Here is a 57,671-nt window from a genome sequence, read left to right as displayed (position 1 = left end):
TATTTTAGGTGCGAGTGTACTTAGTTCAGTACTAGAACCATTGTTATTTAATTGCATTAAGTTTTATCCATGACAAAGTTGGCACTAAGAGGTATTTTTATATTTATTAAATATCAAAATCCTCTGTCTGAACTTTGATCATATTTTTTTCAATTAAGAATGTAAATATAAGCCTTATATTAAATTTTTTTCTTCACTCTACACTGACTGTAAAATCAGCTGAATATTCTTTAGAAATTTGAGTTGTTCTTGTGCAGTGGGAATAAAATTAAGCATGTTTTTTCCAAAGCAGATTGAGCCATTCCTCATTACGATCAGGACGCTTATCTACAGTAATCCATTGTTTTAATACAGTAACCCTATCCAACTGATCTAGTAATTCTTTAGCTTGTTCTTCATCTAAATCGGTAAATGCTCTACCATCTTTTACTCGGTCTATTGTGCCGTATTTAAATGACATATAACAAACACCCCCACGGCGTAATGCAGCATGAATACGTTTTAAAACATCAGGGAGTCTATTACGAGCACAATGTAGTAAAGAGGCACATGCCCATACCCCATCATAAACATCGTGCATATCAAGCTCATAAAAACTTTGCTGCTGAACAGCGATACCGGTCAGTTGGCTCGCTCGTTCGACCAATACTTCAGAATAGTCGATAGCATCAACTTGATAGCCTTTATTTTTAAAAGCCAAAGTGTCACGCCCTGAGCCACAGCCTAAATCCAGGATGCGTGCTGAATCTGGCAACTCAGCTAAAAATGGTTGGTATAGGCTTTCCATATCCACATACAACGTGGCTTGTAAAAATTGATCTGCGTATTGGTTGTAATAGTCTATTGTTTTCATATTGGTTGCTTAGGTGCATATTCTTGCCCAATTGGACACTTAATAGTATATCGTACTGGATACAGATTCTTCTTTTAATTGGACACTCTTTGCATCTAAAACGAAATTTAAAAGAAAAAAGTAAAATGATTCCTATGAAAAAAGCGGTTATTGCAGTGAGTTGCTTAAGTATACTTTTGATGGCCTGTTCCTCGCTTCTTAATCCAAGTATTCAGAATTCACTAAAAGAAGTGAGAACATCAAAATTCCTAAAAAATGAAGATAAAACAAAAACCATTGGTGGGATTGATGCAAATAGTAATGGTGTGCGTGATGATATTGAGGGATACATAAAGCTCAAATATGGGAATAACCCTGAATTTGTTAGCGTATATATGCAGTATGCACAAGAATTACGAAGAAAGCTGACTTTGGCTAGTGATGATCGTGAGGTCTATCGTAGAGCGTCACACGAAGTTAGTAGAAAAATGGTTTGTGCTGCGGAAATTGACTATAAAGTTGAGCCTGAAAAAATGTATCGGGACACAATGATCATTTATGCCCTGTCGGTGAATACCAAGCAACGTAAGGCTGAAAGTAATCGTATTAGCTCGTTGGTGAGTGGCATGGTATTCACATTACCAACTGAGGAACACTGCAAAATTAATGAATACGTTTATTAAAGTGTCCAACTTAAAGAAGAATGGGTGTCCAAATACTTATTGATTTTGCACTTAGGCTAAACACTGACCCCAGTCTACTAAAAAACAAAAAAATAAGGGAGCATTTGCTCCCTTATCTTTTTAGTCAAATAAATCTGCTCTTACTTCTTCCAAAGCACGATCTGACTTAAAACGATTACATATCGGGTGAATAATTGCTCCATTTTCTAAAACACCGTAACCACCTTCTGCTTTCGATTCTCGATGATCTACTTCAGTCGATTCAAGGTATAGAGCGCTATCACATACTTCGCAATAGCTCCATGTTTTCCTTTCCTCACGTTGATAAAGATTTCTTTTGGTCGCGAGTGAAAAATTTAGAGGTTTTTTCTTCTTTGTTAGTCTTACTGATTTCACAAAGCTCACAACATCATCCACAATGGTCTCATCATAATCACCACCAAAACGTTCAAGGTAAAAATCATTAAAATTAATATAATCAAATGATTGACTCATCGAAAGAATGACGGTGTTCAAACAAACTTCATCTTCGAAATCTAAATCCATATTGAGTCCAATACAGATAAATGCTTGATAGACGTTTTTCAATCGCTCATGTGATCTGATCCCGCTACCAAACTTACCGACAGTTTCTTTGATCGCCACAGGAATTTTTTCAATTAAACTTTCAACACCACGGCGTGCTCGAGTAAATCCAATAAAATCTATCTTTTTATTCTGTATTTCAAAACAGTCTTCTTCAATTTCACAGACGATAGAGAACCAGGCCAAAAAGGATGTCACTTGAAAACGATTATCTTTATAAAAATATAGTTTTGGGTGTAAGCCCAGACTTGGAATCCGAATACTAATTGCTGGTGTAGCGATACGACACAGCACAACTCTAAGTTTTAGCATTAAATTTTCTACACGCTGACCTTGGTCTATACTCACATTATTCTGACAAGTATCACCAAACATGATATTCAGGAGTTCATTGACCAAGCCGATTTTTTTACCGTGTGTTAAATCCGGCTCTAAAAGTATTATCTTAAAAAGATGATCATGAATTTGCTCACCCAAAGTGATCACTTCATTTATCCGCTCGTAATTCAGTTCAGCCAAGTTGGATTTATTATCGTTTATATAACAACACGCATAAATCACATAAAAAGCATCACTCCCCCTATTCTGTAAATGATATTCTTCATCTGGATCTAATCGCTTCGTATCCGAATTGATTGAACAAAAGGCTTTTCGAGCTTCCTCAGGTGTCCCAATGACTTCAATAAAATTAATTTTGGTTGATTTTAATTTTTGCTGAAACTCAGAATCGTTACATAACTCTTGAAAATCAGCTAATCCACCTAATCGATTACGAATCTGACGAATATCTCGTTTTTGTGGTGCCGTGAATTTTGGGGCTCCTGCTACTTGCTCATCAATAAAGTATCTTTTGATCCAAGCATAGATAATTGAAATCCTGTGCCCACCATCGATGATATAAATATTACCAGCAGCATCTTTCCAATAGCGAACGCATAAATTGACATTACGATCATTCAAACAGTTTAGAATAAACTCCTGAATTTCAGCAGGGCTCCAACACTCTGTGGAGCGTTGATTGTCTGCTTTATATAGTTTTTCTAGGATCTCATGGTTGGCGAAGTCATAAAGTGATATTTCAAAGTTATGGTGCAGATTTGAGTGCGACATTTCGTCAAGCAGCATCATTTTTCTTTGAATAATATTGGTTAAAAGCTTAGTACGAGCCATTTTATTTTCTCTAGGCAATACTTCTCTAGATCTCGTGAGATTACGAAATTAGAAGTAATTAAAATTAAAATCAGTGATAAATGAATTAAAAACTCATCAACTCAGAAGTATCTTTTTGCTAGAGAAAAAACAGATAGAAATAATATAAAGATGCATTTTAAACCTCGTTGATAGATTGTCGTTTGCCAACATCTTTTCCACGAGATGGAGGCAAACCAAATAGGGTGTGGAAATACCGCTCAACGAAACGGCCAGTCAAAGACTGCCCTACCTGGCTTACCATAAAAGCGCCATGTAGACACAAAAGAGCCACTAAAAGCGACTCTTTAGTTCGTTGAGTAACAGGTTTCCACGCCTGGTCACAGATTTTGCTGTAACATCTTTATCTTATGTGCATAAATTCAATTGGTCAAATTTTATGATCAATATTTAATCAATTGATTCAAAAATAATTACCTATATTTTTAGAGGCTTAAGAATACAGATAAGTATCTTATAATTTCTACAATATTTAGTTGCTGTAAACTAATCGCAATGAAACTCTATATATTTAAGCAGCGTGATTTAATAAAGGAAGTAGATTGAAACTGCAAATTTTATCGGATACTCACAATTCTAAATATTCAATATCAGAGCAAGCTGATGTCATTATTCACGCTGGCGATTTTTCTAATCGCTTAAGTGGTGCAATTGAGTTTGCCGAAAAATGTAAATCTCTGAATAAAAAATTTATCTTTGTTTTAGGTAATCATGATTACTACAGCTCTAACTACAGTTCAGTCGTGAATTTCTTGAAAGAAAACTACCCAAAAAATGCACTACTTGATGACAACCATATCAAAATTCAAGATAAAATATTTGTAGGTGGCACGCTGTTTACGAACTTTCGCTCCAATTCTCCACTTATATCTCCTGAGGTGCTTTTACAGTCCCAAAAAGATGCTGAACAATCGATTTATGATTTTGATCAAATCATGATTAGCAATGAAAATAGACCTATAACCGCCGATGACTACATAAAACTATTTAACAAATATCATCAAAATATTTTGCAGTTTAGAGGGCAAGATCATGTGATCGTTATTACGCATTTTCCACCTCATTTAGCTTGTCTTGATCCATATTGGGGTACGCACCCTGTTGCATCAGCCCTCAATCCCTATTTTATTAATGACCTAGATGTAAAAGGGTTTAAGTTATGGATTGCAGGACATACGCATACATCAGTGGATACTGTAGTCGATGGATGTAGATTAGTGATCAATCCTTTGGGTTATCCACCAGAGCAAGGTAAAAATGGGTTTAGAGAAAATTTGATCATCGAAGTTTAAATAGATATTTTTTCTGAAACCTTTTTAAAGCATCAGATAACTCGATTTTAAAATTGTCTGCAATATTAATGATGAAGCATTAGTCCTATCAAAACCTAAAATAAGTGTCGTCACATGTTTTTTGGTACTCAATAGTGCTGTTAGGACTTTTAAGCTTTAGCTCATAGTTAGAATTAGTATAAAATTACATAACACCAATAAAGTTTTATGGCAAAATGAGAAGACCGATCGATTTTAAAAATATTGAACAAAGATCACGCCCAATTATTGAAGTTATACCTATGGCATTTGACAACAGTCAAGCAACACAACGTATTGTACTACATCATTTAAAACGTGTAATTCATCAACATAGAGATGAACTACAAAAGCTTGCCTATAAATAAAGCTCATTATCCACGTTTAAATGTTCATACCTATATTTGGCCACTTTTTCCACTACATCAATTTATTTCAAATTTTCTGTGATACTGATAATGAAATTTATACCACATCCGAACTAGGAGAAACTCATGTCGATTCCTTTAGATCCTGAAAATGATTGGAAGAATAAAATTGCAGATCAAATACTTAAAGATCTACTCGATATCCATAAAATCCAAGGTAATACTATTAAAAAAATGAAAGCAGACCAAAATGGTGTTTTCTATGTAGAAGAGGAAATATCAATTGATGACGTACTCAAGCAATTTTGAACTCTGCTCATTGAAACGATATAAAGCGCTTGAATTTTATATTTAAAAGCTTAACCAAATTGTATCACCTGTAGATGCGTACATAGCTTCAGCAGTTTCTTTCAACACATCTCTATCATCCGTTTCCATTGATAATTCATCACATGCAGGATATCTACTATCGCTTGTAGAAGATAAGCTGGATTGAACAATAGACTCAAACAAGTGGAACCACCTCTCTCTAAACACCAGCCTTACTCTAAAAAGACCCGTGTTCCACAACCGACATCGCTAGAACACACGGAATATAATCCTCAGAATTTAGAACAACCGAAGACAAAGATCTGGCCTTGGATTATTTTTGGAATATTGTGTTTTATGGTGGGTGCCGTCATTTTTTAGCAAGAACAGCATTGTATTTTAATCAAAAAAAATGCCCACACGGATGAATGGGCAAACTAAGGAATTAATATCCTTCAGAAACTCCAGCGCAATTCTCGCTACTTTCAGTAAGCGACTGTAGCTCAATCATGATGATCTGACTCAATCGAGTCGAGGTAAATCAATCCATCACAAATGGAGTAGAAATTATGCTTGATCACATTCTTGGTTAATGCTGAAAAGTCTTTGGGTTTTGATCAATAAATAGAAGTGCCGATGACTACCCTCAACTTTACTTATTTTCACATAGCAACCAATCGAGAGCACTCATTTTTACAATACCATTATAATTTGCTTCAGTCCCTATCGTGTCTAAGGTAAGTAAATATTTGGGATACGAATCAGAAATTTTCTGTAATGGACGTAACTCTCGGCTGAGTGTCTCCTCATTGAGCGTTTCTAATGCCACCTGATAATAAGTTAAATTCTGTAAAGTATCGACAGCAACAAAATCAATTTCATATTCATCAACCCGCCCTACATAGACCGTATAACCTCGTCTGACAAGCTCAAGATAAATCACATTTTCTAAGATATGACCTTGATCAGCATTAGCATCAGGCAACATAATCCGGCGCAATCCGACATCAACTAAATAGTATTTTTCAGAGGATTGTAATAACTCACGCCCGCGTACTTTAAATTGTGCGGCACTATAAAATAACAAACTGTCCTGTAAGCCCTGAATATAGCGTTTTACTGTTTCAAATGAAATCTTAACCCCACTTGAAACAAAGGTATTTTTAATTTTATTAATGGAAATAGGTGAGCCTGTCACGCTTGCCAAATATCTTGCGACACGCTCGAGAGAGTTAATATCGGCAGTATTCAAACGGGGAATAACGTCTTTAAACATTACACTGGCATAAACCGCTTGCAAGTAATCATAAGTTTCCTGCTGGCTAGTCATGGCAAGCGTATAAGGGAAACTACTGCGCGTATACATGGCATACAAATCACGATTGGATAATTGTTGGATGATCGGATTATTTTCAATATGCCACTGTTTAAATTCTTGGAATGACAGAGGTAGAACGTGTTGCTCGATATAGCGTCCTGTAAGTAAAGTCGCAAGTTCTCCACTTAGAAAGAATGCATTTGAGCCTGTAATATATAAATCGATATAATCCCGAACATATAAGGAGTCGACTACTTTCTCAAAATTTTTAACATGTTGTATTTCATCTAAAAAAACATAGTTTTTTTTGCTTTTATCAACTTTAGACAGTACATAATCATGTAGTTTACGGTAATCGGTGAGTTCTTCAAATTCCATAAATTCGAAGTTGATGGCAATGATGTTTTCGGCTTGTACACCCTGTGCTTTTAGGTCTTGTTGAAACATCGCCAATAAGGTGGATTTTCCAGAGCGACGTACACCCGAAAGCACTTTAATGACATCACGGTCTTGCCATGTATTCAGAAATTTTAAGTAGCCATCACGTCGAATATTAGCGCTTCTCATTGTTTACACTTGAAATCTAAAGTTTTAATTAATTCTATCAAAGTTTAGAACCTAGATGTAAAAATATTCAATTTTAAAAAAAATTTAAAGTTTAAGTGAAACATTCAAAGCTACTGTTGAAGCATGCAAACAGTAGATCTGATCAAAATCCAAATTCTGTCTTTTTGATTATTTTCCATGTTATGTTATTTCATTGATGCTACGAGTTAACTGCTATATAAATTAAGTGAAAAGTAAAAGGAATTAATATGTTAACTAGAGTGGAACTCATTTTTGTTGTGCTGATGGTCTCAGCCTTAATCCTCATTGCTTATGAAATGCTAAAAGGTTTATTTTAGGGCATCTATACAATTTTTGATCAAAAAAAAGCCCACAGAGGGAATCTATGGGCGAAACTAAGGACCTTGACGGTCATTCAGAAACTACAGCTAGTTTCTGGTTGTGATTCTAAAGTGAATTAAAAACAACCACATTGGCTGAATATATCAAAAGTTAAATCATTGATAAATTTTAGAAAATTAATTTACCCCCTCTGCTGCTCAATACAGTAATTCACCAAACAAATCCGCTCTAATCTCTTCCAGGCTCAGATCTGATTTCATCCTATTACAGATGGGATGAACTAGCAGGCCATTCTCTAGAACGCCTTGCCCACCTACGGCTTTGGCAATCCTATGATCCGATTCAGTAGAATCAAGATAGATCAATCCATCACAAATGAGGCAAAAGTTATGATTACCCACCAGAAAATTGTGCTTAAGCAGACTCTTGGTTAATGCCGAAAAGGCCTTTGGCTTTGACCGAGAAATTGGACTAATCGACTCCACATATCCCACCACATTCTTGACTACTGCATCATCATAACCACCCAAAAACCTTTCGACATAGAACTCGTTAAAGTTTATGTACTTGAAGGCCTTAGACATGGACAGAATAAAGGTATTCAGGCATTTCTCATCATCAAAATCAACCTCCATTTCCAAGCTTAAGCAAATAAAGGCTTTATAGACAATTTGTAGCCGATCATAGCCCTTGATACCACTGCCGAACTTGCCGACCGTTTCGGTGGTCGCCACGGGGAAATTGGCGATCAAGAACTCAATACTACGGCGTACCCGGGTGAAGTCCTTGAAACTAATCTTTCGATGATGAATCTGCATGCGGCTTTCATGAATTTCATACACAATTGAAAACCATGCAAGAAAAGAAGTAATCTGAAAACGCTGATCCTTATAAAAATATAAGTATGGATGTAAGCCCAAACTCGGAACCCCAGCATTTTTTACAGGCGTCGCTATTCTGCAAAGAATGGTCAACAGATGCGACATTAGGTTTTCAACGCGCTCCCCCTGATTCAGACTCATAATATTATGAATCTGATCACCCGCAATGATATTCATCAGCTCATTGACCAAGCCAATTTTTTTGCCATGACTCATTTCATTGTCTAATAAAATGGTCGAAAAAAGTAACTGGTGGATCCTCTCCCCTAACTCAATCAACTCATTTAAACGTGTATATTGGAGCTCTTCTAGGTTAGATTTATTGTCATTGATATAACAACAGGCATAGATCGCATAATACGCGTCACTACCGCGATTTCTTAGGTGATATTCCTCATATTTATCTAAACGTTTAGTATCTGAGTTAATCGATTGAAATACCCGTCGCGCATCTTCCGGAGTTCCCAGTACCTGCCTGAAACTGATTTTAATATCGCCTAATTTCGATTTTTTTTCTGCGAATTCGGCATCAGTACAAATTTTTTGAAAATCAGCGAGATCTCCTAAATAATTGCGGAGGTAACGAATATCTTGTTTTTGTGGATCATTGAAATTAGGTGATTGAGTGACTTGCTCATCCGCAAAATATCTATTAATCCACGCATAGATACAGGAAAGACGATGTGCTCCATCAATAATGTAAATATTGCCGTGTATATCTTTCCAATACAAAATGCATAAATTGATGTTTTGATCTTCTGTGCAATCCTCAATAAAGTTTGCAATTTCTTGCACGCTCCAACATTCCGTAGAACGCTGGTTATCCGCCTTAAATAAACATTTGATGATTGGATGCTTTTCAAAATCAGTCAGTGCCACTTCAAAATTGTCACGCTGCATTGAAGGTGACATTTCTTCTGGCAACATGACTTTACGCTGAATAATATTGGTCAATAGTCGTGTAGAACCCATTTCTTATTTTCTCCAGGCAACACTTTCCTACTTTCGCTCAAGTACGAAATTTGAAAATGTATATAGTTCGATTTGGTTAAAGCTGTGAATTAAATGACCGTCAATATCCAGTCAGCGCTAACAAAAGAGACCTAAGAGAAATGGGGGGATTAGATAATAAAATCTTCATGTTTAGTACCTGTAGTTTAGAATTAACTATCTACAACCATCTTTTCCACGAGATGGAGGTAGACCAAACAGGGGTGGAAATACCGCACTACAGAAGACGGCCAGTCATAGACTGCCCTGCCTGGCCTACCATAATGGCAAACTAAGCATAATAAGCACAAAAAACCGCTAAAGCGGTTTTAATGCTTCTGTAGTAATTTTCAGGTTTCCACGCCCGATTACAGATTTTGCTGTAACGTAATTATCATATGGGTATCTTTTTCTTTGGTCAAACCGAATTAGAATTTTTTTATTCATTTTTAAATAAAAAAATATAAATCGATAACATATGGATCAAATTGAAAGCAAAGAACAAATCAAAGTCGCTGATTCCTAGGCCCATTAGGTTGAACGATATATGCTTAGGCTATTTGCACAAGGAAGGATGCTATCTTAACGTGAAAGAGGACTCCACCCGACAGTCAGGGTAGAGGTGAATTTCACAGATTTTAACCTTGTTGGTTTTGAATATATGTTTTAATAATGTCCAAAGAAGCACCACCACACGACCCTGCAAAATATGAGCGTGACCACAAAACAGGTTTTGCATAACTACCACGTAAATCTAAAAACTCATTCCTCATTTTTCTGCTTGTTACTGATTTTAAGTTATTCACCAATTTACTAAGCTGAACTGTCGGTGGATACTGAATAAGCATGTGAATATGGTCAGCTTCACCATTACATTCCTTTAATTCCGCATCAAATTCTTTGCAAATTTCAGACACACACTCAGTAAAATATTTATGATGCAACTCACCTAAAATTTTCTTTCTGTACTTGGTAATAAATACTAAATGTACGTGTAAATTAAAGGCTGAATGTCGATTTTTATATATTTCAGTCATTGTTTGAATGCTTGTTTAATGCTAGTATTTATATATATTAACACATACACACTCATTTATGAAAATCAACAAAGCGTATAAATTTAGGCTTGAGCCTAATGCGGAACAGGAGCTTGTTTTAAACAAGTTGCTTGGCTCTGCACGTTTTGTTTGGAATCAAATATTAGCTCTCTCATTTGAGATGCTTGCTAATAATGAGCGAATCAATAAAGTTAATTTAGTTAATAAAATCCCTTAACTACGCAAAAAGCCTGAATGTGCTTTTTTAGAAAACAGTTCAAATGGTGTTTCACTTCAACAAAAAGTTCGTGATCTTGGCGATGCTTGGGCTAAATTCTTCGATAAAAAAGAACAAGCCAAGTTAAAACAAAAGCCTTTCAAGCCTAAAAAACCAAAATTCTTTAAATTAGCGGATGGCAGTGAAGTTCAACTTCGACCACTCATGCCACGATTTAAAAAGAAATCCGATGGTTATGATTCGATTCGTATTGTTCAGTTTGATAGATACTGTTGGGTTAAAGGCAATCAGGTTAAGTTGCCTAACGATATTGGTGTTGTGAAATTCAGAAAATCACAAGATATTTTAGGTGATATTAAAAACGTCACAATCTCAAAGCATGTTGGGAAGTGGTATATTTCTTTTGGTGTTGAAAGCACATTAGAAACCCCTATCCATCCATCAAAATCAGCCATTGGTGTTGATCTTGGCATCAAAAAATTGGTGACAACCTCAACAGGTCAGGTTTTCGACCCGATCAATAGTTTTAAAGCCAATCAAGTAAAGTTGGCTAGACTTCAACGCAAGATAAAAAAGAAAACAAAATTCAGCAAAAATTGGAAAAAACTTAATTTAAAAATTGGTGGTGTTTCAAAAAGTATGCTGAAACAAAGCAGGTTGAATTTTGATAAAATAGAGAAATGCGAATAACTCTAGAAATCAAATGTCCAACCTGCCTCAGTGACAGTATAAAGAAAAATGGCATCAAAGTAGATGGGAAACAAAACTATCAGTGCAAAGACTGTAAACGTCAGTTTATTGGTGACCATGCTCTGAGCTATCTAGGATGTCATTCAGGCATTACTCGAAAAATATTACAGTTGATGGTCAGAGGTAGTGGTATACGAGATATCGCTGAAGTTGAGCGAATCAGTATCGGTAAAGTTTTACGTACTTTAACCGAATCGACCTACCAAATTCAGCCTAAACAAAGTCATTATGAGTCTCTTGAAGTTGATGAGTTTTGGACTTTTGTGGGAAATAAAAATAATAAACAATGGCTTATTTACGCCTACCATCGAGAAACAGGTGAGATTGTTGCTTATGTTTGGGGTAAAAGAGACTTAGCTACAGTTCAACGATTGAAGGCAAAGCTTAAACAATTAGGTATTCACTACACCCGAATTGCAAGTGATCATTGGGACAGTTTCATAACTGCTTTTAAAAACTGCAAGCAAAGTATTGGTAAATTTTTTACTGTAGGTATTGAAGGTAATAATTGCAAAATAAGGCATCGAATTAGGCGCGGTTTTAGAAGGAGTTGTAATTTTTCAAAAAAGATTGAAAACCATTTTAAAGCTTTCGACTTAACCTTTTTTTACATCAATAATGGCTTCATTTAATGTCAGCATACTTTTTGAAACACCACCTAAAAATTAACAAGTTACACCATCATATTGCCAATATTCGGCATGACTACTTACACAAAGTCACGACAACTCTCAGCAAAAACCACGCAATGATCGTAGTTGAGGACTTAAAAGTAGCCAATATGTCGAAGTCAGCAAGCGGAACAATTGAGAAAAAAGGAAAGAATGTGAAAGCCAAATCAGGCTTAAACAAATCAATCCTAGATCAAGGTTGGTCAATGCTTGTGGGTATGTTGGAGTACAAGCAACAATGGCGAGGTGGTTTACTCGTTAAAGTTGACCCCAAATATACAAGTCAGACTTGTAGTTCATGCGGTCATGTTGCAAAAGAAAATAGGCTCACTCAGGCAAAATTTGAGTGTATTGAGTGTGGCTTTAGTGAGAATGCGGATATAAACGCTTCTCGCAACATTTTGGCGGTGGGGCACACCGTTTTGTCTGTGGAGGGAAGATGCGGTAAAGGTCGCCCTACGAAGCAGAAAGCCAGCGAAATCCGTAAGGAAGTCGCCTAAGAGCATTTGCTTTTAGAATCCCCCACTTGAACATCGTGAAAGTGGTGGGAGTATGTCAAACGGCTTCTAGCAGCATATTAAATGCAAGGTATGATGTAGTCAGGTAAATGATATTTATGCACACGTAGCTGTCTTGAACAAATTCACAGAATTTGGCTGCACTTATACCCAAATTGTCACTTGAATTTAGCTCAATTAGGGTAGCGCTGTCTTTCAAAACTTTATGTAATAAAGCGTGCGTAAGTCATATTTACTTAAATTCTGATATGATCTCTAATCACCAAATATCGTACACTCAACCATGCTAGTACCCATCGCACGGCGCTTAATGACGCTTGTTGAGACATAATTCTAAAATAATCATATTTATTATGTTTCATCACTATCGGAAAAAACTGATGTTCTGTAAGGATTGAAAGCATAGGTTCATCCTCTGCCGTAAAATGCATCAATACTTTTGTTACATTACTTTCATACAACCATTTTTTTATTAACCAATTATAAGTTTCTGATTGGTTTTGTTCTAAATAATCAAATCGCTCTAAAATCTCTTGTGCAGAATTAAAATCTACAGCACTGAGTAATTCAGGCAAACGTGCTAACTTTCCTTGTGTCGATAATGGATGTCTTCCTATATTTGAACCACGTTTACCTGACGGAATGTTTGCCATCATAATTAAAGCTTTCTTCCAGGACTCAATATCTAATCGTGGCTGCCCCTGCCCAGAAATAAGATACCGCTCAATATCTTCAAACTTTTGAAATAATTCGTGTTTAATTACTTTTCCAGTCGAATTCCCTCTTTTTTGAGCATAGATGACCCACCTCTGACTTTGTCTTTTTTTGAGTACATATTTTTCGATGGTGTCTCTCAACTCATATTTTAGATTACCATTCTGTTGATGAATCGCTTGGAAATGCCTGAATAAATTACTCCGACTCATGACTCGCTTAAAAAATGCAGTATGTAAATTGGGTTGCTGTTGTTGCATGCTATAGGCATAAGTAGCCAGAAATAAGATATGAACATAATGCTTTAATGTTGTCGATTCATGTAAATGTCCAAGCACTCGACTAATCGCCTTAATCCCTTGCCCAACCTGTCCTTCATTGCCTACTAGCGTATTAAATTGCTCATTCGATGGCATCCAATTTTGTAGCCATGGCAATTCTATCGTGAGCGCTTTAAAATCCACCACTGTTTGCAAACACTTTAAAGTATATGTACTTGCAAACGTATGTCTTAAATGATGTAAGCTGAGATCAACATCTCCAGTGACTTTCTTTAATATTTGAGATATTTGAGCAAAAAAAGGCCTATGCTCACTATTCTCATCAGACATTAATATCGAATATTTTTTATTCTTATAAATATCATTTAATCCATTTTGAATCGTCTGACTTAATAAATTCATCGGAACAACACGTTCTGATCCAAGTGTTTTTAACTGATGCTCACCATAAGGACGAATTCGGAGCATATCCTCATCAATATCTAAGGGCCGTAAATGAAGTGTCTCTGAACGGCGTACACCCATCGCTGCAGATAAACGAAAATGACGCTGAATCTCTAGACGTAAAGCAGCATCATTCACCCCAGATTCTACAGATTGTAATATTTGAACGATCTGCTGCACTTCATTTTTTGAAAAAACTTTAGCACTTGCTTGATGCGCTGTACGCTTGTGTAACTTTATACGATTATCATTTAACTGAATTAAAAAATCTCTAAAGCGATTCCACGCAGCGAGATGCTTGCGGTGTGGAAAATGCTCTTGCGTCAACTCCATCCATTTTTGAAATACATCTTCATCAATCTGGCTATCTTTTGTTAAATCTTCTGAAAACCCCAATATACCTGCACTGACGATGGCCAAATGTAGATGAATCATATTTCGATTCTGTAGACTTAACTCTTCTGCATCACAGCGTAAAATCAGCCATCGCACAAAGCACGTTAATAAATTGACTGAGTAGTGATTCGTTTCATTATTGGCAAGCTGTTTAAGCCAAATGCTTGATCTAGATTCACCTTTTAGTTGCTGAATCATCGCTAAAATATCAGACAAATGTAGTTGCTCATCGTCTATTTCTATTTCACTTTCTGGCTCAGTGCTATCTAAATTTGTGGTTAATTTTTCATATTCGAATAAGCGTAATAATTCATTTATTGAAAGATCTTCAGTCAGGACTTGGCCTGATATATAACCTGCAATCAACGGAGTGCTATTTAACATCACATTTTGCTGTAAAGCTTTCAACCATTGAGCTAACGATAGAGTTGACTTAACCCCTATTTGTTTTAAATATGTATTAAAACACTTTTGCCAATCCTTTCTTTGTAGATCTTTTGACTTTGCTAAAATCTCTTTTAATCGGGGCTGTAGATATTGTCGGTCTACTAAAATTAAAGTCGAGACATAAGGACTTAACAGTACTGTACGGCGTATCTTCGTCACAGATCTATCATTATTCACTACCAGCTCAATAAGCCGACTATATCCCATAGCGACTATAATAAACTCTAACATTGCTTGTAAATGGCTTACTCTGCACAATTGTGAATACATCGAGAGTACAACCAACAAACGTCCTATTTCAACATCACAATTTTGATGTTCAGGTAAATGTTCTAAATCCTTCTGAATATGATCAAGTAAGTTTTGTTCAATATAACCCCATGTACTAAAACTATTTTCAGATGTCAGCCATGTACGATGAGCTTTTTGAGGAAGTTGAACGAATAAAGGAATTTTCGTTTTATCGCGAATATAAGCACAATATGCCTTGATCGCTTGAGGCAAATCAATATTTTTATTTTTAGCTAAATTTGAGGCTAATAGATGTCCAAGCTCTAAAGCTACTTGTGGCTCAGGATTTTCCTCAAAAATCAGCTGATAATAGGACTTATAGTCTGGGTTTTTCAGCCATTCTTTTACATCATTTTCTGAAAACTCTATTCTAAGCTTTGTCTCTACTTGTACTGTTTTAGTCTCTTGAGTTAAAACAAATGTAGGAACATTCTTGATTTTTAAAAAATCAAAATCTTCAATACACTCGAAACCTAATTGTTTTTGCAAGTTTTCTTGTACATCAAGCCACTGTTGTTTAAAGGCTGATACAGGAAATACGGATAATATATCCCATGGATGACGACCCCGTATCCAGTGCCCAAGTCCAGCGTCCTTGAACCTCCCAGGTAACTGATTACGATCAGAGCGAACCAACTTCCGTGCCCAATTTCTAATTAAATCTTCAATCTGATGAGGATCATACAGTTGCACAGCATAAGATGATAAATCAACACGTAGCTCAATTTGCTCCCCCAACATTCCCATCAAACCACGTAAACTTTGAATTTGTTTGATCAATGCTGGAGTCAATGGCACATAACGATCAGTTGATTCATTTTGATGATGCTTATCTTGAATCAAGGCCCAGCCTTGCTGACTGATCCACTTTGGAAAGGGTTGTTTAATCCCTCGACCAGCTGTGGCAAGATTTATCCATAATTCCGTATATGACATTAAGTACTTAAAGAACATCTGCCAATCTTTCTGTTCATTGGCTTGATATATATAATTTTTTATTCGTGCAATTTCATTTTGTATTTCAATAATCTTTATTCCAATTGGGCTACCCACCCGCTTATTGGAAGAGTATATATATTCAGGAATATTAATTTTTATCGTTCTTAAACAAGCAGCCCAGAGTTGCTCAAGTTGCCTCTGTTCAAAAGAGGCATAATGAATCAAGTTATCATAATTTCGACCTGATGCATTCGTCACTGCTTTAACGACAGCTAAATCACCTTGGCTATGATCATATAACAACCGTGGAAGAATATCTCGAATGCTTTTGAGGCTGATTTCTAGCTCTTTAGGTACACGGTTAATCAGTTCACTCGCGTCACGTTCAACTGCAATATGCTGTCTTGTAATCCCAAGATTTTTGACTTGACTCACCAAATCATTGAGTTCAATCGGTAAAACCAAATGTAACTCGTTGGTCCATGGCACGTGAAATTTAGATTTTTTTGGCTTTTTTTTGAGTATTGGTGTCCCAGCTAAAATACTCAATACATATGCAGATAAAGTATGATCATACTTAATAGTAATATTATTATGACCAGTAATATTATTATGACCAGTATTTTGACTAAAACTTGGCGCTGTTAATTCAGTAACCGAACGTCCTGTGAGTAAACTCAATATTAAAGCTAATTTTGCGCGTAAGATTAAGCTGGCATCAGTATGAGATGGTTGACAGAGCCTAAATACTTCTTGAATTGAATTTAAGGACAATCGCGATTTGGTCCAAACTAAACCAACATTTGCAGCTTCAATATGTTGAGAAGTAGACTTAGATGCATAAAGCCCTCGAATTAAATCGGATTGTTCTGCCAAAAAAAATCTAAACAAGGGCTCCAATGGTGTTTCATCTTCTTCAATCTCATCATCCTCAAATACATCAGAGACTAGACCACGATGAATTTCATCTACATCCTCTAAAGGTTGGATAGCAATACTTAATGAGCCGTATCGTTGCAAGATCAGTTTTCTATGCTTTAAACCTATACGGTGTAAAAATTCTCGACGTTTTGTTTTATTTTTTTGCCGATTATTTTGCCAGATTTGTGATAAAAATAGCTTTAATGCATAATAAATTTTATTTAATTGTTCATCTTTATTATGAACAGACATTAACTGAATCAGTTGTTTCGGGGAATTTTGAAGCAGTGATGCTTTTACATCTTCTAAAATCTGTGTATTACCAGCATCACCTAATAGCCTAATCGCTAAAAAGGCATTGTACACACGAGATCCTTTTTGGTCTTTCAGCTTTATGCTTCCATCACCCTTTAAATAACTACTATAAAGCTCAAGAGCATGTACCCTGTCTTGAAAATGAAAAATTTGCTCTAAAAACCAAATAATTACAGTATCAAAACTCTCATTATTATGATTTTCTCCTGATTTAAGCAAGAGCAAATCACAAATTCCACTGTCTCCAGTAAAGGGGCGCAACGGCGTGGGGTTATGTTTATTTTTATCCGTTGTTTTTGAAAAAAAATGTGAATATTCCTCAGAATACTCTAATGCACTAATGATCTCTAAAGTCTTAAGCTCATCACGAAATTTTGGTAATTCATTATCACCAATCAAGGTGAAAATTCGCTGACAAATGACAACGATACCGGCTAAGCTATAATGTGCACGTAATAAAAATAATGCTCGGAGGAGTTTTTGTTCTTCTATAGGGGTATTCTGGTTTATCCATTCTAGCAGTTGCTGAAAATAAATATTCATAGCCTACTCCTAAGACGATAAATCCATGCTTTCCCAAAGTCTGTTAAAGCTAAAGCAACTTCTGCCGTTGGCGCCAAACGAACAATTTGCTTTTGATATTTTTGATACAGTTCTTCTAGTTGAGGTAAAAGCACAAAAAAGTCAGCTATGTGAAAATAGGGTTGCACAGACTTGCCCAGCTCTTTCACTTTAATTCTTTCTAATGGCAAAAGCTTCTGGGCGATATAACCAGCTAAAACATTTTCGATTAAAAAAGTACCACTCACCACTGGTGGTGCCCAACCTACCAGTTTTTTTACAAAGGAAATAGGCAGCTTATCTAGATAATCCTGTGTATTTAAAAATAAAATCATTTCTTCTGGATCTAAACGCTTTAGCCGAAGTTGGTCTGCAACCACCATCTTGTCCTGTGCTTTATCCATTTTTCCCCAGTGTCTTCTTTTCACACTGTCCTGTAGAGTTTTTACCTTACATAAATCCCTATCGACAGCAAGCAATAACTTACGATATATCGCGAGCAGTAGTAATGCTTGATTTTTAATTTTTTCTGAAAACTCACTGCTTATTTCCCCATTGAGTAACATCATTTTCAAAACTAAAGCTGGGCATGGTTTTTCAAACCTACCTTCAGATATTGTCAATGCATCAATGAGCAATGGTGTCATCATTTTTTTCTGCACAGGTAAATTATTTTTAGCGTTAAAATAATAGAATACCATAGTCCCTAAATTAACAAAGTAAAATCAAATAAATTTTATATTTACTAAATAAGTATCTGGATTATATGATTTATTTACTAACCTTATTTTTATACTAAATCATATCTACCGGTGGGAATGTTGGCCCCATTCGCACCAGCCATACCCAATTGAGGTTGAGGTAATAATTCCTGAAATTTTCTCTGAATTTCATTGCAGAGATCGCTAATGTATTTTTTTATCGCATTCTTTGCATTAGTAATCTCAACTTTGAACTTTTCCAAAGCCGATTTTAAACTACCGCGAACTTTATTGAGGAAACCATTAATAGCTTGAATTAAACGATCAATACATTTGTTTAATGCATTTAATGCTGTTTTTCCCATCTTTTGCCATGGCTTAGACCTGAGCCATGCTTCAGGAGCATTGTTCCATGGGCTTTTTATTTTTAGTTTTTTGAAGGCACTCTCAAAGCCTTCCATCAATTTAAAAATTTTTAATTTATTAGCTTCCTTTGATCTTGCGGCTTTGACAATGGTTTTAACAGCCGAACCAATTTCAGGAATGACTCCAAATGCAGTAAGAGCCAACGCTTTATAGTTATCAGATGATTTACCATTTTCTTTTGAAAGGTCTATTAGATTCGCTATTAGGTCTCTAACATCACAAACCTGATCAACCACAGGAATCATACTGATTAAACCACTAACAATGATTTGTGACATCGTAGGATTCTTATTGAAATCACCCTTTAACATTCCCCAAATCCAGCTACTTTTATCTATTACAGCCACCGCAATATTATGATTTGTCACACTCTCGTTAATCGCAGCTTGACCTTGATAAAAGAATATTTTTTCCCACCACGATAGATTCGGATCTGGTTTACTTGTGTCATATTCTCTATATGTAAGATAGTTAGCTGGGCTATCCTGAATATGTTGTGCAAGTTTTTCAGCACCGTACCAAAACTGTTGCTGTATATCAGTAGAACGGTTAGCAATTTTATTCCAAAAAGCTTGATTTTCTGTCGACATTTTATTCACTAATTTTCATTATTATTCGATATTTCTAAGTCTTGTTGAATAAACCAATCATCAATTTCATGAGGAGGAAAGTCATCTTCAGACTGATCTTCTCCATATTGAATTTTGGCTCTACCAGCTGGAACACCTTTAACAACAGCTTTGCCTTTATCGTCTAATTTACCTTTTTTTCGACTTCCATCTGAAAGTAAAACTTCAAATTCAGCATCTTTTACAGGTGAGCCATCACTATGTAAATATTCTAGAACTAAGTCATCCTTTTTGATTTCAGTAAGTGGTAAGTGTGGTAAAACATAATTTGTTTTACTCCCCCCCCACAAACTTATGCTGTCCAGCTTTTACCTCAAACTTGCCACTAGTCGTAGGAAATATACCTGAACCATTAATCTTGAGCTGTGAACCGCCTCCAGTCAGGATGAGTTCTTTCGGACTAGTGATATAAACCGTATCTTCTGTTGAAATAATTTGAATCCCTTTACGGGCAATCAAATCCGCTCCATCCCCCTGAGCTTGTATTTCAATCTCCCCCTTACCAGCAAACAATCTTGCACCTTCGTGAGCTGCAAATAAACTGATTTTACTTTGTGCATGTACAAGTAGACTCTTTTGTGTACTCAAGTTAATACTATCACCAGCGCTATGACTGATTTGACCATCTGCTGATAGATGTACATCTTCATTGGTCGTTAGTGCAATAGAGTTTGGTGAAGTTAATACCATAATGGCTTGTTTAAAGGCTTTTGCTTTAGCCTCACTTTCTTGTTCAATTTGTTCTATAAATTGTTTCAGATTGTCTAATACTTCTAAAGGATCGGTTTGTTGATTTTTGGCTACTTCACTGAGGGCTTTAGAATTATTGAGATTGGATTCCAGTTGCGATTTGGTTTCTGCTACATCCAATTGATTGCCTGATGCATTGTCTTGTTTATAGGTAGAAAGGAGTAATCCTTGCTTAGCTCTCAGTGCTCCCCATTGATCTGTTCGCAATTCAAAACCTTCACCACGTCCATCACTCGTGTCTGTCTCTTTCGGATGGCTAAGATTACCTAGATTGAGCTGTGATGCCCCATGACTACTTTGTAGTTGTGTGCTGATCTGTCCAGTCGTATCGTCAAAACGAAGTTGGCCAAAGCCATCGCCTTGGACTTGTTTGGAGCGAATCCCTGAAAGCTTCATGGTATCGGGAAGTTGTCCTTTTTGATCAAACTTAGTTGGACTACGATGTGCTTCATGAATGCGACAAACGACATATGGTCGGTCGATATTGCCATCAAAGAAATTAATCACCACAATCTCACCAATACGCGGTAAGAACCGTGAACCATAACCTTCTCCTGCCCAAGGGGTGAGCACATCTACCCACGCTGAGTCAGTGTCAATATTATTCGCGCCTGAACCATTGTCATGCATATGGTCATCTGTTCGAGTAAACAGAAAACGGATTATAATCCGTCCCCATTCATCGACATGAATTTCTTCACCCTCGACGCCTACGACTTTGGCACGTTGTGGGTGGGTCTTAGGGCGATCTTCAAGTGGCCTGTAAGGTGGAACAATGTCAATGTTTCGACGTTGTAAAATAAGGTTATTGGCTTGGCGCTCATCTTGATTGTTGGTATGAATTTCGGGCTGTTGCCAATGGCTTTCTTTGAGTAAGGCGGTGACTTGGTCAGTTAGATCTTTAGGCAAATTATTTTGGTTATAAAAGGTCTTTGCTGTGATTAGAAACTCTTGATCGGAACCTTCATGTTGATCAATTTTAGGATGTTCTTTGAACTTAAACCAATACCCGACATGTGCATCACGTACTGTTGAAGTCGCACTAAAGTACTTGGCTTGCGAATTGAAGTATTTGCTTAAATTTTCATTCAGTTTTTCAATTTGTTTATTGCCAGACTGAGTTGCACCATCTTCACCTTTGAGGCCTTGTATCCATGCAGGACTGATGTGAAAGGCTTGTTCTAAGCCTAAACTTACTACATCTTGATTATCTGAATGCTGATGTTTTGTGAGTACCGAGCCTGCACCTTCTTCTTGTGCTAAAGCATCTGCTTGCCATCTTTGAAGGTGTACCGCAGTTAGTTGTAGAGAACGCAATCCTGTGAATGCTGTGATAATGTCTTGTCATTCTGTAGCACTACTTCGATGAAAACGAATATTGCGACGATCTAATGCTTGAAATTGGGCATTATCATCAATTAAGCGTAGCTTTTGTGGTTTGATCTGTTCAGATGAACTCCATACTTGATGCTGTGCTTCATCAATCAGTGTAGTTACACCTTCAGAAGCTAAAAGTCGTTTAATAAAGTCGTAGTCGGTTTCATTGCTCTGCATGATGAAGGGACGAACATCATAGCTTTTGCTTAATCCGCTTTTATCTAAGGTTAAGCTAGAAGCGAGTAATGGGCTTTTCACTTAAATCCAAAACATCAAACAAATCAGATGCACTTTCAAATCATGGGTCTTGGTATCATTAATAATAAATTCAGTAGGATTTCCATCCGCATCCACAACTAAATGGATTTTAGAACTATTTCCACCAACGTTATTAGAAATAGCTTGGTCTTTCACTCCGGTCGTATGTTGATGCACTCGCATATGAGATGCATCAATAGAAACCTATTCTAGATTTGCATCATTTGATAATAATTTAAAGACTTAGACCATTGATTATGCGCCAGCATTGTTGTAATACATAACAAGAAGGAATGTGGTTTGTCGATTGAATTTTACTTTCTCACTATTTTTTATACAACAAATGTCAACAGCATCTAACTTTTATAAATATATATTATAAAAAAATTGTTTTTAATTAACATTAATTTTATTACTAGGTATCACCAAGATTATACTATCAGACATATTTTAAAGAAAAGAAGTGTAGCAAGTTGCTACACTTCTTGATTTTTCTCTACCAACTCTTTCAATAGATTTTCTAATTTTTCCAAACTAGCATCATCAAAATGAGAAATTTTTAAAGAAACCTTTAATAACTTATCATTAAATTTAATATTTCCAGCAACTTTCCCAGCATATTCAATTTTTTTTACAAGCGATGTTGATGGAGAGTCATTATTATCTTGAACTAGATATTTCGTAGCTTGTGCAACAGCCTTAGTTTGCTCAAGTTGGCCATTCTTTACTTTTGTCCAAACAGTTAACAAGGCTTTTTCAGCACGTTGTTTTATTTCGTCGTGATCTGCAAGAAATTTTTTAAAAGCTGTTGCAGCAGTTCGACCTAATAACTGGGGCTCATTTACCAAATCATTCAAGATGGCTTTAGGCAACTTTTCAAAAGATAAATATTTATACATGTCTTCGCGATTTAAGCCTAAAGACTTCGCTAAACGTTGTTTATTTTTCTTTAAATTTTCATCTAAGCCTACTAGACCAATATAGATTTCGAAGTCTGTTAAATCCTGGCGTTTTAAATTTTCAGCTAGTGTAAGTAGTGAAGCTTCTTCATTATTTGCATCAATAATAATTGCTTCAATGGTCGATTTTTTTAGAATTTCATGCGCACGTAATCGACGTTCACCTGCAATCAGTTCAAATTTTAAATTTTCAAGTTTACGAACAGTGATGGGTTGCAACAAACCAACTTCATCGATCGATTCAGCCAGTTCTTTGATTTCCTGCTCATCAAATTTTCTACGCGGTTGATAAGGACTCCGTGAAATGTCTTCAATGGGGACATTTCGTCTAAATTCCTTTAATTCCTTGATATTATCTTTTTGAGCTAATTGATGCTTTTGAGTATTTTGTTTCAGCTTTTGAGCTAAAAGTTCTTTTGCAGTTGCCATAAAATTCTCAATCAGTTAACTTTAGCTAAAACTTCTTTAGCTAAACTTTCAAAAGCCTTTCGAACCTTTCCACTTTTGTCTAGCTTAAGTAAAGACTGCTGCATAATTGCGGCTTGATTTACTTTTGTACTTTGTGGAATAGTCGTTTCCATAATATAGCCCACTTGCTTAAATGCTTCATCACGAATGAGTTTACAAACATTTTGTCTCTCATCGTGCTTAATAAGTAGTGCACCTAATAATTGTAACTCCGGATTGATTCGCTTTATTTTTTCTAAATGATTAAGTAAGTCTGTAACACCATATAGACCATATTGTGAGCCAGATTCAATCGGGATAATTACATGTGTTGAAGATGCTAAAGCATTACTCGTCAATAGTTTTAAACTTGGAGGGCAGTCAATTAAAATAAAATCATAAAGATCTTTTAATAGTTCTAATTTTGTAGTGAGTTCTTCTGATGGTCTTGGCGCATCTTCTTTTAATTGGTCCTCAGTTTTTCCTAAATTGAGAGAACCATAAATTAGTGAAACATTATCAAAATTAGTATCTTCTTCTAAAGCGTCAGTAAGTAATGAGACATCACCTACTAATAATTCAGCGGTTGTTACTCCAATTTCACTTGGATGTTTTAAACCAATATGCAAGCTAGCATTTGCTTGAGGATCTAAATCGATTACAAGCACTTTTTTTCCTAAGTTTGCTAGCTCAGAGGCTAAATGAACAACTGTTGTTGTTTTACCACAACCACCCTTGTGATTCGCAACAGCAATAATTTTTGCAGACATACTTGTCAAATCATTCTATATTTACAATTACTATTAATATAAATAACTTTGGGCTAAGTTACTACACCTTTTAAATTTAAAACAGTCATTTGTATAACGCTAAAGCAATTTTAAATTTAAAGTTTTATATAGCTAGCTTATTTAATAATTAATAGTAATTAATAATTAAGTTAATTAATAATTAAGTTGATATTTTTTATTTAAAAACAATAGCATATCAACTTTAAGGTGGAGGGTTTGTCACCTTAAAGTGGAAGAGTTGTCCTCTATAAGTGGAAAGATGATCACTTAAAAGTGGAATATCTGTCACTGTAAAGTGGAATATTTGTCACTTAAAAGTGGAGTGTTTGTCACTATGGTGGAATGTTTTTCACTGTTAATTATAAAATATATGTATTATCATTTAAAATATATATAAAACAATTATTTATAATGTTGATAAGTTAGTGAATTTAAGTGCAAGAGTGGAAAAAAAATCACTTACAAAAATAATATTGTGGATAAAGTTGCAAGGCTTTTTTTTACTACACCATTTTTTGATATATTCATTGATCTAAGAGTGGAAAGAATTTCACGCACTCACCCTAGAATGCAGAAATTTTGTTCTTATGACTAAACTCGATATTTTTTTTCAGTGATCTGCGTTTTTAAAGGTGGAAAACTTGTCATATCGAAATAGGTTAATTGATTATTTAAAATCCATTATGGGTATTTATTCATCAATCCGTATTTCTATAAAGAATCAAAAACATCTAAAAGTGGAGTATTTGTCATCTTGGGGTGGAATTTAAAAATATATTTCCACTTTAATTGATTTTTACCTAAATTTGGTGACAAGTATTCCACCTTAGGTTTTTTAGGTGAAAGTGTTGAATCTTTTTCCACTTTTTTATATAACATGCATAATCAAGTTAAGCACACTTAAAATAGTTAATACACTTTATGTCAGAACTAAGCCATAACAAAGAAGAGCTGGATTCAATCCCGTACTGCATAGGTAATATTCGTCACAATGGGGTTGTAAGTACTAGCAATCGTTTGATACGACCTATTGAATTGTCAGCGAATGAATATAAAGCACTTTTATATGCGATGGCTGTTGCCAATTACGGTGAGAAGAATCATATCGATAAAGAGATTAGTGAACAAACATACATTTATCTGTATAAAGATGATTTAGCTGAATTACTGGGATTAAGTAAGCGAAATTCAATTAATGTAGCCATTGATCGAATTTACAAAGAACTTTCATCCCGTGTGGCGCACTTTGTAATTGAAGAACCTGTAGATGATATAAAGAAAAAGACTAAAAGAGTTCACTCGGTTGTCCCTATTATCCGTGAGTTAAGATGGGAAGATGATTCAAAGAATGCACTTCAAATCAGATTTACCAGTGAAGTATTACCTTACTTTACTCAATTAGCTGGTGGTAATTTTACTACATACCAACTAAAACATTTATTTGCTCTAGATTCAGTTGCAAGTATGAGTCTTTATACCTATTTCATAAAAAACGAATTCAAATTTAAGACTCAAGAAATCTACGAAGTTCCATTATTATTAGAGAATCTCAAAGCTCTAATTGATATAAATGAAACTAAATATGACCGTTGGGTCGATTTTCGACGTTATGTATTAGATAAAATTGTAGCTGAAATTAATGAAAACACCGATCTACAGTTAGAATATGAAACAATTAAAAAAGGACGCCCTATTGTAGGCGTAAAATTTAAACTACATCATCGTGGTTTTGAAAAGCCTGTAATTGAAAATAAAAAGGCCGAAAAATTAAAGATCTACTTAGATGTTCCATTTGAAGATAATGCTGAGGTAAAAGATCTAGGTGCAAAATTCGATACCACTGTACGTTCATGGTATATTTTTAATGATGATGCTAATTATTTACAGCTTGAAAAGTGGTTTAAGACTGTAGGTTGCCTCACAGACTCTCAAGCAAACGTTGTTATCAATGATTCATTATTTCAAATGGATTTTGCTGAAGTTGGAATGAGCTTAAGTGACTTTAAGAGAAAAATGAAAAATAAATTGAAAACTGATAGTAAATTTGTGGAAGACATCAAGGATCGTCTAAATGAAATTTTCGGAAAGGATATTATCTAGGAGTGTAGCAACTTGCTACACTTTTATCGGCTATTCTTAGTTCAAGAAACCACTTATAACTTTAATTAGTAAAACAGTTATATTGAACGTTTATTTCAACAGAGATGGATCCGGAAATTTGAACAACTCCTATAATTGATATTCTGCTCCTCAAATGATGTTATAAACATCAATATATGGAGTATTTTATGGCACGTAGACCAAGAAGAAATCATTCAAACGACTTTAAGGCTAAGGTAGCACTTGCTGCGATCAAAGCAGAAAAAACACATGCTGAATTGAGTTCTGAGTTTAATGTTCATCAAAACCAAATTATTGACTGGAAAAATCAATTGATCTCAGCTTCCTCACAAGCTTTCGATCAATCAAAAGCTCCATCAGAACCCCCCATTGATCTTAAAAAGTTACATGTAAAAATCGGTGAGCAGGCATTAGAAATTGATTTTTTAGAAGGTGTGTTGAAGAAACTGGACTGCTTCAACCACAAAAGTTAATCGACCACTCACTTCAGATTTCAGTATCTAAAAAGCTAAGTTATTGAAAGTCTCTCGTGGTTGTTATTATTATCGCCCAAAACCTGTTAGCTCATCAGATCTGAAACTGATGCGATGTATTGATGAATTACATATGCAATATCCTTTTGCAGGCAGTCGTATGATGCGTGATTTGTTGAATCTTCAAGGGCATCATATAGGACGACGTCATACACGTACTTTAATGAAGAAAATGGGTATTCAGGCGTTATATTGCAAACCAAATTTAAGCCAGGCTAATCAAGCTCACCGTAAATATCCATATCTGCTCAAAGGATTGGCTATTCAGCGCAGTAATCAAGTGTGGTCTACGGATATAACGTATATCCCTATGGCAAAAGGCTTTGTTTTATTTATGTGCTGTGATTGATTGGCATAGCCGCAAGGTACTTGCGCATAGGGTATCGATTAGTATGGAGGTTACATTTTGCATAGAAACATTAAATGAAGCTATTGAAAAATATGGTCGACCTGAAATATTTAATACAGACCAAGGCAGTCAATTTACCAGTGATGCATTTATTGATGTATTGAAATCAAATGGCATTCAAATCAGTATGGATGGTAAAGGTCGATGGATTGATAATGTGATGGTTGAACGATTATGGCGGAGCGTTAAATATGAAGAGGTGTATCTCAAAGCTTATAGCAGTGTCACAGATGCGAAAAAGCAATTGAGTGCATATTTTGAGTTTTATAATTTGAAACGACCTCATTCGAGTCTAGACAAAATGACACCAAATGAGTTTTACTATGATCAGCTACCGCAACAAAATAAGGTAGCTTAACTAGAGCAGAGTATCACTTATAAATAAGCTTTTAGTTGTTCAAACATGTGGGACCACCTCTGGTAGTGTTAAATAAATTGTAAATTACATATATATTAACTACAAATGTGCAATAATTATGAGGAAGAGTGAATTTTATTACATTAATGATAGAGGCTTATGTTAATTATTAATGTGTTGCGGAGAGTTGTTAATGTATAAGGTTTTATTGCTTTTAGTTTTAATATGTATGGGGGGAACTGCTTGTGTATCAAATTATAGGCATCCCTCGGAGTTACGTTTTCAAGAAAAAAATACAAAGAATAATCAAATAATAAGTTTAAAAAGAGATGGGGTCTTATGTGCTGGTGATACAGAAGGAAATCAAAATTGCCCAATTGAATTTTATATCGATAGTATTAAAGCTGGAAATTTTTATATAAATAACTCGGCTCAATATTCATTAAAACCTGAGACGTATAATTTCAAAGTAAAAAACTGCACTGAAGCATCATGCCAGAGTTGTGATATTGACTTGAACGTAGGGCAGTTAGCGAGCAATGAATTAGTCCTATCTGTCAAAGCTGATGGTAAGCCTTTTATTTCCAATAATGGCCAGCCATTAAGTTGCGAGGTAAAACCACAGGTTGTTGCACAGGAGCATACAATTCGAGTGGATCTAGCAGCAGATACTTTATTTAAATTTGATGGTTCTTCTTTGAATGATTTATTACCAAAAGGCCGTCAAGAAGTACTAGACGTTGCATCGCAAATTCGCAACAACTTTGTTTCAGTGAGTCAAATTAAGTTAGTTGGCCATACAGATCGTTTGGGAAGTGATAGTTATAACAATCAATTGGGCCAAAACCGTGCAGATACGGTGCGTAACCTATTGATTCAAAATGGTGTGGTAGGGAATGTGATTTCGACAGCAAGTGCAGGCAAGCGTCAACCAGTGACTAATAGTTGTTTTGATGAAAAACAGTAGTCAGTTTGCCGCGAGAAGCATTACATGCATGTTTGCAGCCAGATCGCCGAGTAACGGTTGAAATTACAGGCTTATCTAAGTAATTAACATTTAAATCTAAGAATTATTTAATTTATCTATTGGGTGTGTGATGAGTAATTTTATAGTAATTGAAAAAGACTCTCTAAATAAAGTCAGCGTCAATGCTGAATGTATTGTTTTGTCTGAATCAAGTATTGTTCATACAAAAATGAATCGTGATGATGTTGCGGAATTCATTCGTGATGGAAATAATTTAATTTTAAAGCTCAAAAATGGAGAAGTTATTGTTATTGAGAACTTCTTTGTTGTAGATGCGGAAGGGGTTACATCAGATTTAGTTTTTGAAGAAGATGGTTGTGTTCTTTATTGGTTTGATGGTCTTTCTGGTTTTAAAGAAATTTCAGGATTAGAAGCATTATTGCCAGCAGTTGAAGGCAGTAAGCTTGTTGGATTGTTACCTTGGTTGGTGGGTGCGGGTGTTGTTGGTGGTGCTGCTGCGATTATTGACCATAATGATGATAAAAATATTCAGAAAGATACTATTAATGATGCACCAACGATCACGATTACACAGACGAATAACTTCACCGAAGACGCCGCTGGCAATGCGGTCGGCTCGGTGGTAGCGACGTTCACCACAGCTGACGAAGAAAACGACCCTGTGACGGTGACGTTGAGTGACACCATCAACTACGCACTGGACGGCAACACCGTGGTCTTGACTGCGGCCGGCTTGGCCCTAGTCAACAAGGGTGAGGATCTGCCTGCATTCACGCTCACTCCGAATGACGGCAAGGTGGACGGCACGGCTGCCAACGTCGATCCGTTGGTGACTGCGGTGAATGATGCACCAACGATCACGATTACACAGACGAATAACTTCACCGAAGACGCTGCTGGCAATGCGGTCGGCTCGGTGGTAGCGACGTTCAGCACCAACGACGAAGACGGTAATACGGTAACGGTGACGTTGAGTGACACCATCAACTACGCACTGGACGGCAACACCGTGGTCTTGACTGCGGCCGGCTTGGCCCTAGTCAACAAGGGTGAGGATCTGCCTGCATTCACGCTCACTCCGAATGACGGCAAGGTGGACGGCACGGCTGCCAACGTCGATCCGTTGGTGACTGCGGTGAATGATGCACCAACGATCACGATTACACAGACGAATAACTTCACCGAAGACGCTGCTGGCAATGCGGTCGGCTCGGTGGTAGCGACGTTCAGCACCAACGACGAAGACGGTAATACGGTAACGGTGACGTTGAGTGACACCATCAACTACGCACTGGACGGCAACACCGTGGTCTTGACTGCGGCCGGCTTGGCCCTAGTCAACAAGGGTGAGGATCTGCCTGCATTCACGCTCACTCCGAATGACGGCAAGGTGGACGGCACGGCTGCCAACGTCGATCCGTTGGTGACTGCGGTGAATGATGCACCAACGATCACGATTACACAGACGAATAACTTCACCGAAGACGCTGCTGGCAATGCGGTCGGCTCGGTGGTAGCGACGTTCAGCACCAACGACGAAGACGGTAATACGGTAACGGTGACGTTGAGTGACACCATCAACTACGCACTGGACGGCAACACCGTGGTCTTGACTGCGGCCGGCTTGGCCCTAGTCAACAAGGGTGAGGATCTGCCTGCATTCACGCTCACTCCGAATGACGGCAAGGTGGACGGCACGGCTGCCAACGTCGATCCGTTGGTGACTGCGGTGAATGATGCACCAACGATCACGATTACACAGACGAATAACTTCACCGAAGACGCTGCTGGCAATGCGGTCGGCTCGGTGGTAGCGACGTTCAGCACCAACGACGAAGACGGTAATACGGTAACGGTGACGTTGAGTGACACCATCAACTACGCACTGGACGGCAACACCGTGGTCTTGACTGCGGCCGGCTTGGCCCTAGTCAACAAGGGTGAGGATCTGCCTGCATTCACGCTCACTCCGAATGACGGCAAGGTGGACGGCACGGCTGCCAACGTCGATCCGTTGGTGACTGCGGTGAATGATGCACCAACGATCACGATTACACAGACGAATAACTTCACCGAAGACGCTGCTGGCAATGCGGTCGGCTCGGTGGTAGCGACGTTCAGCACCAACGACGAAGACGGTAATACGGTAACGGTGACGTTGAGTGACACCATCAACTACGCACTGGACGGCAACACCGTGGTCTTGACTGCGGCCGGCTTGGCCCTAGTCAACAAGGGTGAGGATCTGCCTGCATTCACGCTCACTCCGAATGACGGCAAGGTGGACGGCACGGCTGCCAACGTCGATCCGTTGGTGACTGCGGTGAATGATGCACCAACGATCACGATTACACAGACGAATAACTTCACCGAAGACGCTGCTGGCAATGCGGTCGGCTCGGTGGTAGCGACGTTCAGCACCAACGACGAAGACGGTAATACGGTAACGGTGACGTTGAGTGACACCATCAACTACGCACTGGACGGCAACACCGTGGTCTTGACTGCGGCCGGCTTGGCCCTAGTCAACAAGGGTGAGGATCTGCCTGCATTCACGCTCACTCCGAATGACGGCAAGGTGGACGGCACGGCTGCCAACGTCGATCCGTTGGTGACTGCGGTGAATGATGCACCAACGATCACGATTACACAGACGAATAACTTCACCGAAGACGCTGCTGGCAATGCGGTCGGCTCGGTGGTAGCGACGTTCAGCACCAACGACGAAGACGGTAATACGGTAACGGTGACGTTGAGTGACACCATCAACTACGCACTGGACGGCAACACCGTGGTCTTGACTGCGGCCGGCTTGGCCCTAGTCAACAAGGGTGAGGATCTGCCTGCATTCACGCTCACTCCGAATGACGGCAAGGTGGACGGCACGGCTGCCAACGTCGATCCGTTGGTGACTGCGGTGAATGATGCACCAACGATCACGATTACACAGACGAATAACTTCACCGAAGACGCTGCTGGCAATGCGGTCGGCTCGGTGGTAGCGACGTTCAGCACCAACGACGAAGACGGTAATACGGTAACGGTGACGTTGAGTGACACCATCAACTACGCACTGGACGGCAACACCGTGGTCTTGACTGCGGCCGGCTTGGCCCTAGTCAACAAGGGTGAGGATCTGCCTGCATTCACGCTCACTCCGAATGACGGCAAGGTGGACGGCACGGCTGCCAACGTCGATCCGTTGGTGACTGCGGTGAATGATGCACCAACGATCACGATTACACAGACGAATAACTTCACCGAAGACGCTGCTGGCAATGCGGTCGGCTCGGTGGTAGCGACGTTCAGCACCAACGACGAAGACGGTAATACGGTAACGGTGACGTTGAGTGACACCATCAACTACGCACTGGACGGCAACACCGTGGTCTTGACTGCGGCCGGCTTGGCCCTAGTCAACAAGGGTGAGGATCTGCCTGCATTCACGCTCACTCCGAATGACGGCAAGGTGGACGGCACGGCTGCCAACGTCGATCCGTTGGTGACTGCGGTGAATGATGCACCAACGATCACGATTACACAGACGAATAACTTCACCGAAGACGCTGCTGGCAATGCGGTCGGCTCGGTGGTAGCGACGTTCAGCACCAACGACGAAGACGGTAATACGGTAACGGTGACGTTGAGTGACACCATCAACTACGCACTGGACGGCAACACCGTGGTCTTGACTGCGGCCGGCTTGGCCCTAGTCAACAAGGGTGAGGATCTGCCTGCATTCACGCTCACTCCGAATGACGGCAAGGTGGACGGCACGGCTGCCAACGTCGATCCGTTGGTGACTGCGGTGAATGATGCACCAACGATCACGATTACACAGACGAATAACTTCACCGAAGACGCTGCTGGCAATGCGGTCGGCTCGGTGGTAGCGACGTTCAGCACCAACGACGAAGACGGTAATACGGTAACGGTGACGTTGAGTGACACCATCAACTACGCACTGGACGGCAACACCGTGGTCTTGACTGCGGCCGGCTTGGCCCTAGTCAACAAGGGTGAGGATCTGCCTGCATTCACGCTCACTCCGAATGACGGCAAGGTGGACGGCACGGCTGCCAACGTCGATCCGTTGGTGACTGCGGTGAATGATGCACCAACGATCACGATTACACAGACGAATAACTTCACCGAAGACGCTGCTGGCAATGCGGTCGGCTCGGTGGTAGCGACGTTCAGCACCAACGACGAAGACGGTAATACGGTAACGGTGACGTTGAGTGACACCATCAACTACGCACTGGACGGCAACACCGTGGTCTTGACTGCGGCCGGCTTGGCCCTAGTCAACAAGGGTGAGGATCTGCCTGCATTCACGCTCACTCCGAATGACGGCAAGGTGGACGGCACGGCTGCCAACGTCGATCCGTTGGTGACTGCGGTGAATGATGCACCAACGATCACGATTACACAGACGAATAACTTCACCGAAGACGCTGCTGGCAATGCGGTCGGCTCGGTGGTAGCGACGTTCAGCACCAACGACGAAGACGGTAATACGGTAACGGTGACGTTGAGTGACACCATCAACTACGCACTGGACGGCAACACCGTGGTCTTGACTGCGGCCGGCTTGGCCCTAGTCAACAAGGGTGAGGATCTGCCTGCATTCACGCTCACTCCGAATGACGGCAAGGTGGACGGCACGGCTGCCAACGTCGATCCGTTGGTGACTGCGGTGAATGATGCACCAACGATCACGATTACACAGACGAATAACTTCACCGAAGACGCTGCTGGCAATGCGGTCGGCTCGGTGGTAGCGACGTTCAGCACCAACGACGAAGACGGTAATACGGTAACGGTGACGTTGAGTGACACCATCAACTACGCACTGGACGGCAACACCGTGGTCTTGACTGCGGCCGGCTTGGCCCTAGTCAACAAGGGTGAGGATCTGCCTGCATTCACGCTCACTCCGAATGACGGCAAGGTGGACGGCACGGCTGCCAACGTCGATCCGTTGGTGACTGCGGTGAATGATGCACCAACGATCACGATTACACAGACGAATAACTTCACCGAAGACGCTGCTGGCAATGCGGTCGGCTCGGTGGTAGCGACGTTCAGCACCAACGACGAAGACGGTAATACGGTAACGGTGACGTTGAGTGACACCATCAACTACGCACTGGACGGCAACACCGTGGTCTTGACTGCGGCCGGCTTGGCCCTAGTCAACAAGGGTGAGGATCTGCCTGCATTCACGCTCACTCCGAATGACGGCAAGGTGGACGGCACGGCTGCCAACGTCGATCCGTTGGTGACTGCGGTGAATGATGCACCAACGATCACGATTACACAGACGAATAACTTCACCGAAGACGCTGCTGGCAATGCGGTCGGCTCGGTGGTAGCGACGTTCAGCACCAACGACGAAGACGGTAATACGGTAACGGTGACGTTGAGTGACACCATCAACTACGCACTGGACGGCAACACCGTGGTCTTGACTGCGGCCGGCTTGGCCCTAGTCAACAAGGGTGAGGATCTGCCTGCATTCACGCTCACTCCGAATGACGGCAAGGTGGACGGCACGGCTGCCAACGTCGATCCGTTGGTGACTGCGGTGAATGATGCACCAACGATCACGATTACACAGACGAATAACTTCACCGAAGACGCTGCTGGCAATGCGGTCGGCTCGGTGGTAGCGACGTTCAGCACCAACGACGAAGACGGTAATACGGTAACGGTGACGTTGAGTGACACCATCAACTACGCACTGGACGGCAACACCGTGGTCTTGACTGCGGCCGGCTTGGCCCTAGTCAACAAGGGTGAGGATCTGCCTGCATTCACGCTCACTCCGAATGACGGCAAGGTGGACGGCACGGCTGCCAACGTCGATCCGTTGGTGACTGCGGTGAATGATGCACCAACGATCACGATTACACAGACGAATAACTTCACCGAAGACGCTGCTGGCAATGCGGTCGGCTCGGTGGTAGCGACGTTCAGCACCAACGACGAAGACGGTAATACGGTAACGGTGACGTTGAGTGACACCATCAACTACGCACTGGACGGCAACACCGTGGTCTTGACTGCGGCCGGCTTGGCCCTAGTCAACAAGGGTGAGGATCTGCCTGCATTCACGCTCACTCCGAATGACGGCAAGGTGGACGGCACGGCTGCCAACGTCGATCCGTTGGTGACTGCGGTGAATGATGCACCAACGATCACGATTACACAGACGAATAACTTCACCGAAGACGCTGCTGGCAATGCGGTCGGCTCGGTGGTAGCGACGTTCAGCACCAACGACGAAGACGGTAATACGGTAACGGTGACGTTGAGTGACACCATCAACTACGCACTGGACGGCAACACCGTGGTCTTGACTGCGGCCGGCTTGGCCCTAGTCAACAAGGGTGAGGATCTGCCTGCATTCACGCTCACTCCGAATGACGGCAAGGTGGACGGCACGGCTGCCAACGTCGATCCGTTGGTGACTGCGGTGAATGATGCACCAACGATCACGATTACACAGACGAATAACTTCACCGAAGACGCTGCTGGCAATGCGGTCGGCTCGGTGGTAGCGACGTTCAGCACCAACGACGAAGACGGTAATACGGTAACGGTGACGTTGAGTGACACCATCAACTACGCACTGGACGGCAACACCGTGGTCTTGACTGCGGCCGGCTTGGCCCTAGTCAACAAGGGTGAGGATCTGCCTGCATTCACGCTCACTCCGAATGACGGCAAGGTGGACGGCACGGCTGCCAACGTCGATCCGTTGGTGACTGCGGTGAATGATGCACCAACGATCACGATTACACAGACGAATAACTTCACCGAAGACGCTGCTGGCAATGCGGTCGGCTCGGTGGTAGCGACGTTCAGCACCAACGACGAAGACGGTAATACGGTAACGGTGACGTTGAGTGACACCATCAACTACGCACTGGACGGCAACACCGTGGTCTTGACTGCGGCCGGCTTGGCCCTAGTCAACAAGGGTGAGGATCTGCCTGCATTCACGCTCACTCCGAATGACGGCAAGGTGGACGGCACGGCTGCCAACGTCGATCCGTTGGTGACTGCGGTGAATGATGCACCAACGATCACGATTACACAGACGAATAACTTCACCGAAGACGCTGCTGGCAATGCGGTCGGCTCGGTGGTAGCGACGTTCAGCACCAACGACGAAGACGGTAATACGGTAACGGTGACGTTGAGTGACACCATCAACTACGCACTGGACGGCAACACCGTGGTCTTGACTGCGGCCGGCTTGGCCCTAGTCAACAAGGGTGAGGATCTGCCTGCATTCACGCTCACTCCGAATGACGGCAAGGTGGACGGCACGGCTGCCAACGTCGATCCGTTGGTGACTGCGGTGAATGATGCACCAACGATCACGATTACACAGACGAATAACTTCACCGAAGACGCTGCTGGCAATGCGGTCGGCTCGGTGGTAGCGACGTTCAGCACCAACGACGAAGACGGTAATACGGTAACGGTGACGTTGAGTGACACCATCAACTACGCACTGGACGGCAACACCGTGGTCTTGACTGCGGCCGGCTTGGCCCTAGTCAACAAGGGTGAGGATCTGCCTGCATTCACGCTCACTCCGAATGACGGCAAGGTGGACGGCACGGCTGCCAACGTCGATCCGTTGGTGACTGCGGTGAATGATGCACCAACGATCACGATTACACAGACGAATAACTTCACCGAAGACGCTGCTGGCAATGCGGTCGGCTCGGTGGTAGCGACGTTCAGCACCAACGACGAAGACGGTAATACGGTAACGGTGACGTTGAGTGACACCATCAACTACGCACTGGACGGCAACACCGTGGTCTTGACTGCGGCCGGCTTGGCCCTAGTCAACAAGGGTGAGGATCTGCCTGCATTCACGCTCACTCCGAATGACGGCAAGGTGGACGGCACGGCTGCCAACGTCGATCCGTTGGTGACTGCGGTGAATGATGCACCAACGATCACGATTACACAGACGAATAACTTCACCGAAGACGCTGCTGGCAATGCGGTCGGCTCGGTGGTAGCGACGTTCAGCACCAACGACGAAGACGGTAATACGGTAACGGTGACGTTGAGTGACACCATCAACTACGCACTGGACGGCAACACCGTGGTCTTGACTGCGGCCGGCTTGGCCCTAGTCAACAAGGGTGAGGATCTGCCTGCATTCACGCTCACTCCGAATGACGGCAAGGTGGACGGCACGGCTGCCAACGTCGATCCGTTGGTGACTGCGGTGAATGATGCACCAACGATCACGATTACACAGACGAATAACTTCACCGAAGACGCTGCTGGCAATGCGGTCGGCTCGGTGGTAGCGACGTTCAGCACCAACGACGAAGACGGTAATACGGTAACGGTGACGTTGAGTGACACCATCAACTACGCACTGGACGGCAACACCGTGGTCTTGACTGCGGCCGGCTTGGCCCTAGTCAACAAGGGTGAGGATCTGCCTGCATTCACGCTCACTCCGAATGACGGCAAGGTGGACGGCACGGCTGCCAACGTCGATCCGTTGGTGACTGCGGTGAATGATGCACCAACGATCACGATTACACAGACGAATAACTTCACCGAAGACGCTGCTGGCAATGCGGTCGGCTCGGTGGTAGCGACGTTCAGCACCAACGACGAAGACGGTAATACGGTAACGGTGACGTTGAGTGACACCATCAACTACGCACTGGACGGCAACACCGTGGTCTTGACTGCGGCCGGCTTGGCCCTAGTCAACAAGGGTGAGGATCTGCCTGCATTCACGCTCACTCCGAATGACGGCAAGGTGGACGGCACGGCTGCCAACGTCGATCCGTTGGTGACTGCGGTGAATGATGCACCAACGATCACGATTACACAGACGAATAACTTCACCGAAGACGCTGCTGGCAATGCGGTCGGCTCGGTGGTAGCGACGTTCAGCACCAACGACGAAGACGGTAATACGGTAACGGTGACGTTGAGTGACACCATCAACTACGCACTGGACGGCAACACCGTGGTCTTGACTGCGGCCGGCTTGGCCCTAGTCAACAAGGGTGAGGATCTGCCTGCATTCACGCTCACTCCGAATGACGGCAAGGTGGACGGCACGGCTGCCAACGTCGATCCGTTGGTGACTGCGGTGAATGATGCACCAACGATCACGATTACACAGACGAATAACTTCACCGAAGACGCTGCTGGCAATGCGGTCGGCTCGGTGGTAGCGACGTTCAGCACCAACGACGAAGACGGTAATACGGTAACGGTGACGTTGAGTGACACCATCAACTACGCACTGGACGGCAACACCGTGGTCTTGACTGCGGCCGGCTTGGCCCTAGTCAACAAGGGTGAGGATCTGCCTGCATTCACGCTCACTCCGAATGACGGCAAGGTGGACGGCACGGCTGCCAACGTCGATCCGTTGGTGACTGCGGTGAATGATGCACCAACGATCACGATTACACAGACGAATAACTTCACCGAAGACGCTGCTGGCAATGCGGTCGGCTCGGTGGTAGCGACGTTCAGCACCAACGACGAAGACGGTAATACGGTAACGGTGACGTTGAGTGACACCATCAACTACGCACTGGACGGCAACACCGTGGTCTTGACTGCGGCCGGCTTGGCCCTAGTCAACAAGGGTGAGGATCTGCCTGCATTCACGCTCACTCCGAATGACGGCAAGGTGGACGGCACGGCTGCCAACGTCGATCCGTTGGTGACTGCGGTGAATGATGCACCAACGATCACGATTACACAGACGAATAACTTCACCGAAGACGCTGCTGGCAATGCGGTCGGCTCGGTGGTAGCGACGTTCAGCACCAACGACGAAGACGGTAATACGGTAACGGTGACGTTGAGTGACACCATCAACTACGCACTGGACGGCAACACCGTGGTCTTGACTGCGGCCGGCTTGGCCCTAGTCAACAAGGGTGAGGATCTGCCTGCATTCACGCTCACTCCGAATGACGGCAAGGTGGACGGCACGGCTGCCAACGTCGATCCGTTGGTGACTGCGGTGAATGATGCACCAACGATCACGATTACACAGACGAATAACTTCACCGAAGACGCTGCTGGCAATGCGGTCGGCTCGGTGGTAGCGACGTTCAGCACCAACGACGAAGACGGTAATACGGTAACGGTGACGTTGAGTGACACCATCAACTACGCACTGGACGGCAACACCGTGGTCTTGACTGCGGCCGGCTTGGCCCTAGTCAACAAGGGTGAGGATCTGCCTGCATTCACGCTCACTCCGAATGACGGCAAGGTGGACGGCACGGCTGCCAACGTCGATCCGTTGGTGACTGCGGTGAATGATGCACCAACGATCACGATTACACAGACGAATAACTTCACCGAAGACGCTGCTGGCAATGCGGTCGGCTCGGTGGTAGCGACGTTCAGCACCAACGACGAAGACGGTAATACGGTAACGGTGACGTTGAGTGACACCATCAACTACGCACTGGACGGCAACACCGTGGTCTTGACTGCGGCCGGCTTGGCCCTAGTCAACAAGGGTGAGGATCTGCCTGCATTCACGCTCACTCCGAATGACGGCAAGGTGGACGGCACGGCTGCCAACGTCGATCCGTTGGTGACTGCGGTGAATGATGCACCAACGATCACGATTACACAGACGAATAACTTCACCGAAGACGCTGCTGGCAATGCGGTCGGCTCGGTGGTAGCGACGTTCAGCACCAACGACGAAGACGGTAATACGGTAACGGTGACGTTGAGTGACACCATCAACTACGCACTGGACGGCAACACCGTGGTCTTGACTGCGGCCGGCTTGGCCCTAGTCAACAAGGGTGAGGATCTGCCTGCATTCACGCTCACTCCGAATGACGGCAAGGTGGACGGCACGGCTGCCAACGTCGATCCGTTGGTGACTGCGGTGAATGATGCACCAACGATCACGATTACACAGACGAATAACTTCACCGAAGACGCTGCTGGCAATGCGGTCGGCTCGGTGGTAGCGACGTTCAGCACCAACGACGAAGACGGTAATACGGTAACGGTGACGTTGAGTGACACCATCAACTACGCACTGGACGGCAACACCGTGGTCTTGACTGCGGCCGGCTTGGCCCTAGTCAACAAGGGTGAGGATCTGCCTGCATTCACGCTCACTCCGAATGACGGCAAGGTGGACGGCACGGCTGCCAACGTCGATCCGTTGGTGACTGCGGTGAATGATGCACCAACGATCACGATTACACAGACGAATAACTTCACCGAAGACGCTGCTGGCAATGCGGTCGGCTCGGTGGTAGCGACGTTCAGCACCAACGACGAAGACGGTAATACGGTAACGGTGACGTTGAGTGACACCATCAACTACGCACTGGACGGCAACACCGTGGTCTTGACTGCGGCCGGCTTGGCCCTAGTCAACAAGGGTGAGGATCTGCCTGCATTCACGCTCACTCCGAATGACGGCAAGGTGGACGGCACGGCTGCCAACGTCGATCCGTTGGTGACTGCGGTGAATGATGCACCAACGATCACGATTACACAGACGAATAACTTCACCGAAGACGCTGCTGGCAATGCGGTCGGCTCGGTGGTAGCGACGTTCAGCACCAACGACGAAGACGGTAATACGGTAACGGTGACGTTGAGTGACACCATCAACTACGCACTGGACGGCAACACCGTGGTCTTGACTGCGGCCGGCTTGGCCCTAGTCAACAAGGGTGAGGATCTGCCTGCATTCACGCTCACTCCGAATGACGGCAAGGTGGACGGCACGGCTGCCAACGTCGATCCGTTGGTGACTGCGGTGAATGATGCACCAACGATCACGATTACACAGACGAATAACTTCACCGAAGACGCTGCTGGCAATGCGGTCGGCTCGGTGGTAGCGACGTTCAGCACCAACGACGAAGACGGTAATACGGTAACGGTGACGTTGAGTGACACCATCAACTACGCACTGGACGGCAACACCGTGGTCTTGACTGCGGCCGGCTTGGCCCTAGTCAACAAGGGTGAGGATCTGCCTGCATTCACGCTCACTCCGAATGACGGCAAGGTGGACGGCACGGCTGCCAACGTCGATCCGTTGGTGACTGCGGTGAATGATGCACCAACGATCACGATTACACAGACGAATAACTTCACCGAAGACGCTGCTGGCAATGCGGTCGGCTCGGTGGTAGCGACGTTCAGCACCAACGACGAAGACGGTAATACGGTAACGGTGACGTTGAGTGACACCATCAACTACGCACTGGACGGCAACACCGTGGTCTTGACTGCGGCCGGCTTGGCCCTAGTCAACAAGGGTGAGGATCTGCCTGCATTCACGCTCACTCCGAATGACGGCAAGGTGGACGGCACGGCTGCCAACGTCGATCCGTTGGTGACTGCGGTGAATGATGCACCAACGATCACGATTACACAGACGAATAACTTCACCGAAGACGCTGCTGGCAATGCGGTCGGCTCGGTGGTAGCGACGTTCAGCACCAACGACGAAGACGGTAATACGGTAACGGTGACGTTGAGTGACACCATCAACTACGCACTGGACGGCAACACCGTGGTCTTGACTGCGGCCGGCTTGGCCCTAGTCAACAAGGGTGAGGATCTGCCTGCATTCACGCTCACTCCGAATGACGGCAAGGTGGACGGCACGGCTGCCAACGTCGATCCGTTGGTGACTGCGGTGAATGATGCACCAACGATCACGATTACACAGACGAATAACTTCACCGAAGACGCTGCTGGCAATGCGGTCGGCTCGGTGGTAGCGACGTTCAGCACCAACGACGAAGACGGTAATACGGTAACGGTGACGTTGAGTGACACCATCAACTACGCACTGGACGGCAACACCGTGGTCTTGACTGCGGCCGGCTTGGCCCTAGTCAACAAGGGTGAGGATCTGCCTGCATTCACGCTCACTCCGAATGACGGCAAGGTGGACGGCACGGCTGCCAACGTCGATCCGTTGGTGACTGCGGTGAATGATGCACCAACGATCACGATTACACAGACGAATAACTTCACCGAAGACGCTGCTGGCAATGCGGTCGGCTCGGTGGTAGCGACGTTCAGCACCAACGACGAAGACGGTAATACGGTAACGGTGACGTTGAGTGACACCATCAACTACGCACTGGACGGCAACACCGTGGTCTTGACTGCGGCCGGCTTGGCCCTAGTCAACAAGGGTGAGGATCTGCCTGCATTCACGCTCACTCCGAATGACGGCAAGGTGGACGGCACGGCTGCCAACGTCGATCCGTTGGTGACTGCGGTGAATGATGCACCAACGATCACGATTACACAGACGAATAACTTCACCGAAGACGCTGCTGGCAATGCGGTCGGCTCGGTGGTAGCGACGTTCAGCACCAACGACGAAGACGGTAATACGGTAACGGTGACGTTGAGTGACACCATCAACTACGCACTGGACGGCAACACCGTGGTCTTGACTGCGGCCGGCTTGGCCCTAGTCAACAAGGGTGAGGATCTGCCTGCATTCACGCTCACTCCGAATGACGGCAAGGTGGACGGCACGGCTGCCAACGTCGATCCGTTGGTGACTGCGGTGAATGATGCACCAACGATCACGATTACACAGACGAATAACTTCACCGAAGACGCTGCTGGCAATGCGGTCGGCTCGGTGGTAGCGACGTTCAGCACCAACGACGAAGACGGTAATACGGTAACGGTGACGTTGAGTGACACCATCAACTACGCACTGGACGGCAACACCGTGGTCTTGACTGCGGCCGGCTTGGCCCTAGTCAACAAGGGTGAGGATCTGCCTGCATTCACGCTCACTCCGAATGACGGCAAGGTGGACGGCACGGCTGCCAACGTCGATCCGTTGGTGACTGCGGTGAATGATGCACCAACGATCACGATTACACAGACGAATAACTTCACCGAAGACGCTGCTGGCAATGCGGTCGGCTCGGTGGTAGCGACGTTCAGCACCAACGACGAAGACGGTAATACGGTAACGGTGACGTTGAGTGACACCATCAACTACGCACTGGACGGCAACACCGTGGTCTTGACTGCGGCCGGCTTGGCCCTAGTCAACAAGGGTGAGGATCTGCCTGCATTCACGCTCACTCCGAATGACGGCAAGGTGGACGGCACGGCTGCCAACGTCGATCCGTTGGTGACTGCGGTGAATGATGCACCAACGATCACGATTACACAGACGAATAACTTCACCGAAGACGCTGCTGGCAATGCGGTCGGCTCGGTGGTAGCGACGTTCAGCACCAACGACGAAGACGGTAATACGGTAACGGTGACGTTGAGTGACACCATCAACTACGCACTGGACGGCAACACCGTGGTCTTGACTGCGGCCGGCTTGGCCCTAGTCAACAAGGGTGAGGATCTGCCTGCATTCACGCTCACTCCGAATGACGGCAAGGTGGACGGCACGGCTGCCAACGTCGATCCGTTGGTGACTGCGGTGAATGATGCACCAACGATCACGATTACACAGACGAATAACTTCACCGAAGACGCTGCTGGCAATGCGGTCGGCTCGGTGGTAGCGACGTTCAGCACCAACGACGAAGACGGTAATACGGTAACGGTGACGTTGAGTGACACCATCAACTACGCACTGGACGGCAACACCGTGGTCTTGACTGCGGCCGGCTTGGCCCTAGTCAACAAGGGTGAGGATCTGCCTGCATTCACGCTCACTCCGAATGACGGCAAGGTGGACGGCACGGCTGCCAACGTCGATCCGTTGGTGACTGCGGTGAATGATGCACCAACGATCACGATTACACAGACGAATAACTTCACCGAAGACGCTGCTGGCAATGCGGTCGGCTCGGTGGTAGCGACGTTCAGCACCAACGACGAAGACGGTAATACGGTAACGGTGACGTTGAGTGACACCATCAACTACGCACTGGACGGCAACACCGTGGTCTTGACTGCGGCCGGCTTGGCCCTAGTCAACAAGGGTGAGGATCTGCCTGCATTCACGCTCACTCCGAATGACGGCAAGGTGGACGGCACGGCTGCCAACGTCGATCCGTTGGTGACTGCGGTGAATGATGCACCAACGATCACGATTACACAGACGAATAACTTCACCGAAGACGCTGCTGGCAATGCGGTCGGCTCGGTGGTAGCGACGTTCAGCACCAACGACGAAGACGGTAATACGGTAACGGTGACGTTGAGTGACACCATCAACTACGCACTGGACGGCAACACCGTGGTCTTGACTGCGGCCGGCTTGGCCCTAGTCAACAAGGGTGAGGATCTGCCTGCATTCACGCTCACTCCGAATGACGGCAAGGTGGACGGCACGGCTGCCAACGTCGATCCGTTGGTGACTGCGGTGAATGATGCACCAACGATCACGATTACACAGACGAATAACTTCACCGAAGACGCTGCTGGCAATGCGGTCGGCTCGGTGGTAGCGACGTTCAGCACCAACGACGAAGACGGTAATACGGTAACGGTGACGTTGAGTGACACCATCAACTACGCACTGGACGGCAACACCGTGGTCTTGACTGCGGCCGGCTTGGCCCTAGTCAACAAGGGTGAGGATCTGCCTGCATTCACGCTCACTCCGAATGACGGCAAGGTGGACGGCACGGCTGCCAACGTCGATCCGTTGGTGACTGCGGTGAATGATGCACCAACGATCACGATTACACAGACGAATAACTTCACCGAAGACGCTGCTGGCAATGCGGTCGGCTCGGTGGTAGCGACGTTCAGCACCAACGACGAAGACGGTAATACGGTAACGGTGACGTTGAGTGACACCATCAACTACGCACTGGACGGCAACACCGTGGTCTTGACTGCGGCCGGCTTGGCCCTAGTCAACAAGGGTGAGGATCTGCCTGCATTCACGCTCACTCCGAATGACGGCAAGGTGGACGGCACGGCTGCCAACGTCGATCCGTTGGTGACTGCGGTGAATGATGCACCAACGATCACGATTACACAGACGAATAACTTCACCGAAGACGCTGCTGGCAATGCGGTCGGCTCGGTGGTAGCGACGTTCAGCACCAACGACGAAGACGGTAATACGGTAACGGTGACGTTGAGTGACACCATCAACTACGCACTGGACGGCAACACCGTGGTCTTGACTGCGGCCGGCTTGGCCCTAGTCAACAAGGGTGAGGATCTGCCTGCATTCACGCTCACTCCGAATGACGGCAAGGTGGACGGCACGGCTGCCAACGTCGATCCGTTGGTGACTGCGGTGAATGATGCACCAACGATCACGATTACACAGACGAATAACTTCACCGAAGACGCTGCTGGCAATGCGGTCGGCTCGGTGGTAGCGACGTTCACCACAGCTGACGAAGAAAACGACCCTGTGACGGTGACGTTGAGCGACACCACCAACTATGCACTGGACGGCAACACCGTGGTCTTGACTGAGGCTGGCTTGGCCCTAGTCAACAAGGGTGAGGATCTGCCTGCATTCACGCTCACTCCGAATGACGGCGAGGTGAACGGCACGGCTGCCAACGTCGATCCGTCGGTGACAGCATTGCCGAGACCCACCATTACCTTGGAACCCATCACTGGCGACAACGTAATCAACAAGTCCGAATCCGAGCGCGACAACGTGCCGGTGACAGGTACGGTGGGGGATGATGCGAAGGTGGATGACATCGTCACGCTGGCCGTGAATGGCAAGACCTTCACCGGCAAGGTCTATGATGACAACGGCATCTTGCGCTTCAGTATTGATGTGCCTGGGGGTATTTTGGCTACTACTACGTCCATTACCGCTAGCGTAAGTACTGCGGATGCAGCTGGCAATGTGGGTACGGGCAGTACCGACCATACCTATTCGGTGGATAGGGAAGCTATAATAACCATCACCGGCTCGCTGGCTGTTGACGATGTGATCAACGAAACTGAATCTGGTAAGCCTCTGGTGATTAGTGGTACGACCGATGCAGAGGTAGGGCAGGTTATCAAGGTTCAGATCGGTGGTAAGTCCTACACCTTCAAAATCGTTGATGCGAGCGGGAACTGGAACGTGACAGTGCCTGTCGAAGATGTAGCTTTACTTACGGGTTCTCCGCAGATCACTGCAAGCGTGACCGATAGCGCAGGTAATTACGCACAGGATCTGCACACGATTACCGTGGACAGAATGCCTCCCGCAGTGAAGATCACGGTGGATCCAGGCGTGCTAAATGGTGTTGGTGTGGCTAATTCCGGCGAGTTGACTATTAATTTTACCGAAGTGCCGTATGATTCCGCAGGCAATGCACTGTCGGCGGCGGAGGTTCTGGCTTTGCTAGGTAATCCAGCCAATCTCACGCTCGATACGCTGAGTACGAGCGATGGCGGGCTGACCTGGACGGGTATGGTCACCGCAGCGACAAACACCGAAACGACGGTGTCGCTAGAGATTGCTGCTGGGAGTTATTATGATCAGGCAGGTAACGCAGGTGGCAATGGCAATGGTAAAGTCAATATTGATACGATTGCACCAACGATCGCCATCCATGGCCCGCTGGCTGGTGACGACGTAATTAATGCGGCTGAATCCCAGCAAGACTTGACCATTAGCGGCACGACCACAGGCGTGGAAAACGGCCAGAAGGTGACGGTGACCGTGGGCGGCAAGACCTACACCGCGACGGTGACGGACAACGCCTGGAGCGTGACGGTACCGGCGGAAGCTGTGGGCGAACTGCCTACAACAGGTTCTGTGTCTGTGACTGCTGACGTGAGCGATAAGGCTGGCAACCCTGCAACGCAGGCGACCCATCTGGTCAGGGTGGATACGGAAGAGCCAATCATCACCATCACCACGGTGGCGGATGATAATAACATCGTCGAATGGGATGAGAAGACTACCGACGGCTTTATCGTTGCTGGTACGGCTTCGGGCGTGCCGACGGATGCCGTAGTCATCGTGACTTTCAAAGATGCCAGTGGTAATCCCATTCTCGGTGCCGACAACAACCCGATTAGCGTCACCGGCACAGTCGATGCGAGTGGCAATTGGTCGGCGGAGGTCACCAAGGAACAAGCCGCACTGTTGAAGGACGGCACGACCACAGCCACCGTCAGCGATGCCGCAGGCAATAGCGCTAGCGATGATCAGGCCTACACGGTTGCCGCGCCGCCGGCACCGGTGATCACTGGTTACTACGACAACATCGAGTATGTGCAGGGAAGCGCCAGTGCGCAGGCTGCGCTTGACGGCACCACTACGGTCTCGGGCAGCGTGTTGGACCGCTATGGCGAAGCGCTCACCGGCTTCGATACGCCAACCACGCTGGCTGGTACCTACGGCACCTTCATCTTCAACACCGCCACTGGCGAATGGAGCTACGTGCTCAATACAGGCTTGGCTGGTGCACTTGCCGCAAGCAACGCACCGCTGAACGACCAGCTCACTGTCACCCGCAGTGACGGCAAGCAGTACCAGGTGCAGGTCGCGATCCACGATATGTTCCCGCCGGGCGTGGCCACCGTCACCGCCACCACCGTGGCCTTGAAGGATGAAAACCTGATCAATAGCTCCGAGGTCGAGGGCCAACTGAACGGCACCGTGACAGGCACTAGCTTGGTCACGGGCGTGACCGTCGACGGCCAGCCCGTCACCATCGGCCAGACGCTGGAACTGCCTGACAAGGGCGCGATCACCGTGTACGGCGATGGTCACTACACCTTCGAACCCTACGACCACGGCGCCTCGATCACGCTGGACTACACCGTCGATGGCAGCACACCACAGACGACCACCATCGTCGACAACTCGGTGGTCTACAGCAACGACGTCATGGGCCGCATTACTGGCGCGGTGGACGCGCCCGATGGCCAGGTCACCCTGCGCCTGTACGCTAACAAGCAAAGCACCGACGACAGCGCGCCGGGCCCACAGGGCTACCCTAACGGTGCCGACGTGGTGGTCACGGTCAGCGACGGCCAATGGACAATCAGCCCCGATCAACTGCGTGAAGTGCTGCAGACCATCTGGTGGGCCGATCAACTGCGTGGCGATGACGAAATCTATCTGCAGGTCAAGCTAGTTGATACCGTTACTGGACACGTCAGCAAGGTGTCTGAAAAGTACACCTTCGTGGCTGATACTTATGCTCCGCAGGCGACCCATGTTGATTATGTTGCACCGGAAAGCACTGGATTTGGTCATGTCACCGCACTCGTGTCTGGTGACCTGACTAACGCCAAGCAAACCCATGCCGATATTGGCGACAAAGTCGAGGTGTACTATGACGGTGAGTTCTATGGCGAGGGTATAGTTGGTAGTCTGGCTCCTGGTTACGGGCAATATTTACAGATCAATGTAGCGCTTAATCAGGCCTTGCCTATTGACTACAACTCGGATCTTCTTAAGGTTCATGTCACCGACAAGGCGGGCAATACTGGTACCAGTGACAGTGGAACCGTAACTCCGGCACCAGAGAATCTGCCAACACCGATAGTGGTTGCCTATGTAGATTCTGTTACTGGTTCTAATGGTGTAGGCGGAAGCGGTGACACTGGGGATGTTGGATACAATGGACTGACCAACGATAGGCAGGGTAGCATTCGCGGTACGATTGACTTGGATGCAGCCGGTGGCGACGAGGTGGACGAAATCTGGGTCACCGTGCGTGGCCTCGGCCCGATCCGTATCGAAGTGCCTGAAAGTGCGAGCGGAGTTTGGACCTGGACCATCACCTCGGAACGGCTCGCCCTGCTCACCACCACCGGCACCCTCGGCGATGGTTCGGTCGAAGTGGTGGCGCGTGCCTACAACTCGGATTCCAACTCGACAGGCCTAGCATCCGCGCCATTTGTGTTCACCGTGGACGGTACCCCGCCGACGGTGAGTGTCAGTGTAGACGATGTGAACCTGACTGGCGCGGAGACCGTCATGGTCACCTTCACCTTCAATGAAGCGCCGCAGGGCTTTGTCGTGGGCGACATCACCACAACCGGTGGCACGGTCTCGAACCTGCAGCAGGTCAGCCCGCTGGTCTGGACGGCCACGTTCGCCCCGACAGCGGGTTACGAAGGTGCTGCCTCGGTGACGCTTGCGGCGGGCAGTTACGCCGATGCAGCGGGCAATGCCGGCTTGGCAGGCAACGTGGTCGGCATGACCGTGGATACCCGCGCGCCTGTCAACACGGTACCTGTGGCGCAGACAGTCAATGAAGACACGACGTTGAGCCTGTCGACGGTTCAGGTGGCTGACACCAACCTCGCCAGCGTGCAGCTCAGCGTGGGCAATGGTGTCATGAAAGTGACGTTGCAAACTGGGGCTTCCATTAGTGCTGGTAGCAACGGTAGCGGTACCCTGACCTTGGTCGGCAGCGAGGCGGCGATCAACGCGACCTTGCAGACCTTGACCTACCAAGGTAATACTCACTGGAGTGGTATCGATACCCTGGCGGTGGTTTCCAAGGATAACTTTGGGCAGACAGCTAATAACACCACGACGATCAACGTCACGCCGGTGGCCGACGCGCCCACGTTGACCCTGACGCCGCCGCCGGTGGTCGAGTCACCAGTGGACAATGGACTGGTGCGGACCAGTTACACGGGTTTGAACATTGGCGGCAATGGCGGCAATGGTGTGTCTGTAACAGAGTTGCTGGTCGGTTTTACTGTTGCCTCCAGTGGCACCAGCACCACAGTTACCAATGCCAATGTCAACATCTCCAACGGATTGACTGCTAACGCAGGTGTCAAGATGTCCGGCCTGATCTATCTGGAAGCAGGTAAGTCATATACCTTTGGTGGTACTGCCGATGACAGCGCTGCCATTGTGGTCGGTGGTATCACTGTGGCTTCGGGGCGTTGGGGCATTAGTAGTACCAGTCCTGATGGCTCTAGTGGATCCGGTAAGTTTCAAGGCACGTTTACGCCCTCTGCCAGTGGTTACTACACATTGGATATCTATGTGCATAACCAATCTGGGGATGGTGGCTATAGCATCTTGTTTAAAGAAGGGTTGAACCCAGCCGCCGTGCTGTCGACGACGTCTGCGCAACTGTTTACAAATGTGGCAGCGATTGAGGCGGCAGGGGGTGAACTGGGCAGTCTGAGCAACGGTACCGGTGGCTACGGCTATTACAAGGCCTATGGTGCCAATGAAGGCGAGGCTGGTACTGCCATCAAGATTTCCAGCATTGCTGCAGGTCTGGTGGATACCGATGGCTCCGAAACTTTGGCGGTGTGGGTCAAGAACATCCCAGTGGGTGCGAAGCTCAGCGATGGCAGCAACAGCTTCACCGCCACAAGTGGCAACACGCAAGTGGATGTTCAGAGCTGGAACAAGGCTACGCTGACTTACACCCCGCCGATCAATGCTAGCACTGGTGCGGTAACGTTGCAGGTGGAGGCCATCACCACCGAAGTGGGTAATCCCTCCAGCACCGCCAGCACCACTGGCAGCCTAGTGGTGCAGGTGCATGCGGTCGAGCCTGTCGTGTTGGGTGCGTTCAGCGGTGGCGTGCTGGGCAATACCTCGGCGTGGACTGTTACAGAGGGAACGGTGGCGATTAATAGTGATGGGCGACTGGTGATTGATGATTCAAGCAACAATGGTGGAAATAATGCCATAGCCACCAGCGCTGCTTTTACTGTCAATCATGCTGGCAGTACTCTGACGTTCAACCAGTGGACGAGCGAGGCACGGAACGGTGATTCGGTCAGTTATCGGTTGCAAAAGCAGAACGTCAATGGCACTTGGAGCAATGTGACGGGGGGCGATGGTACGCACAATTTCACGAACGACACCAATCTGAGCAACCAGTCCATTACTCGGACAATCGATGAGGCAGGCACCTACCGGCTGGTGTTCACGGTTGCGGACAATTCACGGTGGGGCAATCTTACCTTGCAGGTCGACAATATCACCCTGACCCCACCTCAGAACATCGCTGGCAGGGGTGCATCTGCCGAAAGCTTCGTTGCCGATTCGTTCGGTGAAGATCTGCTGATGAGTGGTCTCGAGAATGACAGCTTAAACGGCGGTGCAGGAAGTGACATCCTCAATGGTGGTTCAGGCAACGATACCTTGATTGGTGGTTCTGGTTCAGACACAGCGATTTATGCGGTCTTAAATGCTGCCGATGCGACTGCTGGCAATGCTACCGATACATGGAAAGATTTCCATTTTGGTGACACTACTGTGGATAGCAAAGCTGACAAAATAGAGTTTAGCGTAGACTTCTTTATCGGATTGCTAGGTGATAACTCAAATATCGCCGACTATATCTCTGTAACCGAGGATGGCTATAATGTTGTGGTATCTGTAGATCGTGATAGTTTGGCAACTGCTTATAATTCGACAGAATTACTGGTGCTTGAAAATCAAGCAGGTTTAACTTTGGAGCAGTTATTGGCTAACGGTCAAATCATTATTGGTTAATATTATTGTTAGTGAGGCTTTTGAGTCACATACAAAGTACAGGGATGTGGATCGTCCCTGTGCTTTGAGTTATTTGTTTGTGGTGTACAGAGAAATTTGTTACATAAAGTATTATTTCAGTGAATAACATCTCTATCTAGTAGTGAAAGATGACTCCATCCGACAGTCAGGATGGAGGTGAATTTCACAGATTATAACCTTTTTGATTTTGAATATATTGCTTAATAGACCTCTTGCAAAAAATATTTTTTGATCAACTCCATATTGTAAAAAGCAGCAATCAAATTTAGACGTAACCCCATTCGTTTACGTCTATTCCAATAACGCTCAGCAAGTATTCTAAACACTTTTAATTTGCTATTGATATGTTCAATACAAATACGTCTTCCTATTTCTCGATTGATTCGTTTTTGTAATGGACAAAGTGTCTGCTTCTTACTTGCTTTAAAAGGTATTAAGCACGTTACGCCTAATTTAACTAGTCCTTGATAGCCCTTATCCACGAGCAGTAAAGCTTTATATCTTTGTTTCTTTTGATGATTTTTAAATAATTGAAAATCATGTGTTCGGCCTGATGAAACAGCAAGGGATAAAATCTGTTTTGTTTCATAATTAACTGTCAGTTGTGCTTTAATCGTATGACGCTTTTTCTTTCCACTATAGAATTTCTTTTGTTTTTTTGGATGCTCTATGCTTTGATGTGTGCCGAAATAACAGGACACTTCCACTTGGGAGATTCTATGCAGCCAACTTGTAAAAGTCCTCTGCTGTCTGATTTGGTGCCTTAAAATTCAGACCTTTCTGAATTCTCTGCTGATTATAAAATAGCTCTATGTATTTTGTAATATCTGCTTTAGCTTCATCTCTGGTTCTATAATTGCAGTGGTGAACAAGTTCATTATTTAGTATTCCCCAAAAGCTTTCAATTGGCGCATTATCAAAGCAGTCACCACGCTTACTCATGGAACCTTGAAAATCATATTTTTCAAGCATGTTTCGATAATCATGGCTGCAATATTGACTGCCTCGGTCTGAATGGACAATTAAGCCTTGTCGTGGTTTTTGATTCCTAACAGCCATCTTAAGAGCATCACAGACTAACTGTGCTGTCATACGTTCACTTAAGCTATAGCCAATCACTTGTTTGCTATAAAGATCCTTTAAAGCAGCTAAATATAACCATCCCTCATTTGTCCAAATGTAGGGGTGAGTAGACCAAGGGAATCTCACCCTTAGCCCCTCGCAGAACCGGACGTGAACCTCTCAGCTCATCCGGCTCCCATTATCCAACCGTTGGTAAACATCCCATTTTCCAGTGCACAAAGGCATTTGGAAAATCACGCGCAAGTCGCCCTAAGGCATATCTAGCCCGTCTTTTATGACGGGCCAAGTTTTTATACTTACGCCTCATCCAGCGTATAAGATAAGCATTCATGTGTTGCCAGATCGCTGACATTGCTGAACCATGGAATCGACCATAGTATTGCTGCCAACCTTGAAGAATTGGATTGAATATTGCAGATAAATCACTTAATTCGCGATTACACATCAGATGTAGATGCCATTTCCGAATAGTCTGTCGCATTGCTTTAAGTGCATCACGACTGACTGCAGGAGAGAAATTTACATAAACTCTTTTATACTTGTCCACAGCCTTACGGGGCCTAAACGTGTACCCGAGAAAAGTAAATTGAACATCGGGATATGCTTGGCGACGATTCACATCTTGGCAATAAACAATCTTTGTCTTATCTGGATGTAATTCGAGTCCACATTCACGAAATCGTGCACCAATCTTTTGTAAAACAAGTTTGGCTTGAGATAAACTTCGGCAATGAATTACTCCATCATCCGCATAGCGGCAGAATCTTACACTCGCAAGATTCTTGGTAATCCACATGTCAAAAGCATAATGCATAAATAAATTAGCCAATAGAGGACTGATAACTCCACCTTGCGGTGTGCCGCGATTCCTTTCTAAAACTTGACCATCTACATTTTGCATAGGTGCTTTTAACCAGCGTTCTACATAGAGAAGAATCCATGGAATTTCGCAGTGTTTCTTAAGTGCACGCATGAGTAGATTATGATCAATGTTATCAAATAAACCTTTGATATCAAATTCCACAACCCAGTCATACTCCCAACTTCGTCGCCTCACCATAGCTATCGCATCATGGGCAGAACGCCCTGGACGATAGCCATAAGAGTTTGGATGAAATAGAGGATCAATCCGTGGCTCCAATATAAGCTTGACAGCTGTTTGTGCTACTCGATCCGCTACTGTTGGAATGCCTAACATACGTACCCCACCTGATTTCTTTGGAATCGGTACACCTTTGACTGGCGATGGAAAATAACTGCCTGAACAAAGTCGATTCCATAGTTTATACAGGTTGCCTTTTAAGTGGTGTTCGAATTGCTCAATAGATTCATGATCGATGCCTGCAGCACCGCCATTCTCTTTGACTTTCTTAAATGCCTCCCAGATTAACGCTTTAGGAATGTTAAATGGTTTGGTCATAAAGTTTTGCTCCTCCTGCTTGCACAGTTGACAAATCCGTAGACCTGGATAATGCAACCCCTTCGCTCCATTACCATTACAGTAACTTCAACACTACTACGAGTTGCTCCGCCCCTTGGTGACGCATTGCTATTATCAGCCTTGCCTTTTGAGCTTGTGCCTTTCGCTTGACATCGCCACCGAAGGTTCCCGCAGTTCAACGTAAGAGCCTGAATTAGGATCGCGCTGCCTCTACGCCGGACACCGAATGGCCCGTAAGCAGGTAACGGCCAAACTGATCGCGGGGCAACATCCATCCCCGGTTTTGATGTCATTTGAGTACTTTCGACACTTGAACGGCAGTTCACTGGTGTTCGCCTTCCTAATTCTTACCTGACGCCTATACAACGCCTTTTCCATAACGCTCACGACCGGGACTTTTGATCCAAGCCGCTTATGGTGGTTTGCTACCTGCTCCTGCAAGCCGATAGCGAGGGGCCATACCCTCATCTCTTACGCCGCTTGCTGCGGCACACTAATGTCACTTACCCATGCAACATTCGGAGCAGTTACTGCAAAGTTTTGCTCTAATAAGTTATTGTAAACTGAACGATTATGATCGCTATTTGTTGTCCTTTTAAAACGCTTATGACGCTTACAGTACAACTGATTTTGCTTTTTAATACAACGGACTGCATACTCACTGATTTGAATGCCTTGTGACTGTAGATACTTCGCTAGACGAACACAACCATAGCTTTCATGGGTTTCCTGATGTGCTATTTTGACTAGGATTGTTTGCTAGTTTCTTAAAACAACTCTTTTACTCATGCCTTGTTTCAACCAGTCATAAAATCGCGAAACTGATACTTTTAACAGCTTCGCCATCATGGTAATTGGATATGTATCTTTATACTGTTTCATACAGGCGTACCTCACTGACTTTCCTTGGCAAAGTACGCTGCTGCTTTTTTTAGGAATTCTCTTTCCATTTCAGCTGTTTTGAGTTGCTGTTTGAGTTTTTTATTTTCTTCGAGTAAAGCAACGAGATCAGGTGAATATTGCTATGTGCCTGCTAAGGTTCCAGCTTTTGCTTTATTGTACCAATTTGATGTGTGCTGATAAAAACGGAGACTTTAACTTAGGCGGTTTTGGGTAGCCAAGTTGTAAATGCCCTTTGCCTTTTGATTTGGTGTCTTAAAATATATTTCTTTTTAAACAACACCAAATTTTTAATGGGTCAAAATTTATTCAGTTTCAAGAAAATCCTGTTGGTGTAATACAGCCATAGATTTATGTAAGGGAGCAGGCAGCATGTCATCTAAGCAATTAAGCTGAATAGAATGCGGGCGACCAATACATGCTAGATGTAAGCAAAATTTAAATGCCGCAAGTGCATGACCATCTTTTACTGAATAGAGTTGTAGACGAGGGAATTCCTCTTGTGTCGGTGGATGTTGATTTGTTGATGCTTTTGCTAATTTGAAAAGCTGAGGCTGTTGTTTAGTATCTAATTTTATTTGTAAATCTTGTCCAAGTAAGTGCCAAAATTTGGCAGGAAATAAATCTTTAACTTGAGAGAAAAAATGTTCAAGTTGATCGATATCCTTCCAGCGATAATGGATACCTGTATGTGATGCAGTCACTCGATTCAAAAATATATTTAGGACGTAAGCAATTTGTGTTGGTTTTTGACGCGCTATTTTCTGTAGTTGTTCAAAAAAGTAAGTCATAGCATGAAGCTCTTCAGCAGTATCAAGCATTGCAGGTTTTAACTGCGTTGAACTATCACTACTAAATAAACGTGGATTCCCTTTTTGTGATTTTATAGCAGCTAAATTTAAAGTATTTTCATACCAATAATTGACAAGTTCTTCAGGTAAACACATTTTTTGAGATACAGCTAAAGGATCACTGTGAATTTCTAATTGGTTTAGTGTTTCATAGAAGCGTTTAAGTGAAATTTTAGAATCTTCTGTCCCAGCAAAGTAAGCAAAGAAATCATGTGGTTGCTTTGATTGTAAGGAGATTTCATTCAAAACGTCATCTGCATTACTTTGAAGCCAGTTGGTTCGATCATTTAATAATAGCGTGGCTAGAGTTGCCTGATTTTTTTCAAAATTGAAGACTTTTTCATTATTTGTTATTTTTAAATTTTTAAATGTTGCATTATGCCCCATGATTTTTTTAGCTAGCTCATTAGACATATCTGGATGATGTTTTTGTAGTTTTTGACCCGCGATGAGATAACTTAAATGAATATAGCTTTTGAAAGTTTCAACGGGTTCTATATGTCCTAAGAGGTGTGCAATAACAAACCAATGGTTTTGCCCATGTTGATTTTGAAGAAGTTCAGCTCGAATTTTTATATATTCGTCTTCGCTATAGTCAGTCAACTCTTGAACCAATGGTGCGTATTTGCAGTTAAGTAACAGTGATAAGTGATTCGCTGCAGTATGGCGAAATGAGTGAAATGAATAATGATGTTCCTTGAAGATTTGATTTAGTATTTGTTTCAATGGAGCTGTGATGATATGTTTATTTAGCTTTCTATTTTCATTCAAGTTGCTGAATAAATGTAAATTTATCTTATTTTCTAAACGTTTTTCAGCAACAAAATCTTTAAAAAATTCGTACTCCTCAGCTTTAAGCAAAGCGTAGGTAGGTACAATCCGTTCCGCACTATCAGTTTTGAGCAGATGTTGATTCCCTTGTTTTTTTGAACCGTAAGGTTGGACCCAAATAGAAAGTTGATCTAAACCCTCAATATCTTTTACACGTAACCCGAGTATTTCGTTAATACGCATACCAGTACGGTAGGCCAAAATATAAATAATTTTTAATAATTTATATTGATGGTCTGAGATGGATTGGTCATGTAAGAACTGATCTAACTTTTTTAATATTACTTGGAAGGCTGTGTAACCAATGATGCGTGCACGAGGTCTACTTTGTGATGCGATAAATTCAAGTTCAAAATCTTCTGCTTGAAAAACAATTTGTTGAAAAGTGTGAAAACGTTTCAACATATGGATCGTTTGGCCTTTAGATTTTTTAAACTCAGGTTGATCTGCTTCATCAGCAAGTCGTGTATTACTTATGATTTGTTGATAGATTTTGTTTAACAGATCATTAATATTATCTTCAGCATCGAAATATTGTAAGGCATGAGTTAAAAACGGCTCTGCGATTCGGGTGTAGTAGGTATAGATTGAACTATCTGCAAGTTTCTGATTGTCTTGAAACGACCTGGTATATTTAGCTGTATTAAAATCAAAATAAGTTGCTAGCTCATTTATGTGTCCTGCATTCGGCCGATAGAGACTGATGAGCCACAAAATAATACGTTTGGAAAACTCATTAAATTGAGCCTGGTATGTGAGGCAAAATTCAATAATGAGCTCCACAATGGGGTGTTCCGTTGATGATGTACGAATAATTTTCAGTAAGTTTTTATGAATAAATATTACATTTTCTATTGCTTCAGATGTATTAATAACTGGTATGGCTTTGACTGTAGAAGAGACATTTCGTTCGATTTCATCACTTAATTGGATTTTAAGTTTTGGCAGAGCAAAGTTTTCAAACTCATGCTCTGATAGACCGCATGTGAGCGTTTTTTCTAATAAACATTGTGATAATGCTGGGTCCACATCTGAATTTTTTAGTTGTAGCCAGTTGAAATTGGCGTAGTCACGTAGAAATTTAAAAGTTTTGTTGGTATATGGATATTTAATTTTTTGAAAGATGAGACGAAGGTAGGCTTCTACATCAAGACTAATGTTACGAATTTGTCTTACATTAAAGTGTATAAGCCAAAGGCGTGTTAGTTGATCAGGAATAAAATTACGCGATTTTCGTATCGTTTTCTCATCAACAAATAGATCACCGTAGCTTGGAGAAAGCGGTTCTAAAAAGATAATATTTAGATCGCAAATCTTTGAACCGTACCGGGTTTGTCGGAGACATTTTTATTTAAGTTAGGCCACGTGACCTAACGGGTTAATCTTATCATAGTACATTGCTTCAAACTCAAAAGGCGATACATAACCCAATGCGCTGTGTA

22 protein-coding genes and 11 pseudogenes (2 of these 33 running past the window's edge) are annotated in these 57,671 nt (G+C 43.9%); 12 read left to right on the top strand and 21 right to left on the bottom strand.

Annotated features, from left to right (window positions below):
- A protein-coding gene (locus G0028_RS19785) for a hypothetical protein (RefSeq protein ID WP_180047513.1) crosses the window boundary here: on the bottom strand, nt 1–57 show its beginning. The gene continues 3,519 nt to the left of window position 1, outside the view; the window shows 57 of its 3,576 coding nt (coding positions 1–57); it begins with the start codon at nt 55–57; its stop codon lies off the left edge, out of view.
- A 211-nt stretch (nt 58–268) separates the two neighbouring features.
- Nucleotides 269–853 carry a class I SAM-dependent DNA methyltransferase gene (locus G0028_RS19780; RefSeq protein ID WP_180035929.1) on the bottom strand — a complete coding sequence of 195 codons (585 nt, stop codon included), beginning with the start codon at nt 851–853 and terminating at the stop codon, nt 269–271.
- Nucleotides 854–876: 23 nt separating this feature from the next.
- On the opposite strand from G0028_RS19780, the gene G0028_RS19775 reads away from it, so the two are divergent.
- A complete protein-coding gene (locus G0028_RS19775; protein ID WP_227554842.1) occupies nt 877–1,515 on the top strand; it encodes a hypothetical protein in 639 nt (212 codons plus the stop codon).
- Between the two features lie 120 nt (nt 1,516–1,635).
- On the opposite strand, the gene G0028_RS19770 is transcribed toward G0028_RS19775, so the two are convergent.
- Nucleotides 1,636–3,270, bottom strand: a complete 1,635-nt coding sequence (locus G0028_RS19770; protein WP_180047512.1) for an HNH endonuclease — start codon at nt 3,268–3,270, stop codon at nt 1,636–1,638.
- A 581-nt stretch (nt 3,271–3,851) separates the two neighbouring features.
- On the opposite strand from G0028_RS19770, the gene G0028_RS19765 reads away from it, so the two are divergent.
- The 3 genes from G0028_RS19765 (at nt 3,852) to G0028_RS19755 (ending at nt 5,296) form a co-directional block, all read left to right on the top strand.
- Nucleotides 3,852–4,601, top strand: a complete 750-nt coding sequence (locus tag G0028_RS19765) for a metallophosphoesterase family protein (protein WP_180035931.1) — start codon at nt 3,852–3,854, stop codon at nt 4,599–4,601.
- A gap of 215 nt (nt 4,602–4,816) precedes the next feature.
- Entirely contained in the window at nt 4,817–4,987 is a 171-nt protein-coding gene (locus G0028_RS19760) for a hypothetical protein (RefSeq protein ID WP_180047511.1), read from the top strand.
- Between the two features lie 126 nt (nt 4,988–5,113).
- Complete coding sequence (locus G0028_RS19755) at nt 5,114–5,296, top strand: hypothetical protein (protein ID WP_180035932.1); 183 nt, start codon at nt 5,114–5,116, stop codon at nt 5,294–5,296.
- A gap of 42 nt (nt 5,297–5,338) precedes the next feature.
- On the opposite strand, the gene G0028_RS19750 is transcribed toward G0028_RS19755, so the two are convergent.
- On the bottom strand, nt 5,339–5,500 hold the full coding sequence (locus tag G0028_RS19750; RefSeq protein ID WP_180047510.1) for a hypothetical protein: 162 nt from the start codon (nt 5,498–5,500) through the stop codon (nt 5,339–5,341).
- A gap of 15 nt (nt 5,501–5,515) precedes the next feature.
- On the opposite strand from G0028_RS19750, the pseudogene G0028_RS19745 reads away from it, so the two are divergent.
- Nucleotides 5,516–5,677, top strand: a pseudogene (locus G0028_RS19745) (DUF4236 domain-containing protein); the annotation flags it as partial.
- Nucleotides 5,678–5,808: 131 nt separating this feature from the next.
- Here G0028_RS19745 and G0028_RS21425 read toward each other — a convergent pair.
- From G0028_RS21425 to tnpA, 4 genes and pseudogenes are all read right to left on the bottom strand, one after another.
- Nucleotides 5,809–5,913 (bottom strand): annotated as a pseudogene (locus tag G0028_RS21425) (HNH endonuclease); the annotation flags it as partial.
- Between the two features lie 35 nt (nt 5,914–5,948).
- Nucleotides 5,949–7,181, bottom strand: a complete 1,233-nt coding sequence (locus tag G0028_RS19740; RefSeq protein ID WP_194088769.1) for an ATP-binding protein — start codon at nt 7,179–7,181, stop codon at nt 5,949–5,951.
- Nucleotides 7,182–7,720: 539 nt separating this feature from the next.
- Nucleotides 7,721–9,376: an HNH endonuclease signature motif containing protein gene (locus G0028_RS19735; protein ID WP_194088768.1), complete on the bottom strand. Its 1,656-nt coding sequence runs from the start codon at nt 9,374–9,376 to the stop codon at nt 7,721–7,723.
- Between the two features lie 656 nt (nt 9,377–10,032).
- Nucleotides 10,033–10,431 (bottom strand): IS200/IS605 family transposase, encoded by a 399-nt coding sequence (gene tnpA, locus G0028_RS19730; protein WP_180036180.1) that lies wholly within the window; start codon nt 10,429–10,431, stop codon nt 10,033–10,035.
- 58 nt (nt 10,432–10,489) lie between these two features.
- On the opposite strand from tnpA, the pseudogene G0028_RS19725 reads away from it, so the two are divergent.
- The 3 genes and pseudogenes from G0028_RS19725 to G0028_RS19715 form a co-directional block, all read left to right on the top strand.
- Nucleotides 10,490–11,290, top strand: a pseudogene (locus G0028_RS19725) (RNA-guided endonuclease InsQ/TnpB family protein); the annotation flags it as partial.
- A gap of 59 nt (nt 11,291–11,349) precedes the next feature.
- Complete coding sequence (locus G0028_RS19720; RefSeq protein WP_015586042.1) at nt 11,350–12,051, top strand: IS1-like element ISPa14 family transposase; 702 nt, start codon at nt 11,350–11,352, stop codon at nt 12,049–12,051.
- Between the two features lie 17 nt (nt 12,052–12,068).
- Nucleotides 12,069–12,590, top strand: a pseudogene (locus G0028_RS19715) (RNA-guided endonuclease InsQ/TnpB family protein); the annotation flags it as partial.
- 254 nt (nt 12,591–12,844) lie between these two features.
- On the opposite strand, the gene G0028_RS19710 reads toward G0028_RS19715, so the two are convergent.
- The 7 genes and pseudogenes from G0028_RS19710 to G0028_RS19675 form a co-directional block, all read right to left on the bottom strand.
- Nucleotides 12,845–17,899 (bottom strand): tyrosine-type recombinase/integrase, encoded by a 5,055-nt coding sequence (locus G0028_RS19710; protein ID WP_180047563.1) that lies wholly within the window; start codon nt 17,897–17,899, stop codon nt 12,845–12,847.
- Nucleotides 17,896–18,567: a hypothetical protein gene (locus G0028_RS19705; protein WP_180047565.1), complete on the bottom strand. Its 672-nt coding sequence runs from the start codon at nt 18,565–18,567 to the stop codon at nt 17,896–17,898. The genes G0028_RS19710 and G0028_RS19705 overlap by 4 nt, the downstream gene beginning before the upstream one ends.
- Nucleotides 18,568–18,707: 140 nt before the next feature.
- Complete coding sequence (locus tag G0028_RS19700) at nt 18,708–19,634, bottom strand: hypothetical protein (RefSeq protein ID WP_180047567.1); 927 nt, start codon at nt 19,632–19,634, stop codon at nt 18,708–18,710.
- An 8-nt stretch (nt 19,635–19,642) separates the two neighbouring features.
- Nucleotides 19,643–22,055 (bottom strand): annotated as a pseudogene (locus G0028_RS19690) (DUF2345 domain-containing protein); the annotation flags it as partial.
- A 33-nt stretch (nt 22,056–22,088) separates the two neighbouring features.
- Nucleotides 22,089–22,301: pseudogene (locus G0028_RS19685) on the bottom strand (IS5/IS1182 family transposase); the annotation flags it as partial.
- Nucleotides 22,302–22,534: 233 nt separating this feature from the next.
- Nucleotides 22,535–23,446: a ParB/RepB/Spo0J family partition protein gene (locus tag G0028_RS19680; RefSeq protein WP_104442427.1), complete on the bottom strand. Its 912-nt coding sequence runs from the start codon at nt 23,444–23,446 to the stop codon at nt 22,535–22,537.
- An 11-nt stretch (nt 23,447–23,457) separates the two neighbouring features.
- Nucleotides 23,458–24,234 carry a ParA family protein gene (locus G0028_RS19675; RefSeq protein WP_130075507.1) on the bottom strand — a complete coding sequence of 259 codons (777 nt, stop codon included), beginning with the start codon at nt 24,232–24,234 and terminating at the stop codon, nt 23,458–23,460.
- 942 nt (nt 24,235–25,176) lie between these two features.
- Between G0028_RS19675 and G0028_RS19670 the strand changes: the two genes are divergently transcribed.
- The 4 genes and pseudogenes from G0028_RS19670 to G0028_RS19655 all read left to right on the top strand — a co-directional run bounded on the left by G0028_RS19670 (nt 25,177) and on the right by G0028_RS19655 (nt 51,102).
- A complete protein-coding gene (locus G0028_RS19670; protein ID WP_104442428.1) occupies nt 25,177–26,355 on the top strand; it encodes a replication initiation protein in 1,179 nt (392 codons plus the stop codon).
- A gap of 176 nt (nt 26,356–26,531) precedes the next feature.
- Nucleotides 26,532–27,676: pseudogene (locus tag G0028_RS19665) on the top strand (IS3 family transposase).
- A gap of 193 nt (nt 27,677–27,869) precedes the next feature.
- The gene (locus G0028_RS19660) at nt 27,870–28,643 is read left to right on the top strand and encodes an OmpA family protein (protein ID WP_227554840.1); all 774 of its coding nucleotides are present in this window, start codon (nt 27,870–27,872) and stop codon (nt 28,641–28,643) included.
- A 130-nt stretch (nt 28,644–28,773) separates the two neighbouring features.
- Entirely contained in the window at nt 28,774–51,102 is a 22,329-nt protein-coding gene (locus tag G0028_RS19655) for a VCBS domain-containing protein (RefSeq protein ID WP_194088767.1), read from the top strand.
- Nucleotides 51,103–51,323: 221 nt separating this feature from the next.
- On the opposite strand, the gene G0028_RS19650 is transcribed toward G0028_RS19655, so the two are convergent.
- The 6 genes and pseudogenes from G0028_RS19650 to G0028_RS19625 form a co-directional block, all read right to left on the bottom strand.
- Nucleotides 51,324–51,830 carry a transposase family protein gene (locus tag G0028_RS19650; RefSeq protein WP_180047754.1) on the bottom strand — a complete coding sequence of 169 codons (507 nt, stop codon included), beginning with the start codon at nt 51,828–51,830 and terminating at the stop codon, nt 51,324–51,326.
- 10 nt (nt 51,831–51,840) lie between these two features.
- Nucleotides 51,841–52,320 (bottom strand): annotated as a pseudogene (locus tag G0028_RS19645) (IS3 family transposase); the annotation flags it as partial.
- A 64-nt stretch (nt 52,321–52,384) separates the two neighbouring features.
- Nucleotides 52,385–53,626: a group II intron reverse transcriptase/maturase gene (gene ltrA / locus G0028_RS19640; protein WP_180047752.1), complete on the bottom strand. Its 1,242-nt coding sequence runs from the start codon at nt 53,624–53,626 to the stop codon at nt 52,385–52,387.
- A gap of 513 nt (nt 53,627–54,139) precedes the next feature.
- A pseudogene (locus G0028_RS19635) lies at nt 54,140–54,726 on the bottom strand (IS3 family transposase); the annotation flags it as partial.
- A 126-nt stretch (nt 54,727–54,852) separates the two neighbouring features.
- A pseudogene (locus G0028_RS19630) lies at nt 54,853–57,546 on the bottom strand (site-specific integrase); the annotation flags it as partial.
- 39 nt (nt 57,547–57,585) lie between these two features.
- Nucleotides 57,586–57,671 (bottom strand): annotated as a pseudogene (locus tag G0028_RS19625) (IS3 family transposase) (its annotated part continues 576 nt past the right edge of the window); the annotation flags it as partial.

Origin of the sequence: Acinetobacter piscicola, from assembly GCF_015218165.1 — a bacterium.
In the GTDB taxonomy this organism is placed as follows: domain Bacteria; phylum Pseudomonadota; class Gammaproteobacteria; order Pseudomonadales; family Moraxellaceae; genus Acinetobacter; species Acinetobacter piscicola_A.
This window is presented reverse-complemented; position numbering and strand designations above follow the sequence as displayed.

Coding starts and splice junctions, on each gene's coding strand:
- ltrA (WP_180047752.1), bottom strand. CDS start 53,626: ATGACCAAACCATTTAACATTCCTAAAGCGTTAATCTGGGAGGCATTT.
- G0028_RS19720 (WP_015586042.1), top strand. CDS start 11,350: ATGCGAATAACTCTAGAAATCAAATGTCCAACCTGCCTCAGTGACAGT.
- G0028_RS19700 (WP_180047567.1), bottom strand. CDS start 19,634: ATGTCGACAGAAAATCAAGCTTTTTGGAATAAAATTGCTAACCGTTCT.
- G0028_RS19735 (WP_194088768.1), bottom strand. CDS start 9,376: ATGGGTTCTACACGACTATTGACCAATATTATTCAGCGTAAAGTCATG.
- G0028_RS19770 (WP_180047512.1), bottom strand. CDS start 3,270: ATGGCTCGTACTAAGCTTTTAACCAATATTATTCAAAGAAAAATGATG.
- G0028_RS19760 (WP_180047511.1), top strand. CDS start 4,817: ATGAGAAGACCGATCGATTTTAAAAATATTGAACAAAGATCACGCCCA.
- tnpA (WP_180036180.1), bottom strand. CDS start 10,431: ATGACTGAAATATATAAAAATCGACATTCAGCCTTTAATTTACACGTA.
- G0028_RS19655 (WP_194088767.1), top strand. CDS start 28,774: ATGAGTAATTTTATAGTAATTGAAAAAGACTCTCTAAATAAAGTCAGC.
- G0028_RS19680 (WP_104442427.1), bottom strand. CDS start 23,446: ATGGCAACTGCAAAAGAACTTTTAGCTCAAAAGCTGAAACAAAATACT.
- G0028_RS19740 (WP_194088769.1), bottom strand. CDS start 7,181: ATGAGAAGCGCTAATATTCGACGTGATGGCTACTTAAAATTTCTGAAT.
- G0028_RS19670 (WP_104442428.1), top strand. CDS start 25,177: ATGTCAGAACTAAGCCATAACAAAGAAGAGCTGGATTCAATCCCGTAC.
- G0028_RS19675 (WP_130075507.1), bottom strand. CDS start 24,234: ATGTCTGCAAAAATTATTGCTGTTGCGAATCACAAGGGTGGTTGTGGT.
- G0028_RS19755 (WP_180035932.1), top strand. CDS start 5,114: ATGTCGATTCCTTTAGATCCTGAAAATGATTGGAAGAATAAAATTGCA.
- G0028_RS19710 (WP_180047563.1), bottom strand. CDS start 17,899: ATGAATATTTATTTTCAGCAACTGCTAGAATGGATAAACCAGAATACC.
- G0028_RS19780 (WP_180035929.1), bottom strand. CDS start 853: ATGAAAACAATAGACTATTACAACCAATACGCAGATCAATTTTTACAA.
- G0028_RS19705 (WP_180047565.1), bottom strand. CDS start 18,567: ATGATGACACCATTGCTCATTGATGCATTGACAATATCTGAAGGTAGG.
- G0028_RS19660 (WP_227554840.1), top strand. CDS start 27,870: ATGTATAAGGTTTTATTGCTTTTAGTTTTAATATGTATGGGGGGAACT.